This window comes from Robiginitalea sediminis (assembly GCF_002198115.1).
Classification (GTDB): Bacteria; Bacteroidota; Bacteroidia; order Flavobacteriales; family Flavobacteriaceae; genus Robiginitalea; species Robiginitalea sediminis.
On the sequence record NZ_NGNR01000004.1, the window covers coordinates 252,030 to 309,700 of the forward strand.

The window sequence follows — 57,671 nt, forward strand, 5'->3', positions numbered from 1 at the left end:
ATCTCATCGATCGCATCCTGCACGTTGGTGGCCGTCAGGCCGCTGGTGGTGTTGTCGTAGGGGTTGGATGAAGCATTGGTGTCGATTACCTGGGTGGCGCCGCTCTCGTCAGTATAGGTGTAAGTACCGTTTCCGTTGTCAACCAACGTAGACAGGGAGGTGTCGCTGATGGTGGTCGTGTTGCCAGCAGCGTCGGTAAAGTCATAGGTACCGTCCCCGTTGTCGGTCAGGGAAACGGTTCCCGCCAAAGCGTTGATCTCATCGATCGCATCCTGTACGTTGGTGGCCGTAAGACCACTGGTAGTATTGTCGTAGGGGTTGGATGAAGCGTTTGTGTCGATTACCTGGGTGGCTCCGGATTCGTCGGTATAGGTATAGGTACCATCCCCATTGTCTATCAACGTAGAGAGGGAGGTGTCGCTGATGGTGGTCGTGTTGCCAGCAGCATCGGTAAAGTCGTAAGTGCCGTCCCCGTTGTCGGTCAGGGATACCGTTCCCGCCAGGGCGTTGATCTCATCAATCGCATCCTGGACATTAGTGGCCGTAAGGCCGCTGGTGGTATTGTCAAACCCTACTTCGGCTGCAGTCTGATTATCTGTATTATCCAAATAGGGGCTCAGGTCTACGCTGTTCCCATCTTCGATGGAAAGCGTATTGGCGTTGAGGCTCAGGTTCTGGTCATCCGTATTTACCGCTGCCCCGATATCGGCCATGGGAACACTGACCGTATTCCCATCGCTGTCGGTAAGGACCAGGTCCGGACCCACCACGGCAAAGCTCACATTGGTGGTATTGGAATCTGTGGAAGTCAGCTCCCAGGAATCCCCGTCCCAATAATAAATGGTACCGGTATTGGTGTTTACATAAATATCCCCCGTATCAGCACCGGTAGGGCTGGTAAGCCCCGGGGCGGTTACGGCTGTCCCGCTTAACACCTCGCAATTGCATTGGTCGGCGAGGTTCACCGTGGTCTGGCTGTAGGCCATCCCGGAGAACAACATGAAAAGCAGTAGTACACAGAGTTGTTTCATGGTACTGGTTTTGATCAGGAAAGTCTTGGTAGTAGTCATCGGAGCTGGTTAGTGCTTACCAAAAAGTATTACGTAGCGGTTCAATGCCGAAAGAGCGCTGATAATCTGGTCGCACCCAATCGAATTGCGATGGATGTGGCTTGGAATCTCGGTGTAGCTGTCTGGCTTCATTCGGTTTAATTTGGATTGGACTGAAATGAGTATAGTCCACTCTACCCTACAAAATTAGAGGGAAGCCCAGCGGGTGAAAATTATTGTTGTGTACTGGTAAAAATTCACAGTCTAACCCCCCTTTTTTGAAGTTAAACAGCCTATTTCTGTCGACAAAACGATGTTTTTTGTCGATGAAAGCATGTAGAACGGTCGCTCATCGACGAACGGAAGGGATGAAAAAACCGGGCCTGGGACCCGGTAATAGAGTAGGGATTCCAAGGGGATACATGCCCCTCTGGCCGTATTAATTCGGATTCACCCTGTAGGTAATCCTGCGGTTGGTTATCACCGATCCTACTTGAAGGGTCAACAAGGCTTCCGAAGAAATGAGTGGACCACAGATATATCCACTATTACCCACTAATACCCTGAAGCGCAACCCGTTTTTGTCTTGTCCGGGAATATTTACCTGTAAAGTACTGGAAGTAGCCCCTTGGTATTCCAGGCCGTTCGAAATAGAAACCCAATTGGATCCATCAAAATACTGCCATTGATAGCTAGTGGCCCCACTAGATGTTACGACTAAACTGGTGGTACATCCCAGACACGTCGACCAATCGGAAGGATGGTCGATAATGACAGGCACATTGCTGATTTCCCTATAATCTGGGGTTCCATTTCCATCTCCATCCACTGGGGCGCTATAGGCAGCTGCCGAAACCTGACCTGTTGAACCTACAGTGGGAGTACCGCTCCCATAAATCCCGTCATTATCCGGATCGGTCGAGAGATTGCCATACGCCTCGTTTGGATCTGTACATCCGTCATCATCGGAATCACCATCCAGATGGTCTTCAGTACTATCTGCATCTGTGTCAAGACTGCGACATGCCGAAAAGGAAAAGCGCAAGTCGTCAAAGTGCGAAAAGTCCTGAGAAGAATCGTCAATCTGACCATAAAAATATATCCTGAAGGTGTATGTGGTATTTGGCAGCATCCTGAATTCAGTTGAATCCATGATATCAAAGGTGGCGTAACCCGAGCCGTCATCCGTGGCCAGGACGTCATGCGCCAGGGTCTCATAGGTTGCAAAACCGTCATCTGAAACCAGTAAACTCATCCTGTATGAGTCCCCCACAGAAGGCTGGTACCAGCCCCAGGTGACATCGGTCAGAGCGGGGTTGATAACCTCGTCCGATGTCTGGTAGCTCACCTGTGCATATTCCCCTAATGAAAGTGCTTCGCCCAGGGATTCCGATGCAATATCCCGTAGTTGAACCGCACTATAGGGAATGGAAGTTGTGATTCCGCTAAATGTCATTTCCGAACTCGCAGATAAAACCCAAACGGAATAGTCCGGATCTCCAAATGTATCCAGGGCCAACGTACCCGTGGGAGTATTCAGATTCCATGCAAAATAGGAAGAAACAGCGTCCGAAGATTCTGTGCAATCCGAAAGGCCGTCGTTATCGTCGTCCAAATCACAAAGATCATTAATCCCATCCCCATCGGAGTCTACACCGGTGGGGTCCGCACAAGGTTCAAACAGGTATACCGTAGCAGTATCGTCCAATCCCAGGGCCGGACAGAGGGAGACAGTGGCATCGGATACCGTGTATGTAAAATTCGTGCCCTGAAAAGGCGCACCCCCAGCATACGTATACGTCACTATCCCCAAATTTACGTCGTCAATAGTTACTGTCCCTACGGCGGGCTGGGTAATACTTTCCAGACTCATTACTTCTCCATCCGGCTCGAAGTCATTGTCGAAAAGGGATATCTGAACGGAAAAAGAAGTCCCGTAATCGACGCGTATGTAGTCATCTGCGGCCACAGGAGCATTGAGGTTTTCGATAATTTCCGCATCCGTGGTAGACATGTCGAAATGGTTCGTTCCCGGAATGGTAGAAGGCTGAGCTACCGTAGTGGCTATAAGTCTGGTAATACCCTCGTCGGGATCATTAAAATTGGGGTAACGCACCTCGATTATATACGTTTCGGATTCGCCCAGTGGGAGACCGAAATGCACCAGCTCTGGTTGTTGTGTTCCATGTCCGAAAACGCCATTGACCTGACGGAGTCCACTGACGATATTGCCGGCACAATCGCGGATGAGGACATTGGTGCCAATAGCCACCCGACCCGGAAACCCGCCTGTATCGCCATTGGCCGCTCGGTCCTCAGTGACATTAACAAGCAGGTGATTATTACGATTGGCCGCCGGGAGATTGTTGATGAAAAGTTGATTGGTCCCGTTTATGTTCATATAAATATCAAGGTCCCCGTCATCATCCACATCTACCATGGTAGTTCCTTCCCCATTCTGAGAGTTGAAGGTTTCCGGATCCAGTGCAAACGTCATGGGACTGCCACTTCCCACAACGCCCGGGGCTGGCGTGGGGCTATTTAGTTGATTGATATATAGATAACTGCGGTTATTTCCTACCAATAGGATGTCAATATCTCCGTCGTTGTCTACGTCCCCACCGGCCAAGGCATCGATTCGGTTACTCGAATTCCCGGTATTGGTATTGGATGGCTGGGGCAGTCCGGGAAATACAGCAGCTCCCAGAGGGGTCCATATCCCGGCGCCGTCATTACGGAATATCTGAGTCAAATCGTTTTCGGTCCACACGGCATCGAGGTCGCCATCATTGTCCAAATCCCAGAGCCCGTTACCCCCTTTATTGTTGTTGTTGGCCTGGGCCAGATCAGAACCGTTGGTGAAAACCCCGCCCTGGTTCAGAAAAAAGTCGTTCTCATTCCGCTTGCGCATAAAGATATCCACCCAGCCATCGTCGTCCACATCGGCCGCCGTTCCATAATCTCCATCACTGGCAAACTGATTGAGTCCAAATTCTACCACCCCATTCCCATTCCCAGGGGTTATATGGGTAAAAAGGCTTGCGGCAGGCGGATTCACAACTGTGCTGGTGGTGTGGTCAATGTAGTTGTTGCGCAATAATTCTATTCCGTAATTATGGCTGTCAAAAAAGATATCCAGGTCTCCATCTCCTTCAAAATCAAAGAACCCTGCGCCTTCGGTATTCAGTGGGTTTATAGTAATGGTATGACTGCTGTTTTCACCCACCGTAATGGGCGCTGTTCCACCGGCACCATCCCCGAAGGTGCCATTGGCATTTTGAATATAGATCTGAATGGCTACCGTGCTACTGCTCGTACCGGAGGAATTCATAAGGAAGTCGGGGCGGCCGTCGTTATTGACATCTCCCCATGCAGCCTGGCGTTCTGCGCGGTCCGACAACATTCCGGGCACCAGGGATGCCTGCACATTGGTAAAAGTCCCATTGCCGTTGTTGCGCATTAAATAGGCTCTACTGGAGGTACTGTTGACTAAAACCAGTACATCCAGATCCCCATCCCTGTCAAAATCCGACCAGGCGTGTCCCCCGTCCTTTCCGTTTCCCAGGTCAAGATTAAATGCAGAGGCACTTTCGGTAAACGTAGTCTGGCTAAAGAGCAGAACTCCGGACCCAAAAAATCCCATCAGCAGGGTGAGCACTGCAGATCGGGTGGTTTTACTTATGGTTATTCCGGAATTCCTGGTCATGACTCTATGCCTGAGAACTGCGCCAAATGCTTTCTCAATTCGGATTCACCCTGTAGGTAATCCTGCGGTTGGTAATGATGGACTGGATACGGATTTGGGACATGGGTGCAAATTCCGAGGTACTATTCGATACTGTAGCAGTGGCCGTAATCCATTCCCCGAAAGTAGTTCCGGGCGCTATCGGGATCTGCACGTGGAAGCGGTTGGTCGTATCGGTATTGCCGTCCATGTCGGTGTAAGAGGAACTCCCGGAATCCAGGTCTGCCCCGGAACCTTCGGTTACGGTGCCGATATAGACCTGTCCTTCCCCATAATCCACCGTGTTCCCCAGCTGGTTATCCCCAGCCGAGGCTGTGCCCTCATTGATGTCGGTGAAGAAGAACTCCAGGATGGCACCCGGGCGGGAATAGCCTTTGATCACCACATCGGAGCCTGAGAGGTATACCGCGGTAATGATCGGGAAATTCAGCAGGTTATTAAAGCCGGAATCTGCATCCCCGGAGTCGTTCAGGGTAACCCCGTCTCCGTCGAGGTCAATCCCCAGGGCGTCGGAGACGGTACCATTGGCATAGAAGGAATTCTGGCTGAACAGGTTACCTGTGCCGCTCCCCGTGGTAGCCAGGCCGGCGCCGCCATTGGAATAAATGATATTATTACTCACGCTGGAATTGCTGCCGGCCAGCTCAAGCCCCATGTTTTCCGGTCCTCCCCCGCAATTGCCGGGGACCTGTCCGGAGCCTGTAATGGTGTTTTCCGTAATGCTCAGGTTCCCGGAGGAGGAAGCGGCATCAATCCCCAGGGAAGCCCCGTCCTCGATCAGGTTTTGGGTGATGGTAACGCTTCCTGCACCGCCCTCGATCCGGATATTATCGTCGCAGGTACCATCCCCGTTTGCGAATACATGGTTGTTTTGAATGATGCTGGAGGTGCCTCCGGCAACCAGAATACCCACATCTGTATTGGTTGCAATATAGTTGCCATCGGCCAGCAGGTCTCCCCCCTGGTTCTCGATCCCGAAATCGATATTACCGGCATTCGCCCCCGTGGCATCTACCCCAAGCAGGCTCGAGAGGACGCTGAGGGAGCCATTATCTATCCGGATCCCCGCATTGTTGTTGGCATAAACGGAAACATTGCGCACCACATTGTTGTTTCCTTCGTTTACCAGGACATCCCCGGCATTGCGGTGGATCTGGATTTCGGGCAACTCGTAATCCGGTAACAAAACGCCTGTGGTACCCACGGGAGTTCCCCCGGATCCTGCGGTCCCGGAATTGGTATCGCCGCTGTAGGCGGTTTGGGTGCGCCCGTCTATATGGATATTATCCCCGGTAAGGTCCGTGGGATCTACCCCGTTTGAAATAAAAATATCGAAATAAGAACCGTTAAACCCGCCATCGGCAGTCCGGCCCAGGGCATCGCCCGTTGGGGGAATCATGAAGACGGAAACATCCTGCCCTGCAGCGGGGTCAAAGATACCGTTGGCCTCTATGTCTATGCCGCTTTCGTCCAGGGCATTGGCATTTACGATGAACTGTTCCAGGGAACCCTGCCCCTCTTCATTGGTATTGACGATGGTGTTAAAATTGAATCCGAAATGGATGCCCCCGGTCCCGCCCCCAAGGATAAGTACAGGAGAGACGGTCTGTGCCCCGGTAAGGGTGCCGGCGCCTGCATCTGCGGTAGCGGCTGGATTGGCCCCTCCCACTTCGTTGGTTACCGGCGTGGGAGACCCCCCGGAGAATTCGGTTCGGAAGGTTTGGACGGCATAACAGTCTGTGCAACCCGTACCCCCGGCCCGGGTAGATCGGACCGATTCATTCAAAACCCGGATCCGGTAATTGCCGTCTGCCATCCCCCCAAAGGAATAATCCCCGCTGGTATCGGAAGTGGTGGTGGCCTGCAAGGTACCCAGGGCATCGTACAATTCTACCGTGGCGTTGGGGATTCCCACGCCCCCGGAAGCCACCAAGCTGCGGCCTGCACCGCCCGGATAGTTCAGGTCTTCGAAAACAGTTCCGGATATCAGGTTGGAAGGCACCCGGATGACCACAGCCGAGGAGATAACAAGGTCCTGGCCCACATCCACATTGGCGGTAACCTGGGTGTCCAGCGGGTTCACAAAGGAGGCAATATCGTAAGTATCGAGGTCCAATCCGTAAATACCTGTGTTGTTTACCCCAGCCAGTTCATCGTATACGGTGGAGTTATAAGCATTATTGCCCGTCTGCCCCCCATCCCCGCTCAGGATAAAATTAAAACCAAGCTGGTTTGTAATAGAGAGTTCCTCCGGGTTGGTCGATCCGCCGCTGGAGCCATCGAGGGTATCATCCCCTTCATACGAGAGGAAGGTGGCTTTACTTCCGGCTGCGCTAATGGCATAAAAACTATCGAGGGTAAAGGAGGTCCCGGCATTCTGGGTCACATCAAACCCATAATACAGGTTAATGGTGGAGGCCGGCAGGCTGCCTTCCTCGTAGAACACCATCAAGGACCAGGCCCCGAGCACCGTTGCCGTACCGCAATAGGCAGCAGAGGTATCGATGTCCAGGTCGGTCATGTCGAAGGTATTGGCCATTGGGTTGGGAATACCCGAAACTATACTGGTGACATCGGCCAGGAAGCCGTAAAAGGTACGGCCGCTAAAGCCGGCGCTGTACGCCAGGTTAGCCGCCACATTCTGTCCTTCAAAGGTCACCTCGGAATCCGGGGTAGCCCCGGAGTGGGACCAGAACAGATAGGCCACCTTAATGGTCGCCCCAACCGGAATGCCAGCCGTAAGGGTTGCATTGGATGTGGAGGTTATGGCACAGGGATCCACGTTGTTATGTGCTGTACGGAAACTCCCCCCCGCGGTGGTGTAATCATAATTCCCGTTCAGGTTCCGGTAGAGGGACAGGGGCACATCGTCCAGGATCACTTCATTGTCCGTAATGGTAGCCGTGCCGGTATCAGAAATCAGGACAGACGGGTCGGAGGTGCCGGTCAATTGGACCTCAAAGGCCTCGTCGCCCTCGTAGAGGGTGTCGTCAGTAATGGGTATAATGATAGTTTCGGTATCCCCCACCGTTCCGGAAAAGCTAAGGGTCCCGCTTGAAGCCGTATAGTCGGCTCCTGCAAGTGCCGTTACATCGGCCGTCGTATAGGTTACTGTAAAGGGCCCGCCGGCACTTACCCCTGTATGGGTTGCTGTAAGGGTGACCGTCCCGGCCCCCTCATCCACCGTTACCTCGTCCAGGGTTATGGCCGGGACAAAAGTCGCGGTAAATTGGACGTTGTCTATGAAAATGGTTTCCGAAGTACTCCAGCCACCACTGGCCGTAACGAATTGGATGGAGGCATCCGCATTACGCTCGGCGGCCGTCAGGGTGTAATTCAAAGTCCCGGAGCCACCAAGGAAGGCCACCGTATTGTACACAGACCCATCCCATAATTGCACCGCAATGGTTTCATTTCCGCTGGTCCGGTTAAAATCCAACGTCAATGTGGCACTGGTAGCCCCAGCCAGGTTGAGGTCCCTGCTAATGGTGGCGCCATCCATATTCTGAAAACGGAGTTGGTTGCTGTTGATTTCAATGCGCCCACCTGATGGGGAATTATCATCCCCTTGCTCAGCCCAGTCCGTACTAAAAGACTGGGTACCATTATTCTGGGAATATGAAACAGAGGAAAACGTGTCCCGGAAGGTCTCCTGACCCTGCAAGGCGGTCATGCCGAAAAGGCAGAAGGCCATCCCTACGATTCCCTTGATGATTATTTTCATGGTTACTCCAATTGCGTGCGGGGTGTCTGGAGAAAACACACCACGCAAACAAATGTAACTGACCCCTCGCGGCCCCTTAAACTTTTGTTGTGAAGTACCTTTATTGTAGGGTGAAGGGTTCCTAACATGGGGTTAGGCCCTAAAAAACCCCGGGATTCCCGGGGTGTTATTGGTCGATAAGCGCCCTGTGAACAGGACTTCTGAAGGGGTCAATCCTGGATGATAAACTCGGAGCGGCGGTTGAGCTGGTGCTCGGCTTCCGTGCAGCTTACCCCATCGTCGCAGGCATTGATCAGGCGGGTTTCCCCGAACCCTTCCCCATTGAGGCGGTCTGCGGAAATCCCCTTGGATATCATGTAGTTGACCGTGGCTTCGGCCCTTTTTTGCGAAAGCCAGAGGTTATAGGCATCGGGGCCGCGGCTGTCCGTATGGGAATTAGCCTTGATTTTAAGGCTGGGGTATTTCTCCATGGCCGCAATCACTTTCTGGATTTCGATTTCGGCATCCGGGCGGATGTTGTATCGGTCAAAATCGAAGTAGATGGTACTGAGCTGCAACAGCTTGGCTAAATCGTCGCCCAGCCCGGCAAGTACGTTTTCCGGTTCCAGGTAGAAGTCCACAATACGCGGCTTCCCGTCCGACGGCTCGAGGAACTCCTCGGAAGGGATATACTGGTCCCGGGTTGCCCGGATAAAGTTGCCGCGGTTGCAATCCACAAGGATTTCATACTCCCCGTCTGCATTGGTGATGCTGCTGCTTACCTCGTTGTTTTCTTCGTCGATCACCCTGATGGTGGTCCCACTCAGGGGTTCGTTGCTAAAGCGATCCCGCACGGTACCGGTTATCTTCTGGATGCAGTCGAATTCCAGGGCCTGTTGTTGCCTGAAGGCATAGATGTCGTCATCACCCATACCTCCCGGGCGGTTTGAGGCAAAGTATCCCAGGCTGTCCGATATAATAAAGGTGAAATCATCCATTTCGGAGTTTACCGGCCGCCCCACATTCTGGACTTTGCCCCCATAGGGCAGGTACTCTATCTTCGTGGCAAAAATATCCAGGCCGCCCAGCCCAGGGTGCCCGTCCGATGCAAAATAGAGGACATTGTCCGCCGAAACGAAGGGGAAGGTCTCCCGGGCCTCCGTATTGATTTTAGGACCCAGGTTTTCCGGGGAACTGAAGGTTCCATCTTCCCGGATCTGGACCCGCCAGAGGTCGGATTGCCCGCGCCCTCCGGTCATGTCGGAGGCAAAGTACAGCACCTTGCCGTCCGGGCTCAGGGCAGGGTGGGCTACCGAATAACTATCATCGTTAAAGGGGAGTTCCTCGATGGAGGCCCAAGCCCCATCTACCTTCAGGGCCCGATAGATCTTGAGCCGCACCACCCCTTCATTGTCAGAAGCCCTTTTGTTTTCCACCAGGTTGTTACGGGTGAAATAGAGGGTGTTCCCATCGGCACTGAGGGCAGAGGTCGATTCGTGGTAGCGGGAATTGACCCCGTCCACTTTGGTAACCGTGCTTCCCTTACGGGTAAGGGAGTCTACCCGGTAAAGGTCCAGGAAATCGCGGGCATTCCAGGTATGGCGATAGCGTGCCAGGTTGCCTGTATCCCGGTCTGAGGAAAAAATAAGGCTGCTGTCCGGACCAAAAGCCGGGGCAAAGTCGGAATAGGAAGAATTAAAATAAAAGGTGTCCAGGGAGCCCCGGCCCGAGTTTGCTTCGATAGACGCCAGATAGTCCTCCCGGGCTTCGTACTTCTGTACCCGGGCATCGGTCAGGGACCTGCTTTTCCGGGCAAATTCGGCCATCATATCCGAGGCACGGCCTTCCTCCCCCAGGCTTTTCAGGGCCTGGGCGAACCGGAAATAATACTCGGCTTCCGCGTCCCCGCTAAAACGGCTTATGAGGCTGTCGTACACCTGGGCTGCCTGGGTATATTCCGCATTAAAGTAATAGGTATTGCCCAGCTTCTTCAGCATCTCGGCATCCATATAACCCCGGTCGAATACTTTTTGGTAAATATCCTGGGCCAGCTTGAAGGAATAACGCTCGTATTGGCTATCGGCCCGGTCCAGGGCCCTTTCCTGTGCGATTAGGGTTGTTCCTGAAAGGAGAAAAAAAGTAAAAAGGCGGTAAATGGGCTTCATGGTGGAGGGCCTTTAAAAGAATCGTGGCGAGATTAGGCGTTCGAAGGAACGGACGAGTTCCCAGCGCAGGAAGACCTCAAAAGAACCGTCATTAAACTGCGTGCCGCCCAATTCTGTGGTCTCCCGGTCGTACGCCAGCCCTATCATGAGCTGTTCGTTGAGCTGGAAGCCTACCAAACCGCTTATGGCGGCATCCCAGCGGTACGCTGCCCCAAAGGAGAATTTCTCATTAAAGAGGAAGCTCGCCGAGAGGTCCAGTTGTAAGGGTGCACCGCTTACTACCTTGGTGAGCAGGGCGGGTTTGAATTTCAGGTTCCCGTTCAAATCAAAGACATACCCGGTGATCATATAGAAGTTAATCCGGTCTGCAGACAGGAAGGTCTCCTCAGAGCCCGCCGAGTTGTCGAAGTGTTCGGACTGCAGCAGGTTCGGGGCCGACAATCCGGCGTAAAAACGGTCTGTATGGTAGTAAATACCCAAGCCGAAATTCGGGGTAAACCTGTTGTCGATGTTGTCGGCATCCACAGTTTCTTCCTGAAACTTGCGCAGGCCATTAAAATCGAGGCTCAGCAAGTTCCCGCCGGCCTTAAGGCCAAAAGACAGACGTGCATCCCGGGACACATCGATGGTATAGGAAACCACCGCATCGATGTAGGTCTCCTGTACCACCCCATCGCCAATATTGTCGTTAACGATGGAAATTCCATACCCCACCCGAGAATTCCGGATGGGCGAGTGCAGGTTGATGGTAAAGGTTTCCGGGGAGCCTTCCAGACCCACCCACTGGGAGCGATAGAGCGCAGCCAGGCTCAGCTGCCCCCGGGACCCTGCATAGGCCGGGTTTACGCTCATGGTATTGTACATATACTGGGTGTACTGGGCATCCTGCTGGGCGTATAATCCCAGGGCTCCTCCCATCAGGAAAAACAGCAGCAGTAGTCGGAATTTCGTATGCATCATCATTATTTATTGCCGATATAGATATACCCGCTTTGGGTTTCTTTACGCCCGTTAAGCTCGTAGTCAAATATATAGAAATATACCCCGGTGGGCAGATAGTCTTCCACACTTACGGTAGAACGCCCGCGGGAGCGTCCGTCAAAGACATTGAACTGGTTATCGTAATCCTTCCCTTCATAGACGGCAACCCCCCAGCGGTTGAAAATACGCAGGGAATTATTGCGCGCCAGTTCCACATTCTGGATGAAAAGGAAGTCGTTCCGGCCATCCTGGTTGGGCGTAATCAGTTCAAATACGATAATGGCGGTATCCTCATCAGGAGTGACCTCCACGGTTACAATGGCGGTGTCACAATTGTCTTCCGAATCGCAAAGGGTATACGAAAAGGTATCGATACCGGTGAAATTAGTGTCTGGTATATAGGTTATCGTATCGTCGCTCGGGTCATTAGGCGTTCCATTGTCGTCCACCGTTACCGTACCATTGGCCGGGTCTGTCACGGTCAGGGTACCTGTTGTGGGAACATTTACGTCATTGGCCAATACATCGATATCAACCGGGGTGTTTACCGGGGTGGTGACGGCATCGTCCACAGCATCCGGTAACATGTCCGAATCCCCTACCGAAATCGTGACAGTAGCTGTGTCGCAGCGACCGTCAGCATCACAAAGGGTATATTCAAAAGAGTCTGTTCCCAGGAAATCCGGATTCGGGGTATAGGTTACCACATCGTCGCTCGGGTCATCGGGCGTTCCATTGTCGTCCACCGTTACCGTGCCATTGGCCGGGTCTGTAACGGTCAGGGTACCTGTTGTGGGAACATTTACGTCATTGGCCAATACATCGATATCAACCGGGGTATTTACCGGGGTGGTGACGGCATCGTCTACGGCATCCGGAAACATGTCCGAATCCTCTACTGAAATCGTAACAGTGGCTGTATCGCAGTTACCGTCAGCATCACAAAGGGTATAGTCAAACGTGTCTGTCCCCAGGAAATCCGGATTCGGGGTATAGGTTACCACATCGTCGCTCGGGTCATTAGGCGTTCCATTGTCGTCCACCGTTACCGTACCATTGGCTGGGTCAGTCACACTCAGGGAACCATCAGAAGGTACATTGATATCATTGGCAAGCACATCAATTTCAACCGGGGTGTTTACCGGGGTGAACGCATTGTCGTCTATCGCATCCGGGAGGTCACATCCCTCACAATCCGGATCCAGATAATCGGGCGTGCCGTCCTCGTCCGTATCGTCGTTGGTCGGGTCGTCGTCCCCGTTCGGGTCTTCCTCATCGGTGGGCGTCCCGTCCCCGTCGTCGTCCGCATCCCGGTAGTTCACGTCTTCTGTGCCATCNCATCCCCGGCGCCTTCATAGGCGTCGTCCAGACCGTCCTGGTCGGCATCCTCCCCGCTGGGCGGGATGTAACCTTCCGTGGGCTGGCCCTCTACGTTGTCCGGGATCCCGTCGTTGTCCGAGTCAATATCCAGGTGGTCGGCAAAACCGTCCCCGTCGCTGTCCTGCGGGTTGGTAAGCGGGTCGTCATCCCCGTCCGTGTTCGGGTCCTCCACCGTATCCAGGATGCCGTCGTTGTCGTCGTCCAGGTCAATGGGGTCTACCACTCCATCCCCATCGGTATCCGGCGGGCCGGGGTTATCCGGATCCAGATAATCGGGCGTGCCGTCCTCGTCCGTATCGTCGTTGGTCGGGTCGTCGTCCCCGTTCGGGTCTTCCTCATCGGTGGGCGTCCCGTCCCCGTCGTCGTCCGCATCCCGGTAGTTCACGTCTTCTGTGCCATCGGTATCCGGCAGGTCATTGGCCGGGTCGTCGATCTCGTCGTTCACATCGAAGCCGTCGTCCACATCCGAGCCTTCGTATCCGTCGTCCAGGCCGTCATTGTCCGTGTCCGTGCCGGTAAAGGTCCAGTCCGGCTGACCGTCGAAGTTAAAATCGTTCCCCTCGTTGTTGTCCGGAACCAGATCATTGTCTGAGTCCTCGTCCAGGTAATCCGGCGTGCCGTCTGCGTCGGTATCCTCAGGGGTTACCCCTTCATCCCCGGCGCCTTCATAGGCGTCGTCCAGACCGTCCTGGTCGGCATCCTCCCCGCTGGGCGGGATGTAACCTTCCGTGGGCTGGCCCTCTACGTTGTCCGGGATCCCGTCGTTGTCCGAATCCAGGTCCACCCGGTCCGGCCACCCGTCTCCATCCGAATCCACGTCCTGGTTGAAGTTTACGGTTTGGGGGTCCTCGAAATTATCGAGGCATGAAAACTGTATCCCGGATTGCCGGGCAACAGAGGTAGTGAAATTGCCGGTAATGGAAGCCTGTATTCCAAAGCGGAAGACAAAGGTGGAAATGTCCACAAACTCCACCGCCAGGTTAACGCTCGGGACGCCATTGGATATGCCGTCATATTCCTGCGTTCCCCCGTTTATCAATAACCCCCCTACGGTATTGTTAATCACAATCTCGGTGGGGTTGTCGAAGGTGTAGGAGGCAGGAGTGTCAAAACGGTTAAATTCCTGGTATTGGAGGTTTCCGTCCACGTCCAGGAAATTTGCGATAAGTTCCGGCAAAACCTGCGGGGTATTGGTTCCGGAGACCACCAGGGTAATCCGTAAGTCGGCATACGGCCGGCGCTCAGTTGCCGATGTGGTAAAAAATATCTCTGGTTTAAAGAATTCCGGGTCTACTGCATTCTGGTCCAGGAAGGCGATTTCTGCCCCGTTCAGGCGCTCAATGGCAACCAGGGCGTCCAGGCCGGCCCCAATATTGGGGAACCGGTAAACCGAACCTTCAGCAAGTGCGGTTCCGCTTTCCAGGACAGGCTCCTGGTCGAACCTCAGGTTAGGCACTGTGCTGCAATCGTAATCGGTACTTAAGGTACTGGACTCAACCCCGTCCAAAATGCCGTCATTGTCGGAGTCCGGATCGCGATAATCCGCCACCCCGTCGGATTCTGTATCTACCGGGGTAAGGCCTTCGCCGCTTCCCGGGCTGCTTTCATAGGCGTCATCCAGCCCGTTCCCGTCTGTATCCAGGCCGGAAGGGACCACTATGGCAATAGCAGACTGGGCCTCGGTGTTGTCTGGAATACCGTCGTTGTCCGAATCCAGGTCCTTGTAATCCGGAATCCCATCGCCATCCGTGTCTGTGGGTTGCGTTGCCGGGTCCCCATCGCCGTCCGTATTTGCGTCTTCCACGATATCCAGGATACCGTCGCCATCGTCGTCAATATCAAATTGGTTCTGAATACCATCCCCGTCAAAATCCAGGGTGGGGTCCGAATTAAACCACATGGGGCCATCGAAGGCATATAAGAATAGGGCTGCCGATAAAACAAACGGCAATACCCTTAAGGAATAAAGGCGATTCCTGAGGGGCGTAGAGGAAAGCTTCACCATAGTTGATCGTTTAGGAATAACGGTCACCACGGCATGGTAGGTCAGGTTGGTGCAAAGGACTTGGGGGGTCCGTTTTGCACTACGCAATATAGGCGGAATACATGGCCCCTCCAATGAATTCCGCGCGTAATTGGGGTTGAAATCTTTAAAAGGCTCCAATATTCGACAAATGACCCCATTTACACGGAAAGCACCTTGCATCAAATGCGCATTTCATCGATAAAATAAAAAAAGGAAATTCCATAAATCCCTGAATACTTGGTTTTTATCGAAACAATACCAGGAAATAAAAACCCCTTCTTCCCGGATTTAAGGAGTTTAGCAACCCCTTGTGAGAGGCATGCGGGTTTTTGGTACTTTTGCACAAAATTTAAGTACCCTTGAGCTTTAGCGCAGAAATAAAGAAACGACGGACCTTCGGGATCATCTCCCACCCGGATGCCGGGAAAACCACCTTAACCGAAAAACTCCTGCTCTTCGGAGGGGCCATACAGGAAGCAGGGGCGGTTAAAAGCAATAAAATAAAGAAGGGGGCTACCAGCGATTTTATGGAGATCGAACGCCAGAGAGGGATTTCCGTAGCCACCTCTGTCCTGGCCTTCCGTTACCGCGATAAGAAGATCAATATCCTGGACACCCCCGGCCACAAGGACTTTGCAGAAGATACCTTCCGCACCCTGACCGCCGTGGACAGCGTTATTGTGGTTATAGACGTTGCCAAAGGGGTGGAGGAACAAACTGAAAAACTGGTTTCGGTCTGCCGGATGCGCAACATCCCCATGATTGTCTTTATCAACAAACTGGACCGGGAAGGGAAAGATGCCTTCGACCTCCTGGACGAAGTGGAACAAAAGCTCGGCTTACGGGTTACCCCCCTGAGCTTCCCGATCGGGATGGGGTACGACTTCCAGGGGATCTACAACATTTACGAGGGGAACATCCAGCTGTTTCGGGGGGCGAGCAAAAAAAAGAGGGAGGAACGCTCCGAATTCCGGAGCCTGGAGGATTCGGAACTCGAAAAACAGATTGGAGGCAAAGCCCTTCAGGACCTCAGGGACAACCTGGAACTGTCAGGCGGGGTCTACCCGGAATTCGACAGAGACGCCTACCTGAAAGGGGAATTACAACCCGTTTTTTTTGGTTCCGCCCTCAACAATTTCGGGGTTCAGGAATTGCTGGACTGTTTTGTTGACATCGCACCGGACCCCCGACCCAAGCAGGCGGAGGAACGGCTGGTATTGCCCACGGAGGAACAGATGAGCGGGTTCGTTTTTAAGATTCACGCCAACATGGATCCCAAACACCGGGACCGCCTGGCCTTTGTGAAAATCGTTTCGGGGACTTTCCAGCGCAATACCCCTTACCTGCATGTACGCCTGGGCAAGAACCTAAAGTTTTCCAGTCCCAATGCCTTTTTCGCAGAGAAAAAGGAAATCGTGGATACCTCATTCCCCGGGGATATTGTAGGATTGCACGATACGGGGAATTTCAAGATCGGGGATACCCTTACCCAGGGGGAAATCCTGCACTATAAGGGCATTCCCTCGTTTTCTCCCGAGCATTTCCGCTATATCAACAATGCAGACCCTATGAAGGCCAAACAACTGGCCAAGGGTATAGACCAGCTCATGGACGAAGGGGTGGCCCAGCTTTTCACCCTGGAATTGAACGGCCGGAAGGTGATCGGCACCGTAGGGGCGCTGCAGTACGAGGTGATCCAATACCGCCTGGAGCATGAATACGGGGCCAAATGCACCTACGAAAACTTCCCGGTACACAAGGCCTGCTGGGTAGATCCGGACGACCCGGAAAACCCTGAATACAAAGAATTTATCCGTGTAAAACAGAAGTACCTGGCCCGGGACAAACAAGGCCAGCTCGTATTCCTGGCGGATTCCGCTTTTTCCCTGCAGATGACCCGGGACAAATACCCGAGCGTGAAGCTGCACTTTACTTCGGAGTTTGCATAGAAACTGCAAGGTCGTTGCTGCGAGGGCCTGTAACTTTTGGGTTCGGGGGGGGCACCCCCCTGCCAATACCTTTTAACGGAAAAACGTACTGGGTTCCCGGCCGTATTCCTGTTGAGCTGGCACGCTAAGCCTTACAAATCCCACCATTCGGCCTGCTCAATCCCGTAACACAGACACCGTTCATATTCCGGATATCCTTTGAGTTTAGGGTGGTTTAAGTGACCCAGGCAGTTCATCCCCAGTTTTTGCATCACCCGTTCGGAGGGTTTGTTGGAAAGGGTACAGGTCGCTATCACGCGGTCCAGATTCAAAACGGTAAAGGCATGTTCCAGACACCTGCGCGCTCCTTCTGTGGCATAGCCCTGGCCCCAGGAACCCGGAACCAGCCGCCACCCGATGTCCACGGCGGGGGTAAATGCAGTTTTATAGGCCTGATACGCCAGGCCGATAAATCCGATCCATTCCCCGGTCTCCCTTATTTCCACCGCATAATAACAATAACCATACTCCTGGAATTGGTCCTGCAACCGCGCCAGGAAGGCGGCAGACTCTTCAACGTTCAGGGTTTTGGGGAAATGCTCCATGACCGCGGCATCCGCGTTCATCGCAGCAAAGGCCGGGAGGTCGTCCTCCCGCCAGGGCCTGAAGCCTAAGCGTTGGGAAGTAAATAGGTAAGCGTCGCTCACAGCTTCGGGGTATGGGTCCGGTAGCCTGTAATTCAGGGAGTGGGGTTAGGCTTCCCCCGTGGGTCCGAAATTCAAGGGAATCTGGGGTTGATCGTAATCCTTGATCGCCCCGTGCGCCTGCTCGAAACGCTGGACGTTCTCCCCCAGTGCCTTCAGGAACTTCTTAGCATGCTGGGGAGTCAGGATAATCCTGCTTCGCACCTTAGCCTTGGGGCGGCCGGGCATGATACTGATAAAGTCGACCACAAATTCCGACACCGAATGGTTGATGATAGCCAGGTTGGAATATGTACCCTCGGCCATGTTTTCATCCAGCTCGATATTGATCTGCTTCTGTTGGGGTTTGTTTTCCTGGTCTGCCATATGGGTAGTATAAAAAAACCCCCGGCGTGTGCCGGGGGTTGTTTGACGTATGAATTAGAATTTCAATTCCTCCTTGCGCGCCATAATCTCGTCGTACTCCTCTTTGGAGCCTACGATGATATTGTCGTAGTCGCGCATACCGGTTCCGGCCGGGATCTTGTGACCAACAATCACATTCTCCTTCAGGCCTTCCAGGCTGTCTACCTTGCCGCTTACCGCAGCTTCGTTCAGTACTTTGGTCGTCTCCTGGAAGGAAGCGGCCGAAATAAAGGACTTGGTTTGGAGCGAAGCCCGCGTGATTCCCTGAAGTACCGGGGTTGCAGTAGCTGCTACGGCGTCGCGCGCCTGTACCAGAGCCTTGTCTGCCCGTTTCAGGATGGAGTTCTCGTCCCGCAACTCGCGTACGGTCACAATCTGACCGCGCTTGAGGTTCTCGGAGTCTCCCGCATCGGAAACCACCTTCTTGCCAAAGATTTCATCGTTTTCGTTGATGAAGTCATCCTTGTGGACCAACTGGTTTTCAAGGAAGATGGTGTCTCCCGGATCCTCGATCTGAACCTTGCGCATCATCTGGCGAACTACAACCTCGAAGTGTTTGTCGTTGATCTTCACCCCTTGCAGGCGATAGACCTCCTGTACTTCGTTAACCAGGTATTGCTGCACCGCAGACGGGCCTTTGATCTTCAGGATGTCCTCCGGAGTGATGGAACCGTCGGAAAGCGGCATCCCGGCGCGAACGTAATCATTCTCCTGAACCAGGATCTGGTTGCTGAGCTTCACCAGGTACTTTTTCAACTCGCCTGTTTTGGACTCGATGATGATCTCCCGGTTTCCGCGCTTGATCTTGCCGAAGGAAACTACCCCGTCAATCTCGGTAACCACGGCCGGGTTGGAGGGGTTACGGGCTTCGAAAAGCTCGGTAACCCGCGGCAGACCCCCGGTAATATCGCCGGCTTTGGCGGATTTCCTCGGGATCTTAACCAGGATCTTCCCTTCTGCGATCTTCTCGCCGTTGTCTACCATCAGGTGGGAACCAACCGGGAGGTTGTAAGAGCGCAGCACCTCCCCTTTCTTATCCTTGATAAGCAGGGTGGGGATGAGCTTCTTGTTCCGGGATTCGGAAATAACCTTCTCCTGGAATCCGGTCTGTTCGTCGATTTCCACCTGGTAGGTAACCCCTTGTTCGATATTCTCGTAGGCGATTTCCCCTGGGAATTCAGATACGATAACACCGTTGTAGGGATCCCACTGGCAGATGACATCGCCGCGTTTCACCTTGGCCCCATTCTTCACAAAGAGCAGGGAGCCGTAAGGAATGTTATTTGTACTGAGGGTAATGCCGGTTTTGGCATCCACCAGTTTGATTTCTGAAGTACGCGAAATAACGACCTGTACCGCATTGCCTTCGGCATCCTTGCCGGTAACCGTGCGCAGATCCTCAATCTCCGCCACCCCATCGAATTTCGCCTCGAGCTTACTCTCCTCGGAAATGTTACCCGCAATACCCCCCACGTGGAAGGTTCTCAGGGTAAGCTGCGTTCCGGGTTCTCCAATGGACTGGGCGGCCACCACACCAACGGCTTCCCCGCGCTGAACCATTTTATTGGTCGCCAGGTTACGTCCGTAGCACTTGGCACAGATGCCATGGGTCGCTTCACAGGTCAGCGGGGAGCGAACCTCCACGCGCTCGATGGGCGACGCCTCGATTTTGGCGATATCGGCCTCCATGATTTCCTGTCCCGCAGAGAGGAGCAATTCCTCGCTGATGGGGTCGTATACATCGTGAAGGGATACCCTGCCGAGGATACGCTCCCCAAGGGTTTCCACTACCTCCTCATTCTTGCGGAGGGCCTCCACTTCGATACCGCGTAGGGTACCGCAGTCCTCGATATTGATAATGACATCCTGGCTTACATCCACCAGACGACGGGTCAGGTACCCGGCATCGGCCGTCTTAAGGGCCGTATCCGCAAGACCCTTCCGGGCGCCGTGGGTAGAGATAAAGTATTCAAGGATGGAAAGGCCTTCCTTAAAGTTGGAAAGGATGGGGTTCTCGATAATCTCGCCCCCTCCGGCAGTAGACTTTTTCGGCTTGGCCATCAGACCCCGCATTCCCGTAAGCTGGCGGATCTGCTCCTTGGAACCCCGTGCTCCGGAGTCCAGCATCATATACACCGAGTTGAAGCCCTGCTGGTCCTCGCGGATCCGCTTCATGGCCAGCTCGGTAAGCATGGCGTTGGTGGAGGTCCAGACATCGATGACCTGGTTGTACCGCTCGTTGTTGGTGATCAGACCCATGTTGTAATTCATCATGATGCCGTCCACCTGTTCGTTGGCGTCCCCGATCATCTCGTGCTTCTCTTCCGGGATGATGATATCCCCAAGGCTGAAGGACAGTCCCCCGCGGAAGGCAAAGTCGTATCCCATCGTCTTGATCTTATCGAGGAAGTCTGCAGTTGTAGGCACATCCGTTACCTCCAGGATCTTCCCGATGATATCGCGGAGCGCTTTCTTGTTCAGTACGGAGTTTATATAACCCGCAGCCTCCGGAACAACGGAGTTGAAGAGCACACGGCCCACTGTGGTTTCAATCAGCTTTTTCTCCAGTTCGCCTTTTTCATTGAGGTCCTTTACCCGGACCTTGATCCCGGCGTTCAGGTTAACCCGTCCTTCGTTATAGGCAATTTCCACCTCCTCCGGGCTGTAGAAGGTAAGCCCTTCCCCGATAACCGGAACTTCCTTGGTAGACTTGCGCTCTTTGGTCATGTAGTACAAACCCAGAACCATATCCTGGGAAGGTACGGTGATGGGAGACCCGTTGGCAGGGTTCAGGATATTGTGGGAGGCCAGCATCAGCAGCTGGGACTCCAGGATAGCCTCCGGGCCCAGGGGCAGGTGTACCGCCATCTGGTCCCCGTCGAAATCCGCGTTGAAGGCGGTACACACCAGGGGGTGCAGGCGGATGGCCTTACCTTCTATAAGGCGGGGCTGGAACGCCTGGATCCCCAGACGGTGCAGGGTGGGGGCCCGGTTCAGCAGTACCGGGTGCCCTTTCAGCACATTCTCGAGGATATCCCATACCACAGGCTCCTTCTTGTCGATAATCTTTTTGGCGCTCTTCACCGTTTTCACAATCCCACGCTCAATGAGCTTCCGGATGATAAAAGGCTTATAGAGCTCTGCAGCCATGTCTTTCGGCAGACCGCATTCGTAGAGTTTCATCTCAGGTCCTACGACAATCACCGAACGGGCGGAGTAATCCACACGTTTCCCGAGCAGGTTCTGACGGAAGCGCCCTTGTTTTCCTTTCAGGGAGTCGGACAGTGACTTCAGCGGGCGGTTGGACTCTGTCTTTACGGCAGAGGCCTTCCGGGTGTTGTCGAAGAGGGAATCCACAGCTTCCTGCAGCATCCGCTTCTCGTTGCGGAGGATTACCTCCGGCGCCTTGATTTCCATAAGGCGCTTCAGACGGTTGTTACGGATAATAACCCGACGGTACAGGTCGTTCAGGTCAGAGGTGGCAAAACGACCCCCGTCCAGCGGCACCAGCGGGCGCAATTCCGGCGGGATCACAGGGATGACCTTCATCACCATCCACTCCGGATTGTTCTCGCGGTTGTCCTGGGACTCGCGGAAAGCCTCCACCACCTGCAGCCGTTTCAAGGCCTCGGTCTTGCGTTGCTTGGACGTTTCGGTGTGGGCCTTGTCGCGCAGCTCATAGGAAAGTTCCTTGAGGTTGATGCGGGAGAGCAGGTCAATAAGGCATTCGGCCCCCATCTTGGCGATGAACTTGTTCGGGTCCGATTCCTCCAGGTACTGGTTCTCCGGCGGCAGGGTTTCGAGGATGTTCAGGTACTCTTCCTCGGTGAGGAAATCCATAGCCTGTATCTCTTCCCCGTCCGGGCCTTTGGCAATACCGGGCTGGATGACCACATACCGCTCGTAGTAGATGATCATATCCAGTTTCTTGGACGGCAGCCCAAGCAGGTAACCGATCTTGTTCGGCAGGGAACGGAAATACCAGATGTGGGCCACAGGCACCACCAGGTTGATATGCCCCACGCGGTCGCGACGCACCTTCTTTTCGGTTACTTCAACCCCGCATCGGTCGCATACAATACCGCGGTAGCGGATACGCTTGTATTTCCCGCAGGCGCACTCGTAATCCTTTACAGGTCCGAAGATACGCTCGCAAAAGAGCCCGTCACGCTCCGGTTTGTGCGTCCGGTAGTTGATGGTTTCCGGCTTAAGGACTTCCCCCCGGGACTCCGCCAGGATGGCCTCGGGCGATGCGAGTCCGATGGAAATCTTGTTAAACCTCTTTACTTGTGTATTATCCTTGAATCGAGCCATTTCGATATGGTACTTAGATTTTGTGTTGTGTGAACTGCGCTTACTCCTCCAGACGGATGTCCAAACCTAATCCCTTAAGTTCGTGCATCAATACGTTGAAGGATTCCGGCAAGCCGGGTTCAGGCATGCTTTCGCCCTTGACGATAGACTCGTAGGTCTTGGCCCTTCCGATCACGTCGTCGGACTTCACGGTCAGAATCTCGCGCAGGGTTGCAGAAGCACCGTAGGCCTCCAGGGCCCAAACTTCCATCTCCCCGAAACGCTGGCCCCCGAACTGTGCCTTACCACCCAGCGGTTGCTGCGTGATGAGGGAGTACGGACCAATGGAACGCGCGTGCATCTTGTCGTCTACCATGTGACCCAGCTTCAGCATGTAAATCACACCAACAGTGGCCTGCTGGTGGAAACGCTCTCCGGTACCTCCGTCGTAGAGGTAGGTGTGTCCGTAAAGGGGCACCCCGGCCTCCTCGGTAAGGGCATCGATCTGTGCGATGGTAGCCCCGTCGAAGATAGGAGTAGCGTACTTTTGCCCGAGTTTCAGCCCGGCCCAGCCCAGTACGGTTTCGTAAATCTGCCCGATGTTCATCCGAGAGGGTACCCCCAGCGGGTTCAGGACAATGTCTACCGGGGTTCCGTCTTCGAGGAAAGGCATATCCTCCTGGCGGACGATCCGGGCCACGATACCTTTGTTCCCGTGGCGACCAGCCATCTTATCCCCTACTTTCAGCTTGCGCTTCTTGGCGATATAGACCTTGGCGAGCTTCATGATACCGGCCGGCAGTTCGTCTCCCACCGAAATGGTGAACTTGTCCCGACGCAGGTTCCCCTGCAGGTCGTTCAGTTTAATCTTGTAGTTGTGAAGCAAATCGGCAACCAGTGCATTGGTAGCTGCATCCGTGGTCCAGCTTCCCCCTACCAGGTGGGCAAAGTCGTCCACGGCATTGAGCATTTTCAGGGTGTACTTCTTGCCTTTCGGGAGTACCTCCTCGCCCAGGTCGTTCATAACCCCCTGGGATGTTTTGCCGTTGATCAGCTGGAAGAGTTTGTCTACCAGTACGTTTTTCAGCTCCTGGAACTTCACTTCGTAATCCATCTCCAGCTTGGCAATGGCCTCCTTATCCTCGGAACGCTTGCGCTTGTCTTTGATGGAACGGGAAAAGAGCTTCTTATCGATCACAACCCCATTGAGGGAGGGCGGTGCCTTCAGGGAGGCATCCTTCACATCCCCGGCCTTGTCGCCGAAGATAGCCCGCAGGAGTTTCTCCTCCGGCGTGGGGTCGGATTCCCCTTTGGGGGTAATCTTCCCGATCAGGATATCGCCCGGCTTCACCTCGGCCCCGATACGGATCATCCCGTATTCGTCCAGGTCCTTGGTGGCCTCCTCCGAAACGTTGGGGATGTCGTTGGTAAGCTCCTCGGCTCCCAGCTTGGTATCCCGCACTTCCAGGGCGTATTCGTCTATGTGTATGGAGGTAAAGATATCCTCCCGAACTACCTTTTCGGAGATCACAATCGCATCCTCGAAGTTGTAACCCTTCCAGGGCATAAAGGCCACTTTCAGGTTACGGCCAAGGGCGAGTTCCCCGCTTTCCGTGGCATAACCTTCGCAGAGCACCTGCCCCTTCTTCACCTTGTCTCCCTTGCGGACGATAGGCTTCAGGTTGATGCTGGTCCCCTGGTTGGTTTTGCGGAATTTCACAAGCTCGTACGTCTTGGAATCCCCATCGAAACTCACCAGGCGCTCCTCGTCGGTGCGGTTGTAACGGATGGTGATCCTTTGGGAATCCACCTGCTCCACTACCCCGTCGCCTTCGGCGTTGATCAGCACGCGGGAATCCGTTGCCACCTGCCGCTCCAGACCGGTACCCACAATGGGGGAATCCGGCTTAAGCAGCGGTACGGCCTGCCGCATCATGTTCGATCCCATCAGAGCCCGGTTCGCATCATCGTGCTCCAGGAACGGGATCAGGGATGCCGAAATGGAGGCAATCTGGTTGGGTGCCACGTCGGTATAGTTGACCTCTTTGGGGTCTACCACCGGGAAGTCCCCTTCCTCTCGGGCGATAACTTTATCGGTATCGATGGTACCATCTTTCTTGAGCGGGATGTTGGCCTGGGCAATCTTCATGCCTTCCTCCTCCTCGGCGCTCAAAAAGCTGTAATCCTTCAGGTCTACTTTCCCGTCCGCTACCTTGCGATAGGGGGTTTCCAGAAAGCCCATGTTGTTAACCTTGGCAAACACGGACAGAGAGGAAATCAGACCGATGTTCGGTCCTTCCGGGGTTTCGATCGGGCAGAGGCGCCCGTAGTGGGTATAGTGTACGTCACGTACCTCGAACCCGGCGCGCTCCCGGGAAAGACCTCCCGGCCCCAGGGCGGACAGACGACGCTTGTGCGTAATCTCGGCCAGGGGGTTGGTCTGGTCCATAAACTGGGAGAGCTGGTTGGTCCCAAAGAAGGAGTTGATCACCGAAGACAGGGTCTTGGCGTTGATCAGGTCGATGGGGGTAAACACCTCGTTGTCGCGGACGTTCATCCGCTCGCGGATGGTACGGGCCATACGGGCAAGCCCCACCCCGAACTGGGCGGAAAGCTGCTCCCCAACGGTACGCACCCGACGGTTGGACAGGTGGTCGATATCGTCGATCTCCGCCTTGGAGTTGATCAGCTCAATTAGGTACTTGATAATGGTGATGATATCCTCCTTGGTCAGGACCTGTTTATCCATCCCGATATCGAGTCCGAGCTTCTTGTTCATCCGGTAACGGCCCACCTCGCCGAGGTTATAGCGCTGGTCGGAAAAGAAGAGCTTATCGATGATGCCGCGGGCGGTTTCCTCGTCCGGCGGCTCTGCGTTTCGCAGCTGGCGGTAAATGTGCTCCACGGCCTCCTTTTCGGAGTTGGTGGGGTCCTTCTGCAGGGTGTTGTGGATAATGGCGTAATCGCTCTGGGCATTGTTCTCCTTGTGGAGTAGGACGGTTTTCACGTCTGTCTCCAGGATCAGGTCGATGTGCTCCTTCTCCAGGATGGTATCGCGGTCCAGGACGATTTCGTTCCGCTCGATGGATACCACCTCCCCGGTGTCTTCATCCACGAAATCCTCGTGCCAGGTATTCAGAACACGGGCGGCCAGTTTGCGGCCCATGATTTTCTTGAGTCCGGTCTTGGTTACCTTCACTTCCTCGGAAAGGTCGAAGATCTCAAGGATGTCCTTGTCCCTTTCAAAGCCAATGGCGCGGAACAGGGTAGTTACCGGTAATTTCTTTTTACGGTCGATGTACGCATACATCACGCTGTTGATGTCCGTGGCGAATTCGATCCAGGAACCCTTGAACGGGATAACCCGGGCCGAATACAATTTGGTCCCGTTGGCGTGGAACGACTGTCCGAAGAATACGCCAGGGGAACGGTGCAGCTGGGAAACCACCACCCGCTCTGCTCCGTTGATCACGAAAGTGCCGCTGGGGGTCATATACGGGATGGTGCCCAGATATACGTCCTGTACGATGGTCTCGAAATCCTCGTGTTCCGGATCGGTACAGTAGAGTTTCAGGCGGGCCTTGAGCGGCACGCTGTAGGTGAGGCCTCGCTCGATGCATTCCTGAATGCTGTAACGGGGCGGGTCCACGAAGTAATCCAGGAATTCCAGGACAAACTGGTTCCGGGTATCGGTAATGGGGAAGTTCTCCATGAAGGTGTTGTACAACCCCTCGTTGGCCCGGTGGTCCGACTTGGTCTCAAGCTGGAAAAAGTCCTGAAAAGATTTTATCTGGATGTCCAAGAAATCCGGGTATTCCGGTATGTTCTTAGCGGAGGCAAAGCTTTTTCTTTCAATCTGTTGTGTGAACATCTACGGACAGGTATTACGTGAGTTTGCAAGGATGGGCGGTATATGCCTTCATATACCAGCTATAAAAGGGTTTAGGTCTAGCCGCCCGGAGGGCGGAAGACCTAAACCTTAAACCATAGGGTTGAAGCGATTATTTAAGCTCAACTTCTGCGCCTGCTTCTTCCAGTGATTTTTTGATACCTTCAGCTTCGTCTTTGGAAATGCCTTCCTTAACGGCTTTGGGAGCGCTGTCTACGATGTCCTTAGCCTCTTTCAGGCCAAGACCTGTAAGTTCCTTAACGAGTTTTACAACCGCCAGCTTGGAAGCTCCGGCTGCTTTGAGAACTACGTCGAATTCGGATTTCTCCTCGGCCGCTTCACCGGCGTCTCCACCAGCAGCAGCACCACCGGCAACTGCAACAGCGGCAGCAGCAGGCTCGATCCCGTACTCTTCCTTAAGGATATCAGCCAACTCGTTTACTTCCTTTACGGTAAGGTTGACCAACTGTTCTGCGAATTCTTTCAAATCTGCCATTTTTCTATCGTTTAAATCTGATTTAAATGTATACTTAGGTTTTAGTGCGTACTATTCTTTTTCGGAAAGGGTTTTCAGGATTCCTGCCAGCTTGCCACCTCCGGATTTCAGGCCGGAAATAACATTCTTGGCGGGGGACTGCAGCAGTCCGATAATTTCCCCGATCATCTCTTCCTTGGACTTGATGCTTACCAGCGCGTCCAGTTTATCGTCCCCGATGTAGATCGCTTCTTCGATATACGCGCCTTTGAGCAGGGGCCGGTCAGACTTCTTGCGGAAAGTCTTGATCAGCTTAGCCGGGACGTTACCGGTTTCACTAAACATCAGGGAAGTGTTTCCTTTCAGGACTTCGGGCAATTCGCCAAACTCCCGGTCGGATGCTTCCATAGCCTTGGCCAGCAGTGTGTTTTTCACTACGGCCAGCTTAACGTTCGCTTTAAAGCAAGCTCTTCTGAGATCTGAAGTCGTACCTGCGTCGAGCCCGGAAATATCGGCCAGATAAATGGTCGGGCTATCGCCGAGTTGCGAGGTCAGCTCCTTTATTACTGTTGCTTTTTCTTCTCTGGTCATCTTGTTTCGATGCTTTTAAAGTTGAACCGCTTTCGGATCGAGTTGAACACTGGGGCTCATGGTGCTGGACATGTAGATACTCTTCATGTACACGCCTTTCGCCGCAGCAGGTTTCATCTTGACCAGGGTGTCGATCAGTTCCTTCGCGTTTCCGGCAATTTTATCTGCCGGGAAGGACACCTTACCGATAGCCGCGTGCACGATCCCCGTTTTATCGACTTTAAAATCGATCTTACCAGCCTTCACCTCGGATACAGCCTTGGCCACATCCATGGTAACGGTTCCGGTTTTGGGGTTCGGCATCAGGCCGCGCGGGCCGAGGATACGGCCGAGAGGGCCGAGTTTCCCCATTACGCTGGGCATGGTGATGATCACATCCACATCGGTCCAACCTCCCTTGATTTTCTCGAGATATTCGTCCAGGCCTACGAAATCCGCACCGGCTTCCTTGGCTTCTGCCTCCTTATCCGGGGTCACCAGCGCCAATACCTTCACATCCTTACCCGTCCCGTGGGGAAGGGTAACCACGCCGCGAACCATCTGGTTGGCTTTACGAGGGTCCACCCCGAGGCGGACGGCGATGTCTACGGAGGCATCGAATTTAACGTTGGTGATTTCCTTGATAAGCGCAGAGGCTTCTTCCAGGGAATACAATTTGGTACGGTCCAGTTTGGCCCGGGCCTCTTTCTGCTTCTTTGTAAGTTTTGCCATCTTAAAAAGTGCTTTTCAGTTTAAAAAGGGCGTTTACCGGACACCTTCAGCCCCATGGAACGGGCGGTGCCCGCTACCATGCTCATAGCCGATTCGGTCGTAAAGGCATTCAAATCCACCATCTTGTCTTCCGCGATGGTACGGATCTGATCCCAGGTTACACTCCCCGCTTTAGAACGGTTGGGTTCGCCGGATCCCTTTTTAACCTTTGCCGCTTCCAATAGCTGTACAGCCGCCGGAGGTGTTTTGACGACAAACTCGAAAGATTTGTCGGCATAAACGGTGATAACAACAGGCAGGACTTTCCCCTGCTTGTCCTGCGTACGCGCATTGAACTGCTTGCAGAACTCCATGATGTTAACGCCGGCAGCACCTAAAGCGGGTCCAACCGGTGGCGACGGGTTCGCAGCACCTCCCCTAACTTGTAGTTTAACTACTTTACTTACTTCTTTTGCCATTGTTAAAAATTAATTTTCAACTCCCGGCCGTTTCACCCCGGCCGACTGTTCCTCCCGGATCTGACCCCGGGATAAGTAAAAGTGAGTTTAATTTGGAAGCAACGTCACTTTTAAGCGTAACAGATATTTTTCAGACTTTTTCTACTTGCATATAGCTGAGCTCCAGCGGTGTTTTCCGGCCAAAGATCTTCACCATCACTTCCAGCTTGCGCTTTTCCTCGTTGATCTTTTCAACCGTACCGTTGAAGCCATTGAACGGTCCGTCTATAACCTTTACAGTCTCTCCCAGCACAAAGGGGATAGCCACTGCATCGGTACTGACTGCCAGCTCGTCCACTTTACCCAGCATGCGGTTTACCTCGCTCTTGCGAAGCGGCACCGGATCTCCGCCTTTGGTCTCACCCAAAAAGCCGATCACATTGGTAATGGAGCGGATCACGTGGATCATCTCCCCTACCAGATGTGCCTTAACCATGATATAGCCGGGGAAGTAGACGCGTTCCTTGTTGATTTTCTTTCCATTGCGGATCTGCACGACCTTTTCGGTAGGCACGAGAACTTCTTCCAGGTATTCCCCGAAACCGTGGCGTTCCACCTCGCTTTCGATATACCCTTTAATTTTGTTCTCCTGGCCGCTTACCGCCCGGACTACATACCACTTTTTCTCCAGTACTTCAGACATCTATCCCTGGCCTTAACCGATTAATGCATCGAAATACACCTGGATAAGCTTGGAAAAGAGGGAATCCACGGCCCAGGTGGCCAGTGCAAAAATGATGGAGAACACAGCTACAATAACCATAAGGTTGGAAGCCTCTGCCCGAGTCGGCAGGGTAACCTGGTGCCTGAGTTCTTCGTAAGACTCTTTAACGTATGAAAACATATCCAGCTATACTTGTTTAATGGCGGGCCTTCCGCCAACTGCCGGAAACCGGCAGCCCATTTTACTTGTTGCACGGGAGGAGAGACTCCCTGAAGGACTTCGCCTTCAGGATAAACTTTCTCGTCTCGTGGACTTCAATTCTACTTGTTGCACGGGAGGAGAGACTCGAACTCCCGACACCCGGTTTTGGAGACCGGTGCTCTACCAACTGAGCTACACCCGTATTCACAGTGAAAGGGTACCTTCCCGAAATGATCAGGACGGGACCCCTCACTGTGCCTGATTAAACCTTAAGGCTTAATCCAGAATCTTGGTCACCTGGCCGGCACCTACGGTACGTCCACCTTCGCGGATCGCGAAACGCAGACCTACGTTGAGGGCGATCGGCTGGAGCAGATCAACAGTAATGGTCAGGTTGTCACCAGGCATTACCATTTCCACACCGTCAGGCAGTACAATAGTTCCGGTTACGTCTGTGGTACGTACGTAGAACTGAGGACGGTAGTTGTTGTGGAACGGCGTGTGACGTCCACCTTCTTCTTTTTTCAGGATATAGACCTCAGCCTCGAATTTGGCGTGCGGCTTAACAGATCCCGGCTTGCAGATTACCATTCCGCGCTTGATATCTTTCTTCTCGATACCGCGCAGGAGGATACCTACGTTGTCACCAGCCTCACCGCGGTCGAGGATCTTGCGGAACATCTCAACACCAGTGATAGTGGAAGTGAGCTTCTCAGCTCCCATACCGATGATCTCAACGGGGTCACCGGTTTTGGCAACACCAGTTTCGATACGACCGGTAGCAACAGTTCCACGACCGGTAATGGTGAATACGTCTTCAACCGGCATGAGGAAATCTTTATCTACATCGCGCTGGGGCAGTTCGATCCAGTTGTCTACGGCTTCCATCAGCTCCATAACGGTATTTACCCATTTCTCCTCGCCATTGAGGGCACCCAGGGCAGATCCGGCGATAACCGGGCTGTTGTCTCCGTCATACTCGTAGAAAGAAAGCAGTTCGCGTACTTCCATTTCAACCAGCTCCAGCAGCTCCTCGTCGTCTACCATGTCTACCTTGTTCAGGAAAACAACGATACGCGGGATACCTACCTGGCGTCCGAGCAGGATGTGCTCACGGGTTTGAGGCATAGGACCATCGGTAGCAGCAACCACCAGGATAGCACCGTCCATCTGAGCAGCACCAGTTACCATGTTCTTAACGTAGTCGGCGTGACCCGGACAGTCTACGTGTGCATAGTGACGGTTCGCGGTCTGATACTCTACGTGAGAGGTGTTAATGGTAATACCCCGCTCTTTTTCTTCCGGGGCGTTGTCGATGGAGTCAAAGCTGCGCAGTTCGGACAGACCTGCTTTTGCCAATACCGTGGTGATGGCAGCTGTCAGCGTAGTTTTACCGTGATCGACGTGTCCAATGGTACCGATGTTTAAGTGCGGTTTGGACCGATCAAAAGTTTCCTTAGCCATTGTTAATGAATTTAATCTTAGTTTATATTAGTGTACTTGTGTTTATAAGCCACCAGCCCCTGCCCTGCCCTCTCAGGCAATTGCAGAATCCGATAGCCTGCCTTGCTTCCATTTACGGGAAACAATATGTCTTGAACCACCACCGGGCGCCTTTAAAAAAGGAACCCTTTATCACCTCAGTGCCGGGGTCCGAAGCCCGCAATGACTTCAATACTTTAGAGCCAACGACGGGAATTGAACCCGTGACCTCTTCCTTACCAAGGAAACGCTCTACCCCTGAGCTACGTCGGCTTGTTGGCGCAAGGTCCTTTTCAGGGGCATACCGCTTACCTTTCGGAAAGGGTATGGGCACCACAAACGCTTGCCCAAGGTCTTAGAGCGGGAGACCGGGTTCGAACCGGCGACATTCAGCTTGGAAGGCTGACGCTCTACCAACTGAGCTACTCCCGCATTACTTAAATTCCAATATTTCAAATACCAAATTCCAAACTTCCCAGCTCCAATTCCCATTGGTATTTGGGATTTGGAATTTGTAATTTACTCAAGCCATCGGCTTGAGTTTGTGGGGAGAGCAGGATTCGAACCTGCGAAGGTGAAAACCAACAGATTTACAGTCTGTCCTCGTTGGCCGCTTGAGTATCTCCCCGAACCCTAATTTTTAAGAACTTACGAGCCGATGGAGGGACTCGAACCCACGACCCCGAGATTACAAATCACGTGCTCTAGCCAGCTGAGCTACATCGGCTTAATGGGCCTTTTTTAAGCATAAAAAAGTCCGCTATTTCTAACGGACTGCAAATGTAGATAATTATTTATTTAAACAAAACTATTTCATAAAAATTTTAGGCCGGTTTGGACCTTTGGTTTGCTTTTCTTTTTGACCAGTTTTCGCTCCAGGGAACTACAGGCAGAATCGATGGCTTCCTCGAAGGATTTACACTGTTTTTTCACGATAAACGTATCCTTGGGGACATGTAGTTTGATCTCAGCCGCCTTGTTTTCCTTAGCACTGGAATTAACCAACTTCAGGAAGACTTCGGCCTGGATCACGCGGTCGTAAAACAGATCGAGTTTGTCTAGCCTTTTCTGTGCAAAATCAAGGAGCTTGCCATCTGCCGTAAAGTTCACGGATTGTGTGGTTACTTTCATACGCCGCCAATTTTTAAAGGTTAGCAATCAGTCTTTGTTCCTGGGGTGCGCAGACCCGTGTATGCGCTTGAGTTCTGCAATACTGTTGTGGGTATACACCTGTGTGGAGGCCAGGGAGGCATGCCCAAGCAACTCCTTCACCGAATTCATATCCGCACCCTTGTTGAGCATATGTGTGGCAAAGGTGTGCCTGAGAATGTGTGGACTTTTTTTTGCCTTTGCCGACACTATTCCAAGATACTTATTTATAATGCGATAAACAAGTGTCGGATACATTTTACCCCCGGAGGCGGTCAGGAACAAAAATGGCGAATCTTCCAATGGAAACTCGGCTTTCCGCAGGTCCAGGTAGCGGGCAATTTGCTGGCGCAGATTCTCTAGTAACGGGATAATACGCTCCTTGCTGCGCTTACCCAAAACCTTAAGGGTCCCGTTTTCCAGGTCCAGGTCCTGCAGCAGAAGCCCGATAAGCTCCGCCCGCCGTATCCCCGTAGCGTAGAGCAGCTCCACAACCAAGCGGTCCCGCGCCCCCTCAAACTTATCCTCTTCCGGCCACTGGGTTAGCAGGGCCCGCATCTCGGCCTCGGAGAAGGGTACCTCCACTTTTTTATCGGTCCTCAAGGGTTTGTGTCCAGCCAGGGGGTTGGCTGCCACTTTCCCTGAGCGAACCAGGTACTTGTAATATGCCTTCAGGGAAGCTACTTTCCGGTTGATGGTCCGGTTGGTCCGTCCGTTTTCCATAAGGTCAATCACCCAATTTCGGATAACGGCATAAGGCAGGTCTTCGAGGTTTTCCGTGTCCTGGTGATCCCGGCAATACGCCGCGAATGCCTCCAGGTCCCGAACATAGGCCCGCACCGTGTGGGAGGCGTATTTCTTTTCCAGGGCCAGGTATTTCTCAAAGGCAGGCACACTCATAGCCTAAAGGTACGCATTGGGCAGGCATAAAAAAACCCGGCCTTTGGGGGCCGGGTACTATGGGTTCGGGAGCACTATAGACTACAGGTCCTCCAGGTCCCTCAGGCGTTGTACGTAACGTGCTTTAAGGACTTGCTGACGACGGTCTATTGAAGGCTTGGTGAATTGCTTGCGCTGGCGAAGCTGGCGCATAGTTCCCGTGCGGTCGAATTTCCGCTTGAAGCGCTTCAGGGCTCTATCGATATTTTCTCCTTCTTTAACAGGTATGATCAACATAGGCTACCACCTCCTTTCTTTTGCGAATTGCGGGTGCAAATATAGGGGCAATCGGTAAATGCCCGACAATTATTTCAAAATATTTTTGGCGATGACCACCTTTTGGATCTCGGTGGTGCCTTCTCCAATAGTGCACAATTTGGAGTCGCGGTAGAACTTTTCAACCGGAAAATCCTTGGTATAGCCATATCCTCCATGGATCTGTACCGCTTCGTTGGATACCCGTACACATACCTCGGACGCGTACATCTTAGCCTTTGCACTCATCAGGGTAACGGGTTTTCCGTGGTTCTTCAGGAAGGCCGCTTTATGCACCAAAAGCTCAGCAGCCTCAATTTCAGTTGCCATTTCGGCCAGCTTAAAGGAGATGCCCTGGAAGTGGCTGATGGGCTTGCCAAACTGCACCCGTTCTTTCGAGTATTTGAGGGAGGCTTCGTACGCCCCCTTAGCAATACCTAGAGACAGGGCACCGATGGAAATCCGCCCGCCGTCCAGGACTTTCATGGATTGGATAAAGCCCTCCCCTACTTCCCCCAGACGGTTTTCGTCAGGGATCCGGCAATCGGTGAAGATGAGCTCCGCGGTTTCACTGGCGCGCATTCCCAATTTATCTTCCTTCTTCCCGCTTTTAAACCCAGGGGTACCCTTTTCGATAACAAAGGCGGTCATCCCTCGGCTGTCTCCTTTTTCCCCTGTGCGGGCCACTACCACAGCAATATCGCCGCTAATCCCATGGGTAATGAAGTTCTTAGCACCATTAAGGACCCAGAAATCCCCTTCCCGCTTTGCGGTGGTGTTCATTCCCCCGGCATCAGAACCGGTATTGTGTTCGGTAAGCCCCCAGGCTCCGATCCACTCCCCCCTGGCCAGCTTGGGAATCCAGCGCGCCTTTTGAGCTTCATCCCCGAATTCCAGGATATGGTTAGTGCAAAGTGAATTATGGGCCGCTACAGACAACCCGATGGAGGGGTCTACTTTGGAAATTTCTTCAATTATGGCGATGTACTCGTGGTAACCCAGGCCCGAGCCGCCTAAGGATTCCGGAACCAGGACTCCCATAAAACCGAGTTCGCCGGCTTTTTTGAAGACCTCCACCGGGAAGGTTTGCGCCTCGTCCCATTCCATGATATGAGGGCGGATGTATTGCTCGGCAAAGGCACGGGCAGAATCGGCCACGTGGAGCTGAGTCTCAGAGTATTCAAAATTCAAACCGGATTCCGTTTGAGTTAGCATAGCCATTTTTTTAAAGGTCCAAATATAACCCAATTCTCCCAATTTTATCCGAGGCAATACCTGGGACGGAATCCAATTGGGAAAGTTTTAAGAAGGGGCCGTTCGCCTCGCGGTACCGTACAATTTCCACGGCCACTTCCCATGAAAAGTAGGGGACCCCGGCAAGGACCTCAGCCGTGGCGCTGTTCAGGCGCACCTTGCCGACCTCCGGGGGGTGGCAGACCCGGAAGCGTTCCATGGCACGCCGTGCCACCTCGGGTGCCAGCCCGTAGACATCGTAAAGCTGGGTAGGGTGCAGGAACCCGCCCAGGAGTTTTCGGTATTTTATGATACGCCGGGAAAGCACGGGGCCGATTCCCCGTACTTCCATAAGGGTCGCTTCATTGGCCGTATTCAGGCAGCCCAATTGCCCCTTGGGTGGTGCCCGGTTTTCTCTTGGAAAGGACATGTGGGGTTCCAGTCGGGAAGTTTCCTCATCGGTGAGGCCGGCCACCCGCTGAAGGGTTTCCATGGTGTACAGGGTTCCCCCTCTGGCCCGGAAAGCATACAGACTATCCAGCTGGGCGGCATGCAGCCCGAGTACGTAACCCCTGGAATCGTCCAGGCGGTTTGGGTCGGTGCGTCCCGGGGCTGGTTTCCCTGGCCCTGCAATCGTAAGACTGTCGGTAAACCCCTGCATGAGGGAATCCAGGACCATGTCCGGAAGTGGGGGTTCCCTTAGGTATTCCGAAAGGGTAAACCTCAGGTGGACCATTAATAACAACAGCAACAGGAAAAAGAAAATCCCACTCCGCAGGCGCAATGGGTGCCCTGAGTGGGATTTTTTTCGCCGCATCCGCCAAAGTTACACCGGCGGCCTGCGCTTATTTTGCAGCTTTCTTAAAAAGCTGGTTGGCTTTGAGCTTCTTAAAGTACTGGTCCAGGTCTGCCCGTACTTCTCCGCTCATCAGGTAAAGCCCGATGATATTCGGGAAGGACATAGCCAGAATCATCATGTCTGAGAAATCCAGCACCGCACCCAGGGAAACAGAGGCCCCGATTACCACAAAGACCAGAAAGAGCAGTTTATAGGCCATCTCCACTTTTTTACTCTTGCCGAAGAGGTAGGTCCAGGCCCGCATGCCGTAATAGGACCATGAAATCATGGTGGAGAACGCAAAGAGGAAAACGGCTATACCCAGGACATAGGGGAACCAGCTGAACACACTCCCGAACGCGTCGGAAGTAAGCTGGGCACCTGCCATGCCTTCCACCTCGTGCATCCCGGTAAAGATCAGCACCAGGGCGGTAAGGGTACATACCACTACCGTATCGATAAAGGGCTCCAGCAGGGCCACAAACCCTTCGGAAGGTGGGTGGTTGGTCTTGGCCGTACTATGGGCAATGGCCGCCGAGCCTACCCCGGCCTCATTGGAGAAGGCAGCCCGTTGGAATCCGACTACCAGTACCCCGATAATCCCTCCTTTAAGGGCACCCGGATTAAAGGCCCCTTCTACAATGGCAGAAAAAGCAGGACCAATATTCTGTATATTCATAATGATGACCGCCAGGGCCGCGAGCACATAGATGGTTGCCATAAGCGGCACTACCCGCCCTGTTACTTTGGCGATGCTCCGGATCCCGCCGATGATCACCACCCCTACCAGGATAGCAGTCACCACCCCAAACCAGAAGCCATTGCCCTGAAGGACGGTAAACTGGCCGGCGAGTTGTTCGAAGGACTGGTTGGCCTGGAACATATTGCCTCCACCAAAGGAGGCCCCCACGGCCAGCACGGCAAAAACGCCCGCCAATACACGCCCAAGGCCTTTCAGGTTCCGCTTCTCAAGGCCGTAGCGCAGGTAATTCATAGGTCCTCCGAAAACCCTTCCATCGGGCAGGATATCGCGGTATTTCACACCAAGGGTACATTCTACAAACTTGGAAGACATCCCTAGCAGGCCACAGACTATCATCCAGAAGGTGGCTCCGGCCCCGCCAAGGGAAACGGCCACCGCTACCCCGGCGATATTCCCAAGCCCTACGGTACCGGAAACGGCGGTAGCGAGTGCCTGGAAGTGTGTAACCTGCCCGGGGGCATCCGGGTCGTCGTACTTGCCCTTGGCCAGGTCTATGGAGTGGCGGAACCCCCGGATGTTGATAAAGCCCATCCGCAGGGTAAAGAACGTTGCACCGAGAACCAGCCAGATTACGATAAAGGGAATCCCGTTGGAAATCGGGTCCCCGTTGGGGTGGGTCATGACCACCGGCTGGTCGTAGTGGATTTCGGCCAGGTAATGGGCTCCTTGTTGTATAACATCTTCCGGGTTGTTCGCGTCGTATATCACGCCGCCTTCTGCCACCAGGTGGTTCACCGTACCGGCAGCTTCTGCCATTACGGTGATATCGCTTCCCGCACCTCTGGAAACCACGGCAACGGCATCGCCCTTGGCTACCTTCTGGCCTTCAGCGGCAATCCAGCGTTTGAGGACAAACCTGTCGGTAACCTCGGGGCTCCACCCCGGGATGGGCACCCGTTTCTTCTCGGCATAGACCACAGGGTCATACAACCCGAAAGCTGCAAAAGGATCCCAGAACAGTACATCGCCCAGGGCATTTACCGCCGGGGTCATGGTCCCGTTGAAGATTTCGGCAATAGCCTCGGTAGGTACGGTATACACCCGTGTAACGCTGTTCCCCCGGGCATCGGATATCACCACGGTATAGGGAATGCCTTCGGTAAGGCCTGTTGCCTTGTCCGAACTTAGGGGCGTACCCTGGTTGCTCCACTTATAGACGTACGGGGGGGTACCGCCCGAGACGCTGAGGCGTACGACGCCATCGTTGATGTTGGTGGAGGGGTTATTGATGCTTTCCTTTACCTGCAGGTCTTGGGCAGCCAGGTTCAGGAAAAAGCAACTCAGTACTAGGGTACAAAAACGCTTCATAGAGGGAGAGTATGTTTTAGTGGGTTCGGCTTGCGTGCGGCCAATATCCTAAAAAAAATTAACCCTATCAAATTCCGAAGGCAGAAACCGGAAGTGTTTTCTGCGGGTTTTCCACTGAGAACCGCACCCTGGGAAAAGGGGGTTCCCCTTCCGGCGTATTCTCCCAAACAGCAAGGGGCCTGCCCACAGATATAGGTTTGTTTTACGGGGAATATAAGTATCTTTAAATACACGGTCCGGTCTGGGTTGGCCGGCTCGAGGCAAAAGGTTAAAATCGCCCACCGGGCGCCACCACAATCCATGGCGAAAGGAAATCTAGTGGCATCGAAATTACCCCTCCTGAAAAAGCTGGGGGCAGCGGTCATGGACCTTATACCCATTGTGGTGGTGGTGGCTTTCTTCCAGATCCTGGTTATACGGCAACCCTTTCCGGATGCGGCAGACCTCGCCCTGGGCAGTGCGTTTGTGGTATTCGGGCTGTTCCTCTTTATAGAAGGGCTTGAAATCAGTCTGTTTCCCATAGGGGAAACCCTGGCCTATGCCCTGACCAAAAGGGGCAGCCTGCCCTGGCTATTGGTTTTTGCATTTTTACTCGGGTTTTCCACCACCATTGCGGAGCCCGCACTTATTGCAATCTCAAAACAGGCCGGCAGGATTGCGGCCGATGCCGGGCTGTTGGCCCGGGACCCGGAGGTAGTGGAATCTTACGCCCTCGGGCTGCGGATTTCCGTTGCCCTGTCAGTTGGGTGTGCCGTTTTGATAGGGGTGATCCGGATCCTGAAGGGGTGGCCCGTATATACGGTGATCATAGGAGGGTATATCGCCGTGATGCTCATTACCCTGGTGGCCCCGGAAGAGATTGTGGGGTTGGCCTACGATGCAGGCGGGGTGACCACCAGCACCATCACCGTCCCGCTGGTTACTGCACTGGGGGTAGGCCTCTCCCGAAGTATCCGGGGGCGCAACCCCCTGACCGACGGGTTTGGGCTCATAGCCCTGGCTTCCCTCCTGCCGATGATCTTTGTAATGCTTTATGGCCTATTCTGGTTTTAATGTCTGTAGCCCATGAATGAACTCCTGACCGCCTTTGCCAGCACCCTTTCCAGCACCGCCATGGATGTCCTGCCTATCGCGGCCATTATTATCTTTTTTCAGGGGGTTATCCTGCGGCAACCGGTACCCCACCTCAAACAGGTGGTCATAGGCGGCATCTATGTTATCCTCGGGTTGACCTTTTTTCTGTTGGGCCTTGAAAAGGCACTTTTTCCACTGGGCGACCTGATGGCCCAGCAGCTGGCATCCCCATCATTCCTGGGCATTGAGCAGGGCGAAACCGCCTCCTGGGGTTCCTATTACTGGTTTTACCTTTTCGCCTTCCTCATCGGTTTTTCAACGACCATAGCAGAACCCTCCCTGATTGCCGTGGCCTTCAAGGCAAACGAGGTATCTTCCGGGACCATCAGTCAGTGGGGACTTCGGATAACGGTGGCCCTCGGGGTTGGGGTGGCCCTGGCCGTCGGCGCCTTCCGTATTATTACCGGCACCCCGTTGTACCTTTATATCTTGGTGGGGTACGTCGTGGTTGTCATACAAACGCTTTTTGCCCCGAAACAGCTCATTGCCCTGGCCTATGACTCCGGAGGGGTAACTACTTCCACTGTTACCGTGCCCATTGTCGCGGCCCTGGGGATTGGGCTTTCCAGTTCCGTGCCCGGCAGCAACCCGGCCGTGGACGGCTTTGGCCTGATTGCCTTTGCCAGCCTGTTTCCGATCATCTCCGTTCTGGGCTATGCCCAGATACGGCATTATTTAGACCACAAACCCAAAACAACACTCCAATGAGATTTAAGCTGATCATGGTTTATGTAAAACCAAGCCTAACCGATAAACTCGTGGACATTATGAAGTCCGAGGGGGCTACCGGGGCCACCATTACCCCTGCACGGGGTACCGGGGTCCGGGAAGGGAAGACCTTTTTCGGCCTGTCCATAGAACACCGGACCGATGTGGTCACTTTCCTTGTGGAGGAACACATGGTCCAGAAATTACTGGATGCCATCAACACCCAATGCGAGTTTGCCAAACCCGGAACGGGAATTGCCTTTGTCCTGCCCATAGAACACGCTATTGGCCTTGAGAGCCAGATGGGCATTTTCAGGGACCAGGCGAGAGACGAATACCTATAACCTTAAACCCTATGACTATGCCCACCCGCGATTACCAGAGTGCCAGCGAGATGATGGACAAAAAAATGATCTACATCGACGGCCTGGCTACGGCAAAGGAGGCCGTGGAGACCATGCGAAGGGAAAACGTAGATGCCCTTATTGTGAAAAAGCGGACTGAAAAGGACGCCTTCGGCATTGTTACCATCCGGGACCTGATAAACGGGGTGGTGATCCCGGACCGGACATCCCTGGAAGTCAATGTCTTTGAAATCATGGTGAAGCCTACCATAACCATCCCTCACGATATGGATGTGCGCTATGTGGCCCGGTTGTTTATCCGGCTCGATATCTGGGAAGCCCCCGTAGAGCAAGACGGGAAACTGATCGGGATGATTTCCCTCTCGAAGATCATTATGAACAACGTCCTGTTCTGAAAAGGAACAGATTCAGACGGCCTCTCCCGGGGCGATCTGGAACATATTGTTGAGCTTTCGGATCTGGTCCGGCCTGCCCAGCACTATTACCTTGCTGCGGGGTTCCAGGGGCATATCTGCCTCGGGGTTGATGATATAGGTCCCATCCGGCTTCACATATCCGATAATGGTACAGCCCGTCTTCCGGCGCAAATCCAGGTCCCGCAACGTGTTACAGTCTACCTGGTTGGTAAAATCCTCAATATGCACCTCCTCCAGGTTCGTAGTGTGCTCCCCTTCTAAAGACAATTTATCCATAAAGGTGATCAGGTCCGGCAGGACTACCAGAGAGGCCATATGGTCGCCCCCGATCTTGTCCGGCATAATCACCTTGTTGGCTCCTGCCAGCTGCAGTTTTTTCTGGGAGGTAATCTGGGAGGCCCGGCTGATGATGATCAGGTCCGGGTTAAGCTGGCGGGCCGAGAGGACCACAAAAAGGTTAGCCGCATCGTCCGGGAGGGTGGCAATCAGGTAACTGGCGCGCTTAACGCCTGCGGCGAGCAGCACATCGTCCTCATTGGCATCGCCTTCCACAAACAGGTTTTCCTCCTCGTACCGCTCGATGATTTCCCGGTCCTTTTCAATGATGACGTGGGGCCGCTTGTATGCCCGAAGCCGGGCTGCCGCCTGGGAACCGTTCCGTCCGAAACCGCAAAGGATGACGTGGTTCTGCAGTTTGTCGATCTGTTGTTTCACTTTCTTCTTTTTTAGGAGTTGGAGGGAGTTTCTGCTAAAGATGTATTCGGTGACCACCGAAATGGCAAAGGCCACGATAAAAACGCTGGCTATGATCAGAAAGACCGTAAACAGGCGCTCTTCCATGGTAAGGGGCCGCACCTCCTGGAACCCGACCGTCGTAATGGTAATGATGGTCATGTAGAGGGCTTCGGCCCAGGAAAAATTGGCCAGGAACCGGTAGCCCACAATCCCGATGGTCAGGATCATGACCATCAGGAAGATGGCCAGATAGATTTTAGATCGGAAGAATCTGAGCATGGTTACAAATCAAAAACAGAAGTTCTCTTGGTATAAATCAGGTCCTTTATCCGCAGCCAGAAAGCCAGGAACAGATAGAGGGCAAACCCAAAGCCCAGGGTAACAAAGGTCAGGTAAATAAAGGTCGTCCGAACCACCCGGGTACGAATCCCCAGACGTTCGGCGATGCGGCGGCTCACTTCAAAGCCCCGCTTCTGGAAATAATACAGGAGGCGGTAAAACAGGTTCACACCTTAAAAATAGGGAATTCCGGATTCTGTAGAGGCATCCCGGGGTAAAAACAAACGCAATCAGGCGATCACGTCGCCCTCCCACTCCAGCATGCCACCCTTCAGGTTGAAGGCGCGTTCAAAGCCGCGGCTGTTCATCAGGGCACAGGCCTGCCCGCTCCGGTTGCCCGAACGGCAATAAACATAATAACTCTTCGATTTGTCGAGTTTTTCGATTTCCTCCAGGAAACCGGCCCCCATGTAGAAATCGATATGGATGGCCCCGGGAATAATCCCGTCCTCCACTTCTTCCTCGGTGCGGACATCCAGGATAACGGCATCGGCGTCGCCCTGTAATTGTGCGGCCCATTGTTCTTGAGTCAGGTCTGCCATAGGTACTGCAATTAATAAGGATGTAAAGGTACGATATCCGGCCGTAACCATGCCAACCTTAAAGCCAGGGAAATGACCTGCCTTGGCATCGAAACCTTTCCCCTTGGTTTCCACTGTACCCCTAAGAGGTTCTTAAACACGAATTAACAAATATTTATGCCTTGCACCCGTTTGCTGACCAAAAAGAAAACATACATTTGTATATACAATTATTGTAGCAACAATGAACGTGGAACAAATCCTGCAAACCAAAACCCCGCTGCCCCTGAGGCAACGTTCGGTCATCCACCTGGTATTGGTGCACTACCACGTATACGATACCCTGACCCAGGCGCTGAAACCCTTTGAGGTTTCCGTTCCCCAATTCAACGTGTTGCGAATCCTGAGGGGGCAAAAAGGGGAACCGGCAAACCTGAGCACTATCAACGGGCGTATGATCAACAAAATGAGCAATACGACCCGTCTGGTAGACAAGCTTATTGCCAAAGGCTTTGTGAGACGAAACATCTGCCCGGAAAACCGGCGGAAGGTGGAAATCTTCCTTACCGACCAGGGGGCGGAATCCCTCAGGGAAATGGACAAGGCCGTTGCCGGTGCCGAAGCCACGCTCATGCAACACTTTTCGGACCAGGACCTTAAAGACCTGAATAACCTGCTGGACCAAATCGAATCCTGAACCTATGTCAACTGTAACACAAAACGAAATGCACATCGGGCTGGAAGCCCTCAAATGGCGCTACGCCACCAAACGCTTCAATCCGGAGCGCGAACTGACCGAAGAAACCCTCAATAGCCTGCTGGAAGCAGCACGACTTGCCCCTTCTTCCTATGGATTACAGCCGTATCGGATTTTTGTAATCCGCGACAGGGCCATCCGGGAAAAGCTCCGGGAAGCAGCCTGGAACCAGCCACAGCTTACCGAGGCCTCCTACGTGGTAGTCTTTGCCCACAATGCCGATTTCGGGCCGGAACTGGTAGACGATTACATCGACCTGGTGGCCCGTGAACGCAAAACCAACAAGGAGAACCTCAGCGGTTATGCCGACTTCATGAAATCGAAGCTCCTGGACCTCCCCCGGGAAGCCAAAAGCAACTGGACTGCCCGCCAGGCCTACATCGCCCTGGGCAACCTGATGTATGCCGCGGCCGAAATGGGCGTGGACTCCTGCCCTATGGAAGGGTTTGAAACGGAAAAAGTAAATGAAATCCTGGGTCTGGAAGTCCAGGGGCTCAGCGCTGCGGTCATCGCGACAGTGGGCTATCGCTCCGAAGACGATGTAACCCAGCATTACCCCAAAGTACGCAAGAGCCCTGAAGTGCTCTTCGAGTACCTGTAATAGCAATCAATTCCATTTATTAACACTTAAAAATCATTAACAAATCATGAAAAAGAAGTTCATCACCCTTGCCCTGGCCCTGGTAGCCGGAGCCGCCATGGCCACCGAGCCCACAGCCGAGGAGAAAAAGCAGGTCAATGCCGAAAAAAGCACGGTGACCTGGAAAGCCTACAAGGTAACCGGATCCCACACCGGGACGGTAGACCTTACATCCGGAGCCCTGATGTTCGACAACGGCCAGCTCACCGGAGGAGAATTTGTGGTTAACATGACCTCCATGACCGCCACCGACCTGGAAGGCGAGTGGAAAGACAAGTTGGTAGGCCACCTGAAATCCGACGATTTCTTCTCTGTGGAAAAACACCCGGAGTCCAAACTGGTCTTTACCAGTGTGAAATCCAATGGGAAAAACTCTTACGAGGTAACCGGCGACCTGACCATCAAAGGCATCACCAAGCCGGTAACCTTCGACCTGTCTGTGTACGGAAGTAAAGCTACCGCCACCCTGAAGGTAGACCGGGCCGAGTACGACGTGCGTTACGGTTCCGACAGCTTTTTCGACAACCTTGGGGACAAGACCATCTATGATGAGTTCGACCTTGTGGTAGACCTGGAATGGGATCCTGCCAGCTAAATGCGCTTTGAAAGCCGGCTACAGGCCGGCTTTCTTTTTTAAGGGCTTTGATTTGGAAAATGACATTTCCTTTCTATATTTGAGGCTCATGAAACCGAAATTCCATACAAACTGGTGGTGGACCCAAACTCAAGGCGAATCGTGACCTGAGCCCAGCCCGTTTGTATCCCGAATAAAAGGCTTGTCTGTCACGACAGGCCTTTTTTCATGGAATACCTAAACGCAACGAAGATGTCTTATTTGCTCAAGACGTACTATAAAAAGATCCTGGCCGATACCATTACCCCGGTTAGCGTCTACCTGAAGATCAGAGACCGGTTCCCGGGGAGTATTCTGCTGGAGAGCAGCGACTACCACGCCAACGACAATTCGTTTTCCTATATCTGCTGTAACCCCATAGCCACCTTCCGGGTACAGGGGGAAATGCTGTACAGGACCTATCCGGACGGCAACTCCGACGATATGCCCATTGGCCCGGAAACGGACGTGGCACTGGAAATCCACCGGTTTGCAGGGCAGTTCCGCGTGGATGAAAACGACTTTAAGTTCATCAACAGCGGGCTTTTTGGCTATATGGGGTACGACGCCGTGCGGTATTTTGAAGATATCCGCATCGAGAAGAAGCCGGATTCTCCTGAAATCCCGGACATCCATTACGCCGTCTACCAGAACATCATCGCCATCAACCACTTTAAGAACGAGGCCTATATTTTCGCCCATAGTTTTAAGGGGGAAAACAACATCCCGGAACTCGAGCAGCTCCTCTCGGTACAGACCTTCGCCTCCTACCGGTTTAAAAAGGAGGGGGCGCCCCAATCCAACCTTGAGGACCAGGCCTTCCTGGAACAGGTGGCCCTGGCCAAAAAGCACTGTGCCCGGGGAGATGTTTTTCAGTTGGTGCTCTCCCGCCGGTTTTCACAGGGTTTTAAAGGGGATGAATTCAATGTATACCGGGCCCTGCGCTCTATAAACCCATCCCCCTACCTGTTTTACTTCGACTATGGGGATTTCAAGATTTTCGGAAGCTCTCCGGAAGCACAATTGGTGGTGAAGGACGGAAAGGCCGAAATCCACCCCATTGCCGGGACCTTCCGCCGTACGGGGAACGATGAGCAGGACGCCGAACTGGCCAAAAAACTGGCCGCAGATGAAAAGGAAAACGCCGAGCACGTGATGTTGGTAGACCTGGCCCGCAACGACCTCAGCCGCAATGGCAATACCGTGCAGGTAGAGACCTACCGTGAGGTGCAATACTTTTCCCATGTGATCCACCTGGTGTCTAAGGTCACGGGGATGAAAAAACCGGATATCCCCACCATGAAAGTCGTGGCCGATACCTTCCCGGCCGGGACCCTGAGCGGGGCTCCCAAACATATGGCCATGCAACTGATCGAGCGTTACGAAAAGACAAGCCGTACCTATTACGGCGGGGCCATCGGGTTTATGGCCTTCGACGGGGATTTCAACCACGCCATCATGATCCGGACCTTCCTGAGCCGCAACCATACCCTCTTCTACCAGGCGGGCGCCGGACTGGTTGCCGCCTCGGACCCCGAGGCCGAACTCCAGGAAACCTACAACAAGCTCGGGGCGCTCAACCAGGCCCTGGATATCGCAGAAACCCTATAGGATGAAACAGGTTCTGGTCATAGACAATTACGACAGCTTCACATACAACCTGGTCCATTACCTGGAAGAGCTGGGGTGTGCCGTTACGGTACGTAGGAACGACAAGATCACCCTGGAAGAGGTAGGCGGGTTTGACCGCATCGTGCTCTCCCCGGGTCCCGGAATCCCCGATGAAGCCGGCCTGCTTAAGGAAATCATCGCCCGATATGCGTCCGGGAAACGCATTTTCGGGGTATGCCTGGGCCAACAGGCCATTGCAGAGGTTTTCGGCGGACATCTTTTGAACCTGGACCAGGTCTACCACGGGGTGGCGACCCCGGTAAAAGTGGTCCTGGAGGATTACCTCTTTAAGGGACTCCCTGAGGTATTCCAGGTAGGGCGGTATCATTCCTGGGTGGTAGCTCCGGACCTGCCTGAAACCCTGGAGGCCACCGCCCTTGATGAGGCCGGCCAACTTATGGCCTTGCGCCATCGGAAGTACGATGTGCGGGCGGTGCAGTTCCACCCGGAATCCGTACTCACCCCACAGGGGAAGAAAATACTGGAGAACTGGCTAAACGAAGAAGCATGAAACAGACCCTGAACAAACTCATCGAACACCACCTGCTCACCCGGGAAGAAGCCCGGCAGGTGCTTGTCGATATTGCTGCCGGGCAGTATAACACCAGCCAGACCGCCGCGTTCCTGACGGTCTTTATGATGCGCAGCATCAGCACGGAAGAACTGGAAGGGTTCCGGGATGCGCTGCTGGAACTCTGCAAGGCTGTGGATTTGGATGGGTATGCCCCTATAGACCTTTGCGGTACGGGCGGGGATGGTAAAAACACCTTCAATATCTCCACCCTGGCATCCTTTGTAACTGCAGGTGCGGGCATCCCGGTCGCCAAGCATGGCAACTACGGGGTATCCTCCAAATGCGGGAGCAGCAACGTCATGGAATTCCTGGGTATCCGCTTTACGGACGATACCGATTTTCTGAAGCGGTGTATGGACCAGGCGGGCATCTGCATCCTGCACGCCCCCCTCTTCCACCCGGCTATGAAACAAGTAGCGCCTATCCGCAGGGAACTGGGGGTAAAAACCTTCTTCAACATGCTGGGGCCCATGGTAAACCCGGCCTTCCCGAAATACCAGATGGTGGGGGTCTTTAACCTGGAGCTGGCCCGCATGTACGGATACCTGTATCAGAATACAGACAAACAGTACAGCATTTTGCACGCCCTGGACGGGTACGACGAAATCTCCCTGACCGGAGACACCAAATGGATCGGGCATGCGGGAGAAGGGATCCTCAGGCCTGCGGATTTTGGCCTGGATACCCTGGAGGCCACGGAGATCCATGGGGGTGATGCGGTGGAAGATGCGGCCCGGATTTTCCTGAATGTCCTCCAGGGCAAAGGAACCCAGGCCCAGAATGCCGTGGTTTGCGCCAATGCGGGGGTGGCCATTGCCACGGTACGCGGGGGAACGCCCCTGGAAGGCTACCAGGCAGCCTGCGAGTCCCTGGAATCCGGCAAGGCCCTGGAGGCCTTCCGGGCACTGCAGAAACTTAGTATGACCTAGGTTATGAATTAAAAAATGCCCTGCAAGGTTGGTGCAGGCCTGGCCTGTACCTTGTAAGCGGGGCGGGGGGGGGCACCCCCAAAGAACAAAGACTTGAATAAAAAAGAATAACATGAATATCCTGGAGCGTATCGCCGCAGACAAGCTAAGGGAAGTGGCCTTAAAGAAGCAGGTAACTCCGGAAGGGGAGCTCCGGCAGCACGCGCTGTTCACCAGGCCCACAAAGTCGTTGAAAGGCTCCCTTGAGCGCCTCCCATATGGAATCATTGCAGAACATAAACGACGTTCCCCATCCCGTGCCGTGATCAACCAGGGCATTGCCCTTCCGGAGGTGGTCTCCGGGTACTCGGCAGCCGGGGCCGGCGGAATCTCTGTCCTGACCGACGGGCTTTATTTCGGGGGTTCCCTGGAGGACCTGCAAATGGCGAGGGCTGCAACCGATTTGCCCCTGTTGCGAAAGGAATTCATCCTGGACACCTACCAGATTACCGAGGCCAGGGCCTATGGTGCTGATGCTATCCTGCTGATTGCTGCCATGCTGGATCCGGGCCACCTGGCCGACCTGGCTCAGTCTGCCCGGGCCCAGGACCTGGAGGTGTTGGTGGAAGTGCACGACCGGGAGGAACTGGAAGCCGTCCGGGACTGCGGGGCCGATCTTTTTGGGGTGAACAACCGGAACCTGAAAACCTTTGAGGTGGACCTGGATACCAGCCGATCCCTTGCCGGGGCCATCCCGGACGGGGCCCTGAAGGTCTCTGAAAGCGGCCTGGGCCGCCCTGAAGAGATCCGCGAACTCCGCCAGCTGGGGTACCAGGGTTTTCTCATGGGGGAATCCTTCATGAAAACCCCTGACCCGGGCGCCGCCCTCGTTGAACTGATAAAATCCCTGCACGCGTGAAGCTCAAGGTTTGCGGCATGAAATACAACCCCGCCGAGGTAGCAGCCCTGAACCCGGATTACCTCGGGTTTATTTTCTGGGAGCCCAGTCCGAGGCACTTCGACGGACCCGCACCCGAATGGGAGGAAGATGGGCCGGTCCGCGCAGGTGTTTTCGTCGATGCCCAAATCGGGGAAGTCCTGGAGAAGACGCGGGACTTTTCCCTTGGGATGCTCCAGCTGCACGGGAGTGAAAGCCCGGAATACTGCCGGGAACTCCAAAGCAGGCTCCGGGGCGCAGGGCTGGATGCCGCCTCCCTGGTGAAAGCTTTCGCCGTAGGGCCGGACTTCGATTTTGGCAAATTAGCGGCCTATCAACCGGTCTGCGATGCCTTTCTTTTCGACAGCCGTGGGCCATTACCCGGCGGGAACGGGAAGGTCTTCGACTGGTCCCTGTTGGAAGACTACGGGTTGGAAACACCGTTTTTCCTCAGCGGTGGCATCGGACCGGAGTCTATCCAGGCCCTGGAACATTTCCTAAGCATGCCCGTATCGCAGCGGTGTATAGCCCTGGATATAAACAGCGGGTTTGAAACCGCACCGGGACAAAAGGATATAACCCTGATAACGGAATTTATGAATGAAGCCTTCTGGCAAAATGCCAAAGGCGAAAAGCACGAGAAGCGATGAGTAAGTACCACGTGGATGAATATGGGTTTTACGGAGAATTCGGAGGTGCCTTTATCCCTGAAATGCTCTACCCCAACGTAGAAGAGCTCCGGCAGCACTACCTGGATATTATGTATACGGACGAGTTCCGGACAGAATTCCGCCAGTTGCTGCGGGATTACGTCGGCAGGCCCACCCCCCTGTACCTGGCCGAACGGCTTTCCGAGAAATACAAGAGCAAAATTTACCTCAAACGGGAAGACCTCTGCCATACCGGGGCGCACAAGGTAAACAACACCATTGGCCAGATCCTGATGGCCAAAAGGCTGGGTAAAAAACGGATAATCGCGGAGACCGGTGCCGGGCAGCACGGGGTAGCCACGGCCACGGTTTGCGCCCTGATGGGGCTGCCCTGCGTGGTCTATATGGGCGAGGTGGATATTGCCCGCCAGGCGCCCAATGTGGCCCGGATGAAGCTCCTGGGAGCAGAAGTCCGCCCGGCAACCTCCGGCAGCCGTACCCTGAAGGATGCTACCAATGAGGCGATCCGGGACTGGATCAACAACCCGGAGGATACCCACTACATCATCGGATCGGTGGTGGGACCCCACCCCTACCCGGATATGGTCGCCCGGTTCCAGGCGGTCATCTCCGAGGAAATCCAGGACCAACTCCTGGAAAAAGAGGGCCGGAAAGACCCGGATTACCTCGTGGCCTGCGTTGGTGGCGGGAGTAACGCAGCCGGCACCTATTACCATTACCTGGATCGGGAATCCGTTAGTATTATCGCCGCGGAAGCCGCGGGGAAAGGGATAGAAACGGGGGAAAGCGCCGCAACATCGGCCCTGGGACGTACGGGGATTATCCATGCCAGTAAAACCCTGCTGATGCAAACCGCCGACGGGCAAATCACCGAACCCTATTCCATTTCCGCCGGCCTCGATTACCCCGGTGTGGGGCCCATGCACGCCCACCTGTTCAAAACCAAAAGGGCAGACTTCATCCCGGTCACAGACCACCAGGCCATGGAGGCCGGGCGCGAACTGGCCGAACTGGAAGGGATCATCCCGGCCATCGAATCTTCCCACGCCTTCGCCGTTTTGGCCATGGGCCACATCCCGGAGGGTAGCCTGGTGGTAATCAACCTTTCCGGAAGGGGTGACAAAGACCTGCAAACCTATATAGATTACTATTCACTTGCCTGAAGACATGGAAAAATCCAAGAACCGAATCCTTACCACCCTCGAAAAACCGGGCAAACTCCTTTCCATCTATTTCACGGCGGGTTTCCCGAACCTTGAGGACACTGTCCCGGTACTGGAGGCCTTGCAGAAAGCAGGCGTAGATATGGTCGAGATCGGTTTACCTTTCTCGGACCCCCTGGCAGACGGTCCCACCATCCAAAGGAGCTCTACCCGCGCACTGCGCAACGGGATGACCACCGAACGCCTTTTTGAGCAATTGGCGCATGTAAGGAAAATGATTCACATCCCTCTTGTGCTGATGGGTTATTTCAACCCGGTTTTGCAGTATGGGGTGGAAGCCTTTTGCCGCAAATGCCAGGAGGTGGGGATTGACGGACTTATCCTTCCGGACCTGCCGCTGGAAATCTATGAGCGGGATTACAAACACCTGATGGAACCCTATGGCCTGAGTATGGCCTTTCTGATAAGCCCCCAGACCAGCGAGGACCGGGTACGACGCATCGACCAGGCCTCCACCAGCTTCATCTATATGGTAAGCTCCGCAAGTACCACCGGGGTGCAGGATGGCTTTGGTCAAGGACAGGAAGGGTATTTCAGGCGCATCGAATCTATGGGTCTGGAACACCCGCAAATCGTGGGCTTTGGCATTAGCGATTCCAAAAGCTTCCAGACTGCCACCGAAAGGGCCAAAGGGGCTATTATCGGGTCTGCCTTTGTCCGGATGCTGGACAGCGAAGGCATTGGGGGCATTGAAGCATTTATCCGAAACATAAGACCATGAAAAGCATTGCAAATGACTGGAGGCTGGTCCTGCTGCTTTGCCTTACACTGGGCCTGGCCCCATACAGCCCGGAGCCCCATTTCTGGGGTAAAATCCGGTGGGTAGCCGGTGGGGCCCGGGGGATGGCTCCCATAGACTGGTTCGATCTGATTTTCCATGGGCTGCCTTGGCTTTTACTGGTCCGACTGGTATTCCTGAAACTGTTCCGGCCCGGAAAGCTGAAATGAGGTGCGGGGACCTTGCCAATACCCATAAATTCGATAAATTTCCACTGGCTAATCCTAAATCGGATCATTCCATGACCTTCCAGACCCTTTCACGCGCCTTTTTCGTATCCTGCCTCGTAGCAAGCCTGTCCGTTGTGGGGCAGGAAGCCTCGGAACTCAAAGCCCAGGTGAGACACAGCATCGATGAGCTCGCAGCCTTTATCGCCATTCCGAATGATGCGCTGAACCACGCGGACATCAACCGCAACATCAGTTGGCTCACCGAGAAATTCACCGACAGGGGGTTTAACACCACGGTCCTGCCTACCGAAGAGGAATCCCTCTTTTTTGCAGCCCTTCCCATGGAGGCAGACAAACCCACCTTGCTGATGTACATGCATTTCGACGGGCAGTCTGTAGACCCAGCCCGGTGGGAACAGGCAGACCCCTACAAGGTGGTCCTCAAAGCCCCCGGGCCCGACGGTACCTGGGAAGAAAAGCCGTTCTCCGAATTGGAGGAGGATATCCCGGATGACTGGCGGCTTTTCGGGCGATCTACCTCAGACGACAAGGGCCCGATAGTCATGCTGCTCAACGCACTTGACCTGATGAAAAAAACCGGGAAAGAGCTGGCTTTTAACCTCAAGGTGATCCTCGACGGACAGGAAGAACGGGGCAGCAGGCCCCTGCCCGCCGCCGTGGAAACCTACCGGGAACTCCTCGAGGCAGACTACCTGCTCATCGCGGACGGACCCACGCATTACACCGGGAGGCCTACCCTGGTATACGGATGCCGTGGCATTACCACGGTTACCCTTACCACCTACGGCCCCATCAGGCCCCAGCACAGCGGGCATTATGGGAATTACGCCCCCAACCCCGGGCAGCAACTGGCACGTATCCTGGCCAGCATGAAAGACGAATCCGGGCGGGTTACCATTCCCGGCTATTACGATGGGATTACCCTTAGTCCGGAAGAAATGGAAGTGCTGAAATCGGTTCCGGACGAGGCATCCCGCATAGATGCGGACCTGCAGGTCGGGGTCACCGACCAGGTAGGCAGTTTCTACCAGGAGGCCCTTCAATACCCCTCCCTGAATATCCGCGGGTTGGCCTCCGGGTGGGTAGGCCCTCAGGCTCGGACCATTGTCCCGGCTTCCGCTACCGCCGAATTGGATCTGCGCCTGGTACCGGAAACCGATGGGACCCGCCTGAAAGGACTGGTGCGGAAGCATATTGAATCCCTGGGGTACCGGGTGACGGATTCGGAACCCGATGCAGAAATGCGCTCCGGGCCACAGCTGCTGGTACGGATGGAGGAAAGCGGGGTAACAGATGCCTTCCGAACCCCCCTGGACCACCCTTTCGGTGTCCATCTGGTAGGGTTGCTGAGTGACCAATTTGAAGAGGAAGTGGTACAAATCCGGATTGCCGGGGGTACCGTCCCGATCGCACCCTTTGTCAATGCCCTGGACATCCCGGCCTTCCTGCTACCCCTGGTAAATCCCGACAATAACCAACACAGCCCCAATGAAAACCTGAGGATCGGCCAGCTGGGGTATGGCATCCAGGCCCTGTACACGATACTGGGCACCCCTCTTTCCGAATAAGAAACCCCGAAGGAAATTCCTCCGGGGTTGATGGATTAGCGTGGCCGTGCCGGTATCAGGCCGAATTCCGGCTGGCGTTGATATTACCGTAGAGCGACCGGGTTACAATCTTTTCGTAGAGTTCCAGGTTTTCGGAACCCTTGCTGATTTGCTGCAGGGCATACTGTTGTATGACCAGCAGGGGAAGCACAATATCCTCCCGGATTTTGATGGATTCACGGGAGACCGACTCCCCTTCCATCAGCACCTTAGAGCCCGAAATCTGCAGGAGCATCTTTTTGGATAACTCGTATTCCTTAAACAGGATATTCCAGAAGGCGCTGTATTCCGGGTCCTGGTCCATATACCGGGTAAGCTCGAAGTAGCACTTGGTCAGGGACATCATACTATTGCGCATCAGTGCCCTGAAAAAGGGGACCTCCTTGTAGAGCTTTTTCAGTTCGGACAAACGTCCCTGATCCTTCACGGTCTTCAGGGCAGTCCCTATCCCGAAATACCCGGGCACATTCTGCTTGAGCTGGCTCCAGGAGCCCACAAAGGAAATGGCCCGCAGGTCTGAGAGTTCCAGCTTGGCCTTGTTCCCGCGCTTCCCCGGCCGACTGCCGATATTGGCCTTCTGGTAGTACTTCAGGGTACTGCGGTTTTCCAAATACGGGATAAACTTATCGTGTTTTTTAAGGGCGTCGTACTTCTGGAAACTCAGCTCCGAAAGCTCCTCTATCAGGTCGCGTTGGGCAGGGGTAATAATGTTTTCCTTCCCGTAGATGGTATTGGACAGGCCTGCCGTTAGCAATTGCTCACTGTTGTGGATAAACTGCTCCCGGGTCCCGAAGGTGCTGGTAATGGTCTGCCCCTGAACGGTGAGCTGTATTTCGTGGTTGGCGATATCCTTGGTCTGTGCCGCGTAAAACCGGTGGGTTTTACCGCCTCCCCGGGCAGGTGGACCACCCCGGCCATCGAAAAAGATAGCCTTGATCTTGTGGCGGCGGCATACTTTGGAAAGGGTTTCCTTGGTCTTTAGAATAGACCAGTTTGCCTTGAGGTAACCTCCATCCTTGGTCCCGTCCGAGAAGCCCAGCATGATGGTCTGCTCCTCCCCCCTGCGCCGCACGTGTTCGCGGTACTGGGGCAATTCGAAGAGTTTGCGCATCACCTCCTCGGAGGCGTCCATCCCGTTCATGGTTTCAAAGAGGGGTACAATATCGAAGCTCAGGGTTTCAGCCTGCCAGCCGCACCAGCGGAAAAGCCCGTAGACAAACAGTACGGAAAATACATCCTCCGAATTGCTGATTATGTATCGGTTACACCCGGCCTCCCCATTGCGGGCCTGGATTTCGGGCAATTGCGAGATGTTGCGCAGGGTGTCCTCCACAAGGGGGTCTTCGTATTGGGAAGGATCTACCTGCAGGGGCGCATCTACCAGAATCCGGACCAGGGCGTCTTCGCTGAGTTCATCCAGGGAGGTTTTGATCTTCCCTTCCTGAAGCAGGACAGCTTCCACCACACGCCGGTGCACCCGGTGGTCCTGACGGATATCCAGGGTCGCAAAATGCGTCCGGAACAGGCGCACCTTGTCTATAAAATGATCCAAATCCTTTTGGTACAAGCCGTAATACTGGTCTACCAGAATGGCCCTGGCCTCCAGCAATGGAGCCAGGATTTCCGAGTAGGTCAGGGATTTCTCCGTATCGAACATGGCCACATAGACCTTGGCCCGAAGCTCCTGCAGGACCTCCTGAACCCCGCGGAAGGAAATCCTCCGACCGAGCGCCTTGAGATCATTGTAATAGCATTTCATCAGGGTGGTACGAAGTTCGTCCGCCACGTCCCGGGTGATGTCCGCCCGCACATAGGGGTTCCCATCCCGGTCCCCTCCTGGCCAGAAGCCCAGCTTAATGATATTGGGGTTGTTAAAATCCTCCCGCCCGGTACTGGATTTAATGTATTGGTACAGATCCCCTACCGCATGGTAATACACATGCCTGAGGGTATAAATGATGTTTTTGGCCTCATCCAGGGGGGTGGGTTTAGTCCTGTTGATCAGGGAGGTCAGGCCCAACTGCTGAATGGTAACGTCTATTTCGTCGATCTTGTTTTCCAGAATCAGAGTGCGCAGCTCTGCAATAATATCCAGTACCGCAGGGGTATAAAACTGGGTGGGGTGCGCCGTAAGTACGATGCGCGCGCTGAAAGAATCGAGTTTCCTGGAGACCTTTTCCCACCTTTTATTCCGGCTGGCAATCTGGAAATAATCCCGGATAGACAGGGAATCGGTATGTTCGTGAAGCTTGGGAAAGGCGGCATCCTCCACACTGTCGTAGAGGACCACCTGGCGCTCCACATACTGTATAATACTGAACATCAGGTCGATGCGCTCCCTTTCGGTTTCCGCCTTGGTAAAGTCCGAAAAGAACTGGTCCAGGATTTCCGTGGGGTTCTTCCCGTCTTCCAGCCCGTGCTGGCACTGCTGAAAGAGCAGTGGGATGTAGATGCCCACATTCTCCCCTTCCGTATAGGGAAGGTTCAAAAACAGGCTGTTATACACATTGAATTTATTGCGTACCGAGCGTTTGAACTCCTTTAACCGTTCTGTCTGGCTCATATAGTTCGTTTCTTTTTAGTTCCCGGACCCCGGGATCGGACCCGGCGTACTGGCGGCTGCAAATTACATCTCCCCAGCCATGTTTCCACCTCTACGGTGCTACTGTAACAAAATAGGGCACGCCAGGTACAAAATCAACATTTAAGGGGATTAATTCCCAACCTGCTGAATTCCCCTATTGCTTTGTGGAATCCGATTATCGAAGCCCCCGCAATCAGAACCATTCCCGGTACTGTTCCACCCTGAAATCCATGACCGTATAATGCGGATTCCTGGACTTTTCCTCTTTGTATTTCGGGATACTGCCTATGGCGCGGTTAGCCGAACCCGAAGGAGCTGTCAGGGATACCGTCCTGATTTTCCGATCCCTGGCAAGGTAGCATTCGTGAATGCGCGGGACGGTTTGGGAGACGGGTTCCAGCCGAAGGCCTTCCCGCCGCAGCAGGCGCCGGAAGAAATACTCCGGGCCGTTTTTGCTGTTCCCCCCGGTAAAAAGAAGGGTCTCCACCCTTGGATACTGCCTCAACAGGCCCAGCAAATCCCGAAGCCGGACCTGTTGCATCCCAAGGTCTGTCGCATCAATTTTGTGGCGTTCCGCCTTCCGGACAATATCGCAAATGCCTATTTGGCGTGCTTTGAGAAACGCCTTGCGTTGCTCTATGGCCTCACGTGTAGTTTCGTACCGCAGGTCCAGCTGGAAAATCCGGTCCAGGATGGGCCAGAGCAGCCCATCGCGGCTGCCATAGCAAAAGTCCACATCTCCCGGTTTCAGGTCCCCGGTACTGAAACGTGGCGGGGGCAGGGTTCCCACAATCCACTTGGTTGCCTGCTCGAAAAGAAAGGGTGGATAAGGGTGGCGGTGAACGAACAAAATATCAGGGATTGGAGCCCAAAAATAACGATTTGGGCCATGGAACACCGGGATGCCACTTTCGGATTTCCCGGAAGGACTTCTCCGGCAAGCGCGATGCAGCAAAAAAAAGGGGAACATCCCCCAAAACCCCGGTCCCAAAATACCCGTTAACCCTGCAACCCCCCTTCGGAAATCCTTCCTTTTTTCGTATCTTCAAAGGTCCAAACCACAGCTTATGGGAAAAGGAGACAAGAAATCCAAAAGGGGTAAAATCGCCAATAAAACCTATGGGGCCAGGCGCCCGCGCAAAATCCGCAAACGCACCCCCGTAGAGGAAAAAGTAGCCATTAAAGGTAAAAGCTAATAAGTCGGGTTACCGGACGAATACCGGCTGGTCCTCCCTCAGGGTATGGGCCTTGCTGTACTGGTACCCATCGTAGTCGAATGCCAGCAGGTCCTCTGCCTTTTCAGCTCCCGATTCCAGGATATACCGCACCATAGAACCCCGGGCCTTTTTGGCAAAGAAACTGATAATACGAAGTTTGTCCTTGCTCCAATCCTTAAAAACAGGGGTCACCACCTTTGCTTTTAGCTTTTTGGCATCCAAAGCGCTGAAATACTCCTTACTGGCGAGGTTCACCAGGAGCTCTCCGGTCTCCATCTCCTCATTTAGCGCAGCGGTAAGGGTGGGTTTCCAGAATTCATACAGGTTTTTCTTCCGCCCTACTTTCAGGGCCGTCCCCATTTCCAAACGGTATGGCTGGATCAGGTCCAGCGGGCGAAGCATTCCATATAACCCAGAGAGGATCCTAAGGCTTTCCTGCATCCGCGCCACCTGCTGCTCTCCCAGGGTATAGGCGTCCAGGCCCTGGTAAACATCCCCGTTAAAGGCATAAACTGCCGGGCGGGCGTTTTCCGGGCCAAAGGGAAGGGAAAATTCCTGATTCCGTTTCCAGTTTAGCTCGGCCAGGTCATTGGAAATACTCATAAGCTCCGAAAGGGCTTTGGGTTTTTTCTTCGAAAGGACCGCGTTGAGCTTCTCAGCCTCTCCCAGAAAGGTGGGTTGAGAGAATTCCGCTGTGGGTAAAGGCCGTTCGAAATCAAGAGATTTAGCAGGGGAAATAACAATCTTCATGTACTGCGCATTTAGGTTCAAAAATACGACAGCCCCCGGGAATTGTCCAACACCAGCCTTAGACTTTGCCTATGGCCCTATAAAATCGACTTATTCGTCGGAAAGGTGCCGCGCATACCCCCGCCATTTGGCAATACAGGCCGACATATCTTCCGGAAGCGGAGCTTCAAAATCCATGGCCTTCCCGCTTACCGGGTGCTCGAAGCCCAGGGTGCGGGCATGGAGGGCCTGACGGGGAAGCAAGCTGAAGGCGTTCTCCACAAATTGCTTGTATTTGGTAAAGGTGGTCCCCTTCAGAATGCGGTCTCCCCCATAGCGCGCATCGTTAAAAAGGGTATGCCCCAGGTATTTCATGTGCACCCGGATCTGGTGGGTCCGGCCGGTTTCCAGGCGGCAGGAGATCAGGGTGACATACCCCAGGCGCTCCACCACCTTGTAGTGGGTGACCGCCTCCTTACCCTGATCCCCTTCCGGGAAAACCTGCATCTGCAGTCTGTTTTTGGGGTTCCGCCCGATATGCCCTTCAACGCGCCCGGCATCGTCTGCAACATTACCCCATACCAGGGCAAGGTACTCCCGACGCGTTGTTTTGTCGAAAAACTGCTGGGCCAGGTGGGCCATAGCCTGGTCGGTTTTGGCAATCACCAAAAGTCCGGAAGTATCCTTGTCGATGCGGTGGACAAGCCCGGGCCTGTTGCTGGAATTCAGGGGCATTTCCCCAAGGTGGTGTGCCAGGGCATTGACCAGGGTCCCGGAATAATTCCCATGCCCGGGGTGTACCACCATCCCGGCGGCTTTGTTCACCACCAGCAGGGAATCATCTTCATAGATGATATCAAGGGGGATGTCCTCCGGGGTCAGGAGGTCCTCAAAAGGCGGGTACTCGAAGAGGACCCGGATCCGGTCTCCCGGCTTTACCTTGTAGTTCTGTTTGACCTTTACATCGTTGGCCCGGATG

46 protein-coding genes, 5 tRNA genes and 2 pseudogenes (1 of these 53 only partly in view) are annotated in these 57,671 nt (G+C 54.0%); 18 read left to right on the forward strand and 35 right to left on the reverse strand.

What is annotated here, in order from left to right; translation table 11 throughout:
- The 6 genes and pseudogenes from CA832_RS13630 to CA832_RS15315 form a co-directional block, all read right to left on the reverse strand.
- Positions 1-1,031 (reverse strand): annotated as a pseudogene (locus tag CA832_RS13630) (hypothetical protein); the annotation flags it as partial.
- A 457-nt stretch (positions 1,032-1,488) separates the two neighbouring features.
- A complete protein-coding gene (locus CA832_RS13635; protein ID WP_158211941.1) occupies positions 1,489-4,707 on the reverse strand; it encodes an FG-GAP-like repeat-containing protein in 3,219 nt (1,072 codons plus the stop codon).
- A gap of 82 nt (positions 4,708-4,789) precedes the next feature.
- Entirely contained in the window at positions 4,790-8,518 is a 3,729-nt protein-coding gene (locus CA832_RS13640) for a beta strand repeat-containing protein (RefSeq protein ID WP_233131833.1), read from the reverse strand.
- Positions 8,519-8,727: 209 nt separating this feature from the next.
- Entirely contained in the window at positions 8,728-10,662 is a 1,935-nt protein-coding gene (locus tag CA832_RS13645; protein ID WP_088342192.1) for an OmpA family protein, read from the reverse strand.
- Positions 10,663-10,674: 12 nt separating this feature from the next.
- On the reverse strand, positions 10,675-11,619 hold the full coding sequence (locus tag CA832_RS13650; protein ID WP_394335757.1) for a PorP/SprF family type IX secretion system membrane protein: 945 nt from the start codon (positions 11,617-11,619) through the stop codon (positions 10,675-10,677).
- A 5-nt stretch (positions 11,620-11,624) separates the two neighbouring features.
- Positions 11,625-15,028: pseudogene (locus CA832_RS15315) on the reverse strand (Ig-like domain-containing protein).
- A gap of 380 nt (positions 15,029-15,408) precedes the next feature.
- Between CA832_RS15315 and CA832_RS13660 the strand changes: the two are divergent.
- Positions 15,409-16,998 carry a peptide chain release factor 3 gene (locus tag CA832_RS13660; RefSeq protein WP_088342194.1) on the forward strand — a complete coding sequence of 530 codons (1,590 nt, stop codon included), beginning with the start codon at positions 15,409-15,411 and terminating at the stop codon, positions 16,996-16,998.
- Between the two features lie 131 nt (positions 16,999-17,129).
- On the opposite strand, the gene CA832_RS13665 is transcribed toward CA832_RS13660, so the two are convergent.
- The 22 genes from CA832_RS13665 to CA832_RS13770 all read right to left on the reverse strand — a co-directional run bounded on the left by CA832_RS13665 (position 17,130) and on the right by CA832_RS13770 (position 37,374).
- Complete coding sequence (locus tag CA832_RS13665; protein WP_088342195.1) at positions 17,130-17,684, reverse strand: GNAT family N-acetyltransferase; 555 nt, start codon at positions 17,682-17,684, stop codon at positions 17,130-17,132.
- 45 nt (positions 17,685-17,729) lie between these two features.
- The gene (locus CA832_RS13670) at positions 17,730-18,047 is read right to left on the reverse strand and encodes a DUF3467 domain-containing protein (RefSeq protein ID WP_088342196.1); all 318 of its coding nucleotides are present in this window, start codon (positions 18,045-18,047) and stop codon (positions 17,730-17,732) included.
- A 54-nt stretch (positions 18,048-18,101) separates the two neighbouring features.
- On the reverse strand, positions 18,102-22,400 hold the full coding sequence (rpoC, locus tag CA832_RS13675) for a DNA-directed RNA polymerase subunit beta' (RefSeq protein ID WP_088342197.1): 4,299 nt from the start codon (positions 22,398-22,400) through the stop codon (positions 18,102-18,104).
- A 40-nt stretch (positions 22,401-22,440) separates the two neighbouring features.
- A complete protein-coding gene (gene rpoB / locus CA832_RS13680; RefSeq protein WP_088342198.1) occupies positions 22,441-26,250 on the reverse strand; it encodes a DNA-directed RNA polymerase subunit beta in 3,810 nt (1,269 codons plus the stop codon).
- A 130-nt stretch (positions 26,251-26,380) separates the two neighbouring features.
- A complete protein-coding gene (gene rplL / locus CA832_RS13685) occupies positions 26,381-26,764 on the reverse strand; it encodes a 50S ribosomal protein L7/L12 (protein ID WP_088342199.1) in 384 nt (127 codons plus the stop codon).
- Positions 26,765-26,815: 51 nt separating this feature from the next.
- On the reverse strand, positions 26,816-27,334 hold the full coding sequence (gene rplJ / locus CA832_RS13690) for a 50S ribosomal protein L10 (RefSeq protein ID WP_088342200.1): 519 nt from the start codon (positions 27,332-27,334) through the stop codon (positions 26,816-26,818).
- Positions 27,335-27,349: 15 nt separating this feature from the next.
- The gene (gene rplA, locus CA832_RS13695) at positions 27,350-28,045 is read right to left on the reverse strand and encodes a 50S ribosomal protein L1 (protein ID WP_088342201.1); all 696 of its coding nucleotides are present in this window, start codon (positions 28,043-28,045) and stop codon (positions 27,350-27,352) included.
- A 20-nt stretch (positions 28,046-28,065) separates the two neighbouring features.
- Complete coding sequence (gene rplK, locus CA832_RS13700) at positions 28,066-28,503, reverse strand: 50S ribosomal protein L11 (RefSeq protein WP_088342202.1); 438 nt, start codon at positions 28,501-28,503, stop codon at positions 28,066-28,068.
- Positions 28,504-28,633: 130 nt separating this feature from the next.
- Complete coding sequence (gene nusG, locus CA832_RS13705; protein WP_088342203.1) at positions 28,634-29,185, reverse strand: transcription termination/antitermination protein NusG; 552 nt, start codon at positions 29,183-29,185, stop codon at positions 28,634-28,636.
- Between the two features lie 12 nt (positions 29,186-29,197).
- Entirely contained in the window at positions 29,198-29,386 is a 189-nt protein-coding gene (secE, locus tag CA832_RS13710; RefSeq protein ID WP_088342204.1) for a preprotein translocase subunit SecE, read from the reverse strand.
- Positions 29,387-29,536: 150 nt separating this feature from the next.
- Positions 29,537-29,609 (reverse strand) — tRNA-Trp (locus CA832_RS13715).
- Between the two features lie 74 nt (positions 29,610-29,683).
- Complete coding sequence (tuf, locus tag CA832_RS13720; protein WP_088342205.1) at positions 29,684-30,871, reverse strand: elongation factor Tu; 1,188 nt, start codon at positions 30,869-30,871, stop codon at positions 29,684-29,686.
- Positions 30,872-31,090: 219 nt separating this feature from the next.
- A tRNA-Thr gene (locus CA832_RS13725) sits at positions 31,091-31,162 on the reverse strand.
- 86 nt (positions 31,163-31,248) lie between these two features.
- Positions 31,249-31,321: transfer RNA gene (locus CA832_RS13730), tRNA-Gly, on the reverse strand.
- A gap of 113 nt (positions 31,322-31,434) precedes the next feature.
- Positions 31,435-31,517: transfer RNA gene (locus CA832_RS13735), tRNA-Tyr, on the reverse strand.
- A 25-nt stretch (positions 31,518-31,542) separates the two neighbouring features.
- A tRNA-Thr gene (locus CA832_RS13740) sits at positions 31,543-31,616 on the reverse strand.
- Between the two features lie 86 nt (positions 31,617-31,702).
- On the reverse strand, positions 31,703-32,020 hold the full coding sequence (gene hpf / locus CA832_RS13745) for a ribosome hibernation-promoting factor, HPF/YfiA family (RefSeq protein WP_088342206.1): 318 nt from the start codon (positions 32,018-32,020) through the stop codon (positions 31,703-31,705).
- A 27-nt stretch (positions 32,021-32,047) separates the two neighbouring features.
- On the reverse strand, positions 32,048-32,938 hold the full coding sequence (locus CA832_RS13750; protein WP_088342207.1) for a tyrosine-type recombinase/integrase: 891 nt from the start codon (positions 32,936-32,938) through the stop codon (positions 32,048-32,050).
- 81 nt (positions 32,939-33,019) lie between these two features.
- Complete coding sequence (gene rpsU / locus CA832_RS13755) at positions 33,020-33,214, reverse strand: 30S ribosomal protein S21 (protein ID WP_088342208.1); 195 nt, start codon at positions 33,212-33,214, stop codon at positions 33,020-33,022.
- 69 nt (positions 33,215-33,283) lie between these two features.
- A complete protein-coding gene (locus CA832_RS13760; RefSeq protein ID WP_088342298.1) occupies positions 33,284-34,423 on the reverse strand; it encodes an acyl-CoA dehydrogenase family protein in 1,140 nt (379 codons plus the stop codon).
- A gap of 34 nt (positions 34,424-34,457) precedes the next feature.
- Positions 34,458-35,282: a ComEA family DNA-binding protein gene (locus CA832_RS13765; RefSeq protein ID WP_088342209.1), complete on the reverse strand. Its 825-nt coding sequence runs from the start codon at positions 35,280-35,282 to the stop codon at positions 34,458-34,460.
- A 28-nt stretch (positions 35,283-35,310) separates the two neighbouring features.
- A complete protein-coding gene (locus CA832_RS13770) occupies positions 35,311-37,374 on the reverse strand; it encodes an amino acid carrier protein (RefSeq protein ID WP_088342210.1) in 2,064 nt (687 codons plus the stop codon).
- 363 nt (positions 37,375-37,737) lie between these two features.
- Between CA832_RS13770 and CA832_RS13775 the strand changes: the two genes are divergently transcribed.
- Genes CA832_RS13775 through CA832_RS13790 form a run of 4 tightly spaced genes read left to right on the forward strand, consistent with a single transcriptional unit; the run spans position 37,738 to position 39,976 of the window.
- Positions 37,738-38,427 carry a DUF1538 domain-containing protein gene (locus tag CA832_RS13775; RefSeq protein ID WP_198944492.1) on the forward strand — a complete coding sequence of 230 codons (690 nt, stop codon included), beginning with the start codon at positions 37,738-37,740 and terminating at the stop codon, positions 38,425-38,427.
- Between the two features lie 12 nt (positions 38,428-38,439).
- On the forward strand, positions 38,440-39,216 hold the full coding sequence (locus CA832_RS13780) for a DUF1538 domain-containing protein (RefSeq protein WP_088342211.1): 777 nt from the start codon (positions 38,440-38,442) through the stop codon (positions 39,214-39,216).
- Positions 39,213-39,560 carry a P-II family nitrogen regulator gene (locus tag CA832_RS13785; RefSeq protein ID WP_088342212.1) on the forward strand — a complete coding sequence of 116 codons (348 nt, stop codon included), beginning with the start codon at positions 39,213-39,215 and terminating at the stop codon, positions 39,558-39,560. The genes CA832_RS13780 and CA832_RS13785 overlap by 4 nt, the downstream gene beginning before the upstream one ends.
- Before the next feature lie 17 nt (positions 39,561-39,577).
- A complete protein-coding gene (locus CA832_RS13790) occupies positions 39,578-39,976 on the forward strand; it encodes a CBS domain-containing protein (RefSeq protein WP_088342213.1) in 399 nt (132 codons plus the stop codon).
- A gap of 12 nt (positions 39,977-39,988) precedes the next feature.
- Here CA832_RS13790 and CA832_RS13795 read toward each other — a convergent pair whose 3' ends face one another.
- The 3 genes from CA832_RS13795 to CA832_RS13805 are packed head-to-tail and all read right to left on the reverse strand — an operon-like array spanning position 39,989 to position 41,613.
- Positions 39,989-41,011: a potassium channel family protein gene (locus tag CA832_RS13795; protein WP_088342214.1), complete on the reverse strand. Its 1,023-nt coding sequence runs from the start codon at positions 41,009-41,011 to the stop codon at positions 39,989-39,991.
- Positions 41,012-41,013: 2 nt separating this feature from the next.
- The gene (locus CA832_RS13800; RefSeq protein WP_088342215.1) at positions 41,014-41,241 is read right to left on the reverse strand and encodes a PspC family transcriptional regulator; all 228 of its coding nucleotides are present in this window, start codon (positions 41,239-41,241) and stop codon (positions 41,014-41,016) included.
- Positions 41,242-41,301: 60 nt separating this feature from the next.
- Entirely contained in the window at positions 41,302-41,613 is a 312-nt protein-coding gene (locus CA832_RS13805) for a rhodanese-like domain-containing protein (protein ID WP_088342300.1), read from the reverse strand.
- 223 nt (positions 41,614-41,836) lie between these two features.
- On the opposite strand from CA832_RS13805, the gene CA832_RS13810 reads away from it, so the two are divergent.
- From CA832_RS13810 to CA832_RS13865, 12 genes are all read left to right on the forward strand, one after another.
- Entirely contained in the window at positions 41,837-42,289 is a 453-nt protein-coding gene (locus tag CA832_RS13810; RefSeq protein WP_088342216.1) for a MarR family winged helix-turn-helix transcriptional regulator, read from the forward strand.
- A 4-nt stretch (positions 42,290-42,293) separates the two neighbouring features.
- Positions 42,294-42,950 carry an NAD(P)H-dependent oxidoreductase gene (locus CA832_RS13815; RefSeq protein ID WP_233131839.1) on the forward strand — a complete coding sequence of 219 codons (657 nt, stop codon included), beginning with the start codon at positions 42,294-42,296 and terminating at the stop codon, positions 42,948-42,950.
- Positions 42,951-42,996: 46 nt separating this feature from the next.
- Positions 42,997-43,584: a YceI family protein gene (locus tag CA832_RS13820; RefSeq protein WP_088342218.1), complete on the forward strand. Its 588-nt coding sequence runs from the start codon at positions 42,997-42,999 to the stop codon at positions 43,582-43,584.
- Positions 43,585-43,815: 231 nt separating this feature from the next.
- On the forward strand, positions 43,816-45,213 hold the full coding sequence (locus CA832_RS13825) for an anthranilate synthase component I family protein (RefSeq protein WP_088342219.1): 1,398 nt from the start codon (positions 43,816-43,818) through the stop codon (positions 45,211-45,213).
- 1 nt (position 45,214) lies between these two features.
- The gene (locus tag CA832_RS13830) at positions 45,215-45,784 is read left to right on the forward strand and encodes an anthranilate synthase component II (RefSeq protein ID WP_088342220.1); all 570 of its coding nucleotides are present in this window, start codon (positions 45,215-45,217) and stop codon (positions 45,782-45,784) included.
- Positions 45,781-46,776 (forward strand): anthranilate phosphoribosyltransferase, encoded by a 996-nt coding sequence (gene trpD, locus CA832_RS13835; protein WP_088342221.1) that lies wholly within the window; start codon positions 45,781-45,783, stop codon positions 46,774-46,776. The genes CA832_RS13830 and trpD overlap by 4 nt, the downstream gene beginning before the upstream one ends.
- Before the next feature lie 112 nt (positions 46,777-46,888).
- Positions 46,889-47,674 carry an indole-3-glycerol phosphate synthase TrpC gene (gene trpC / locus CA832_RS13840; protein WP_088342222.1) on the forward strand — a complete coding sequence of 262 codons (786 nt, stop codon included), beginning with the start codon at positions 46,889-46,891 and terminating at the stop codon, positions 47,672-47,674.
- A complete protein-coding gene (locus CA832_RS13845) occupies positions 47,671-48,342 on the forward strand; it encodes a phosphoribosylanthranilate isomerase (RefSeq protein ID WP_088342223.1) in 672 nt (223 codons plus the stop codon). The genes trpC and CA832_RS13845 overlap by 4 nt, the downstream gene beginning before the upstream one ends.
- A complete protein-coding gene (gene trpB, locus CA832_RS13850) occupies positions 48,339-49,526 on the forward strand; it encodes a tryptophan synthase subunit beta (RefSeq protein ID WP_088342224.1) in 1,188 nt (395 codons plus the stop codon). Before CA832_RS13845 ends, trpB begins: the two co-directional genes overlap by 4 nt.
- A 4-nt stretch (positions 49,527-49,530) precedes the next feature.
- Positions 49,531-50,307: a tryptophan synthase subunit alpha gene (trpA, locus tag CA832_RS13855; RefSeq protein ID WP_088342225.1), complete on the forward strand. Its 777-nt coding sequence runs from the start codon at positions 49,531-49,533 to the stop codon at positions 50,305-50,307.
- The gene (locus CA832_RS13860; protein WP_088342226.1) at positions 50,304-50,534 is read left to right on the forward strand and encodes a hypothetical protein; all 231 of its coding nucleotides are present in this window, start codon (positions 50,304-50,306) and stop codon (positions 50,532-50,534) included. The genes trpA and CA832_RS13860 overlap by 4 nt, the downstream gene beginning before the upstream one ends.
- Before the next feature lie 71 nt (positions 50,535-50,605).
- Positions 50,606-52,123, forward strand: a complete 1,518-nt coding sequence (locus tag CA832_RS13865) for a M20/M25/M40 family metallo-hydrolase (RefSeq protein WP_088342301.1) — start codon at positions 50,606-50,608, stop codon at positions 52,121-52,123.
- A gap of 55 nt (positions 52,124-52,178) precedes the next feature.
- Here the strand turns inward: CA832_RS13865 and CA832_RS13870 are convergent, their stop codons facing one another.
- Both CA832_RS13870 and CA832_RS13875 read right to left on the reverse strand, forming a co-directional pair.
- Entirely contained in the window at positions 52,179-54,725 is a 2,547-nt protein-coding gene (locus CA832_RS13870; RefSeq protein WP_088342227.1) for a phosphoenolpyruvate carboxylase, read from the reverse strand.
- 214 nt (positions 54,726-54,939) lie between these two features.
- The gene (locus tag CA832_RS13875; RefSeq protein WP_088342228.1) at positions 54,940-55,596 is read right to left on the reverse strand and encodes a uracil-DNA glycosylase family protein; all 657 of its coding nucleotides are present in this window, start codon (positions 55,594-55,596) and stop codon (positions 54,940-54,942) included.
- Positions 55,597-55,813: 217 nt separating this feature from the next.
- On the opposite strand from CA832_RS13875, the gene CA832_RS13880 reads away from it, so the two are divergent.
- Positions 55,814-55,942: a 30S ribosomal protein THX gene (locus CA832_RS13880; protein WP_088342302.1), complete on the forward strand. Its 129-nt coding sequence runs from the start codon at positions 55,814-55,816 to the stop codon at positions 55,940-55,942.
- 9 nt (positions 55,943-55,951) lie between these two features.
- Here CA832_RS13880 and yaaA read toward each other — a convergent pair whose 3' ends face one another.
- Positions 55,952-56,713, reverse strand: coding sequence for a peroxide stress protein YaaA (gene yaaA, locus CA832_RS13885; protein WP_088342229.1), 762 nt, complete (start codon positions 56,711-56,713; stop codon positions 55,952-55,954).
- A 90-nt stretch (positions 56,714-56,803) separates the two neighbouring features.
- Positions 56,804-57,671 carry the 3' portion of an RluA family pseudouridine synthase gene (locus CA832_RS13890; protein ID WP_088342230.1) on the reverse strand. The gene runs 170 nt beyond the window's last position, so only the last 868 of its 1,038 coding nucleotides appear in the window; its start codon lies off the right edge, out of view; it ends in the stop codon at positions 56,804-56,806.

Bases quoted from the DNA above. Each gene is read 5' to 3' on its own strand.
- trpB (WP_088342224.1), top strand. From the start codon at position 48,339: ATGAGTAAGTACCACGTGGATGAATATGGGTTTTACGGAGAATTCGGA.
- CA832_RS13810 (WP_088342216.1), top strand. From the start codon at position 41,837: ATGAACGTGGAACAAATCCTGCAAACCAAAACCCCGCTGCCCCTGAGG.
- CA832_RS13880 (WP_088342302.1), top strand. From the start codon at position 55,814: ATGGGAAAAGGAGACAAGAAATCCAAAAGGGGTAAAATCGCCAATAAA.
- rplA (WP_088342201.1), bottom strand. From the start codon at position 28,045: ATGGCAAAACTTACAAAGAAGCAGAAAGAGGCCCGGGCCAAACTGGAC.
- trpA (WP_088342225.1), top strand. From the start codon at position 49,531: ATGGAAAAATCCAAGAACCGAATCCTTACCACCCTCGAAAAACCGGGC.
- rplJ (WP_088342200.1), bottom strand. From the start codon at position 27,334: ATGACCAGAGAAGAAAAAGCAACAGTAATAAAGGAGCTGACCTCGCAA.
- rpoC (WP_088342197.1), bottom strand. From the start codon at position 22,400: ATGGCTCGATTCAAGGATAATACACAAGTAAAGAGGTTTAACAAGATT.
- CA832_RS13785 (WP_088342212.1), top strand. From the start codon at position 39,213: ATGAGATTTAAGCTGATCATGGTTTATGTAAAACCAAGCCTAACCGAT.
- CA832_RS13865 (WP_088342301.1), top strand. From the start codon at position 50,606: ATGACCTTCCAGACCCTTTCACGCGCCTTTTTCGTATCCTGCCTCGTA.
- CA832_RS13870 (WP_088342227.1), bottom strand. From the start codon at position 54,725: ATGAGCCAGACAGAACGGTTAAAGGAGTTCAAACGCTCGGTACGCAAT.
- tuf (WP_088342205.1), bottom strand. From the start codon at position 30,871: ATGGCTAAGGAAACTTTTGATCGGTCCAAACCGCACTTAAACATCGGT.
- CA832_RS13765 (WP_088342209.1), bottom strand. From the start codon at position 35,282: ATGCGGCGAAAAAAATCCCACTCAGGGCACCCATTGCGCCTGCGGAGT.
- CA832_RS13825 (WP_088342219.1), top strand. From the start codon at position 43,816: ATGTCTTATTTGCTCAAGACGTACTATAAAAAGATCCTGGCCGATACC.
- CA832_RS13815 (WP_233131839.1), top strand. From the start codon at position 42,294: ATGTCAACTGTAACACAAAACGAAATGCACATCGGGCTGGAAGCCCTC.
- CA832_RS13770 (WP_088342210.1), bottom strand. From the start codon at position 37,374: ATGAAGCGTTTTTGTACCCTAGTACTGAGTTGCTTTTTCCTGAACCTG.
- yaaA (WP_088342229.1), bottom strand. From the start codon at position 56,713: ATGAAGATTGTTATTTCCCCTGCTAAATCTCTTGATTTCGAACGGCCT.
- CA832_RS13780 (WP_088342211.1), top strand. From the start codon at position 38,440: ATGAATGAACTCCTGACCGCCTTTGCCAGCACCCTTTCCAGCACCGCC.
- CA832_RS13670 (WP_088342196.1), bottom strand. From the start codon at position 18,047: ATGGCAGACCAGGAAAACAAACCCCAACAGAAGCAGATCAATATCGAG.
- rplL (WP_088342199.1), bottom strand. From the start codon at position 26,764: ATGGCAGATTTGAAAGAATTCGCAGAACAGTTGGTCAACCTTACCGTA.
- CA832_RS13645 (WP_088342192.1), bottom strand. From the start codon at position 10,662: ATGAAGCCCATTTACCGCCTTTTTACTTTTTTTCTCCTTTCAGGAACA.
- CA832_RS13805 (WP_088342300.1), bottom strand. From the start codon at position 41,613: ATGGCAGACCTGACTCAAGAACAATGGGCCGCACAATTACAGGGCGAC.
- CA832_RS13860 (WP_088342226.1), top strand. From the start codon at position 50,304: ATGAAAAGCATTGCAAATGACTGGAGGCTGGTCCTGCTGCTTTGCCTT.
- CA832_RS13775 (WP_198944492.1), top strand. From the start codon at position 37,738: ATGGACCTTATACCCATTGTGGTGGTGGTGGCTTTCTTCCAGATCCTG.
- rpoB (WP_088342198.1), bottom strand. From the start codon at position 26,250: ATGTTCACACAACAGATTGAAAGAAAAAGCTTTGCCTCCGCTAAGAAC.
- rplK (WP_088342202.1), bottom strand. From the start codon at position 28,503: ATGGCAAAAGAAGTAAGTAAAGTAGTTAAACTACAAGTTAGGGGAGGT.
- nusG (WP_088342203.1), bottom strand. From the start codon at position 29,185: ATGTCTGAAGTACTGGAGAAAAAGTGGTATGTAGTCCGGGCGGTAAGC.
- secE (WP_088342204.1), bottom strand. From the start codon at position 29,386: ATGTTTTCATACGTTAAAGAGTCTTACGAAGAACTCAGGCACCAGGTT.
- CA832_RS13820 (WP_088342218.1), top strand. From the start codon at position 42,997: ATGAAAAAGAAGTTCATCACCCTTGCCCTGGCCCTGGTAGCCGGAGCC.
- CA832_RS13790 (WP_088342213.1), top strand. From the start codon at position 39,578: ATGCCCACCCGCGATTACCAGAGTGCCAGCGAGATGATGGACAAAAAA.
- trpC (WP_088342222.1), top strand. From the start codon at position 46,889: ATGAATATCCTGGAGCGTATCGCCGCAGACAAGCTAAGGGAAGTGGCC.
- rpsU (WP_088342208.1), bottom strand. From the start codon at position 33,214: ATGTTGATCATACCTGTTAAAGAAGGAGAAAATATCGATAGAGCCCTG.
- hpf (WP_088342206.1), bottom strand. From the start codon at position 32,020: ATGAAAGTAACCACACAATCCGTGAACTTTACGGCAGATGGCAAGCTC.
- CA832_RS13650 (WP_394335757.1), bottom strand. From the start codon at position 11,619: ATGCATACGAAATTCCGACTACTGCTGCTGTTTTTCCTGATGGGAGGA.
- CA832_RS13830 (WP_088342220.1), top strand. From the start codon at position 45,215: ATGAAACAGGTTCTGGTCATAGACAATTACGACAGCTTCACATACAAC.
- CA832_RS13795 (WP_088342214.1), bottom strand. From the start codon at position 41,011: ATGCTCAGATTCTTCCGATCTAAAATCTATCTGGCCATCTTCCTGATG.
- trpD (WP_088342221.1), top strand. From the start codon at position 45,781: ATGAAACAGACCCTGAACAAACTCATCGAACACCACCTGCTCACCCGG.
- CA832_RS13640 (WP_233131833.1), bottom strand. From the start codon at position 8,518: ATGAAAATAATCATCAAGGGAATCGTAGGGATGGCCTTCTGCCTTTTC.
- CA832_RS13750 (WP_088342207.1), bottom strand. From the start codon at position 32,938: ATGAGTGTGCCTGCCTTTGAGAAATACCTGGCCCTGGAAAAGAAATAC.